40 protein-coding genes, 1 tRNA gene, 1 other RNA gene and 1 pseudogene are annotated in these 43,722 nt (G+C 58.8%); 18 read left to right on the forward strand and 25 right to left on the reverse strand.

The genetic code is table 11. The features are described from left to right. From QZ268_RS09725 to QZ268_RS09750, 6 genes are all read right to left on the reverse strand, one after another. The coding region (locus tag QZ268_RS09725; RefSeq protein WP_295451600.1) for a cysteine synthase A at positions 1-811 on the reverse strand (811 nt) is incomplete at its 3' end. 70 nt (positions 812-881) lie between these two features. Beyond that, the gene (locus tag QZ268_RS09730; RefSeq protein ID WP_295451602.1) at positions 882-2,006 is read right to left on the reverse strand and encodes an NUDIX domain-containing protein; all 1,125 of its coding nucleotides are present in this window, start codon (positions 2,004-2,006) and stop codon (positions 882-884) included. A 26-nt stretch (positions 2,007-2,032) separates the two neighbouring features. Then, positions 2,033-2,473 carry a TrgA family protein gene (locus QZ268_RS09735; protein ID WP_295451604.1) on the reverse strand — a complete coding sequence of 147 codons (441 nt, stop codon included), beginning with the start codon at positions 2,471-2,473 and terminating at the stop codon, positions 2,033-2,035. Between the two features lie 115 nt (positions 2,474-2,588). Then, positions 2,589-3,809 carry an aminotransferase class V-fold PLP-dependent enzyme gene (locus QZ268_RS09740; protein WP_295451606.1) on the reverse strand — a complete coding sequence of 407 codons (1,221 nt, stop codon included), beginning with the start codon at positions 3,807-3,809 and terminating at the stop codon, positions 2,589-2,591. Between the two features lie 206 nt (positions 3,810-4,015). Further along, positions 4,016-5,011, reverse strand: coding sequence for an acryloyl-CoA reductase (acuI, locus tag QZ268_RS09745; protein WP_295451610.1), 996 nt, complete (start codon positions 5,009-5,011; stop codon positions 4,016-4,018). Positions 5,012-5,040: 29 nt separating this feature from the next. Continuing rightward, complete coding sequence (locus QZ268_RS09750; RefSeq protein ID WP_295451612.1) at positions 5,041-6,144, reverse strand: dimethylsulfoniopropionate demethylase; 1,104 nt, start codon at positions 6,142-6,144, stop codon at positions 5,041-5,043. A 324-nt stretch (positions 6,145-6,468) separates the two neighbouring features. Here QZ268_RS09750 and QZ268_RS09755 point away from each other — a divergent pair, with 324 nt between their 5' ends. The 4 genes from QZ268_RS09755 (at position 6,469) to QZ268_RS09770 (ending at position 10,054) form a co-directional block, all read left to right on the forward strand. Next, positions 6,469-7,200: a GntR family transcriptional regulator gene (locus tag QZ268_RS09755; protein ID WP_295451615.1), complete on the forward strand. Its 732-nt coding sequence runs from the start codon at positions 6,469-6,471 to the stop codon at positions 7,198-7,200. A 155-nt stretch (positions 7,201-7,355) separates the two neighbouring features. After that, positions 7,356-7,706, forward strand: a transfer-messenger RNA (tmRNA) gene (gene ssrA / locus QZ268_RS09760). A 402-nt stretch (positions 7,707-8,108) separates the two neighbouring features. Further along, a complete protein-coding gene (gene chrA, locus QZ268_RS09765) occupies positions 8,109-9,425 on the forward strand; it encodes a chromate efflux transporter (protein ID WP_295451617.1) in 1,317 nt (438 codons plus the stop codon). Positions 9,426-9,574: 149 nt separating this feature from the next. Beyond that, entirely contained in the window at positions 9,575-10,054 is a 480-nt protein-coding gene (locus QZ268_RS09770) for a ClpXP protease specificity-enhancing factor SspB (protein WP_295451620.1), read from the forward strand. A gap of 353 nt (positions 10,055-10,407) precedes the next feature. Here QZ268_RS09770 and QZ268_RS09775 read toward each other — a convergent pair whose 3' ends face one another. Continuing rightward, complete coding sequence (locus QZ268_RS09775) at positions 10,408-11,040, reverse strand: hypothetical protein (RefSeq protein WP_295451622.1); 633 nt, start codon at positions 11,038-11,040, stop codon at positions 10,408-10,410. A gap of 213 nt (positions 11,041-11,253) precedes the next feature. On the opposite strand from QZ268_RS09775, the gene fumC reads away from it, so the two are divergent. The 3 genes from fumC to QZ268_RS09790 are packed head-to-tail and all read left to right on the forward strand — an operon-like array spanning position 11,254 to position 13,054. After that, the gene (gene fumC / locus QZ268_RS09780) at positions 11,254-12,648 is read left to right on the forward strand and encodes a class II fumarate hydratase (protein WP_295451624.1); all 1,395 of its coding nucleotides are present in this window, start codon (positions 11,254-11,256) and stop codon (positions 12,646-12,648) included. Further along, positions 12,648-12,824 (forward strand): DUF4169 family protein, encoded by a 177-nt coding sequence (locus QZ268_RS09785; protein WP_295451627.1) that lies wholly within the window; start codon positions 12,648-12,650, stop codon positions 12,822-12,824. The genes fumC and QZ268_RS09785 overlap by 1 nt, the downstream gene beginning before the upstream one ends. Next, the gene (locus tag QZ268_RS09790) at positions 12,821-13,054 is read left to right on the forward strand and encodes a ribbon-helix-helix domain-containing protein (protein ID WP_295451629.1); all 234 of its coding nucleotides are present in this window, start codon (positions 12,821-12,823) and stop codon (positions 13,052-13,054) included. Before QZ268_RS09785 ends, QZ268_RS09790 begins: the two co-directional genes overlap by 4 nt. Here the strand turns inward: QZ268_RS09790 and QZ268_RS09795 are convergent. The 3 genes from QZ268_RS09795 to QZ268_RS09805 form a co-directional block, all read right to left on the reverse strand. Continuing rightward, on the reverse strand, positions 13,045-14,466 hold the full coding sequence (locus QZ268_RS09795) for a cytochrome P450 (protein WP_295451631.1): 1,422 nt from the start codon (positions 14,464-14,466) through the stop codon (positions 13,045-13,047). The genes QZ268_RS09790 and QZ268_RS09795 overlap by 10 nt on opposite strands. After that, positions 14,463-15,773 carry a hypothetical protein gene (locus tag QZ268_RS09800; protein WP_295451634.1) on the reverse strand — a complete coding sequence of 437 codons (1,311 nt, stop codon included), beginning with the start codon at positions 15,771-15,773 and terminating at the stop codon, positions 14,463-14,465. Before QZ268_RS09800 ends, QZ268_RS09795 begins: the two co-directional genes overlap by 4 nt. A gap of 250 nt (positions 15,774-16,023) precedes the next feature. Beyond that, positions 16,024-16,776 (reverse strand): cytochrome c biogenesis protein CcdA, encoded by a 753-nt coding sequence (locus QZ268_RS09805; protein ID WP_295451635.1) that lies wholly within the window; start codon positions 16,774-16,776, stop codon positions 16,024-16,026. 127 nt (positions 16,777-16,903) lie between these two features. On the opposite strand from QZ268_RS09805, the gene QZ268_RS09810 reads away from it, so the two are divergent. Then, positions 16,904-17,137, forward strand: a complete 234-nt coding sequence (locus QZ268_RS09810) for a sulfurtransferase TusA family protein (protein WP_295451703.1) — start codon at positions 16,904-16,906, stop codon at positions 17,135-17,137. Positions 17,138-17,241: 104 nt separating this feature from the next. Here the strand turns inward: QZ268_RS09810 and QZ268_RS09815 are convergent, their stop codons facing one another. The 7 genes from QZ268_RS09815 to purC form a co-directional block, all read right to left on the reverse strand. After that, entirely contained in the window at positions 17,242-17,634 is a 393-nt protein-coding gene (locus QZ268_RS09815) for a nuclear transport factor 2 family protein (protein WP_295451637.1), read from the reverse strand. 101 nt (positions 17,635-17,735) lie between these two features. Further along, complete coding sequence (locus QZ268_RS09820; protein WP_295451640.1) at positions 17,736-20,810, reverse strand: Rne/Rng family ribonuclease; 3,075 nt, start codon at positions 20,808-20,810, stop codon at positions 17,736-17,738. A 626-nt stretch (positions 20,811-21,436) separates the two neighbouring features. Next, positions 21,437-22,774, reverse strand: coding sequence for a sigma-54 dependent transcriptional regulator (locus QZ268_RS09825; RefSeq protein WP_295451642.1), 1,338 nt, complete (start codon positions 22,772-22,774; stop codon positions 21,437-21,439). Between the two features lie 34 nt (positions 22,775-22,808). Next, a complete protein-coding gene (locus QZ268_RS09830; protein ID WP_295451645.1) occupies positions 22,809-24,581 on the reverse strand; it encodes an ATP-binding protein in 1,773 nt (590 codons plus the stop codon). Between the two features lie 36 nt (positions 24,582-24,617). Next, positions 24,618-25,286 carry a phosphoribosylformylglycinamidine synthase subunit PurQ gene (gene purQ, locus QZ268_RS09835; protein WP_295451648.1) on the reverse strand — a complete coding sequence of 223 codons (669 nt, stop codon included), beginning with the start codon at positions 25,284-25,286 and terminating at the stop codon, positions 24,618-24,620. After that, a complete protein-coding gene (gene purS / locus QZ268_RS09840) occupies positions 25,286-25,516 on the reverse strand; it encodes a phosphoribosylformylglycinamidine synthase subunit PurS (RefSeq protein ID WP_027240574.1) in 231 nt (76 codons plus the stop codon). Before purS ends, purQ begins: the two co-directional genes overlap by 1 nt. 111 nt (positions 25,517-25,627) lie before the next feature. Next, positions 25,628-26,389: a phosphoribosylaminoimidazolesuccinocarboxamide synthase gene (purC, locus tag QZ268_RS09845; RefSeq protein ID WP_027240575.1), complete on the reverse strand. Its 762-nt coding sequence runs from the start codon at positions 26,387-26,389 to the stop codon at positions 25,628-25,630. A gap of 406 nt (positions 26,390-26,795) precedes the next feature. Between purC and QZ268_RS09850 the strand changes: the two genes are divergently transcribed. The 3 genes and pseudogenes from QZ268_RS09850 (at position 26,796) to QZ268_RS09860 (ending at position 30,611) form a co-directional block, all read left to right on the forward strand. After that, entirely contained in the window at positions 26,796-28,745 is a 1,950-nt protein-coding gene (locus QZ268_RS09850) for a phosphatidylglycerol lysyltransferase domain-containing protein (RefSeq protein WP_295451654.1), read from the forward strand. A gap of 167 nt (positions 28,746-28,912) precedes the next feature. Further along, positions 28,913-29,938, forward strand: coding sequence for a betaine--homocysteine S-methyltransferase (gene bmt, locus QZ268_RS09855; RefSeq protein ID WP_295451657.1), 1,026 nt, complete (start codon positions 28,913-28,915; stop codon positions 29,936-29,938). A gap of 319 nt (positions 29,939-30,257) precedes the next feature. Next, a pseudogene (locus QZ268_RS09860) lies at positions 30,258-30,611 on the forward strand (hypothetical protein). 101 nt (positions 30,612-30,712) lie between these two features. Here the strand turns inward: QZ268_RS09860 and QZ268_RS09865 are convergent. After that, the gene (locus tag QZ268_RS09865) at positions 30,713-31,792 is read right to left on the reverse strand and encodes a PA0069 family radical SAM protein (RefSeq protein WP_295451660.1); all 1,080 of its coding nucleotides are present in this window, start codon (positions 31,790-31,792) and stop codon (positions 30,713-30,715) included. A 223-nt stretch (positions 31,793-32,015) separates the two neighbouring features. Here QZ268_RS09865 and QZ268_RS09870 point away from each other — a divergent pair, with 223 nt between their 5' ends. Continuing rightward, positions 32,016-32,714 (forward strand): corrinoid protein, encoded by a 699-nt coding sequence (locus QZ268_RS09870; protein ID WP_295451662.1) that lies wholly within the window; start codon positions 32,016-32,018, stop codon positions 32,712-32,714. Position 32,715: 1 nt separating this feature from the next. Then, positions 32,716-33,435: a DUF1638 domain-containing protein gene (locus QZ268_RS09875; RefSeq protein ID WP_295451665.1), complete on the forward strand. Its 720-nt coding sequence runs from the start codon at positions 32,716-32,718 to the stop codon at positions 33,433-33,435. A gap of 81 nt (positions 33,436-33,516) precedes the next feature. Here QZ268_RS09875 and QZ268_RS09880 read toward each other — a convergent pair whose 3' ends face one another. After that, positions 33,517-34,146, reverse strand: a complete 630-nt coding sequence (locus QZ268_RS09880) for a glutathione S-transferase family protein (RefSeq protein ID WP_295451668.1) — start codon at positions 34,144-34,146, stop codon at positions 33,517-33,519. A 95-nt stretch (positions 34,147-34,241) separates the two neighbouring features. Here QZ268_RS09880 and QZ268_RS09885 point away from each other — a divergent pair, with 95 nt between their 5' ends. Further along, positions 34,242-34,976 carry a YafY family protein gene (locus QZ268_RS09885; protein WP_295451675.1) on the forward strand — a complete coding sequence of 245 codons (735 nt, stop codon included), beginning with the start codon at positions 34,242-34,244 and terminating at the stop codon, positions 34,974-34,976. Here the strand turns inward: QZ268_RS09885 and QZ268_RS09890 are convergent. Next, positions 34,973-35,383 (reverse strand): SufE family protein, encoded by a 411-nt coding sequence (locus tag QZ268_RS09890; RefSeq protein ID WP_295451681.1) that lies wholly within the window; start codon positions 35,381-35,383, stop codon positions 34,973-34,975. The two genes, QZ268_RS09885 and QZ268_RS09890, sit on opposite strands and share 4 nt — an antisense overlap. A gap of 138 nt (positions 35,384-35,521) precedes the next feature. On the opposite strand from QZ268_RS09890, the gene QZ268_RS09895 reads away from it, so the two are divergent. After that, positions 35,522-36,040 carry a hypothetical protein gene (locus QZ268_RS09895; protein WP_295451682.1) on the forward strand — a complete coding sequence of 173 codons (519 nt, stop codon included), beginning with the start codon at positions 35,522-35,524 and terminating at the stop codon, positions 36,038-36,040. Between the two features lie 210 nt (positions 36,041-36,250). Here QZ268_RS09895 and rnd read toward each other — a convergent pair whose 3' ends face one another. The 4 genes from rnd to QZ268_RS09915 all read right to left on the reverse strand — a co-directional run bounded on the left by rnd (position 36,251) and on the right by QZ268_RS09915 (position 40,264). Then, positions 36,251-37,408: a ribonuclease D gene (rnd, locus tag QZ268_RS09900; RefSeq protein ID WP_295451685.1), complete on the reverse strand. Its 1,158-nt coding sequence runs from the start codon at positions 37,406-37,408 to the stop codon at positions 36,251-36,253. 82 nt (positions 37,409-37,490) lie between these two features. Next, entirely contained in the window at positions 37,491-38,093 is a 603-nt protein-coding gene (gene purN / locus QZ268_RS09905) for a phosphoribosylglycinamide formyltransferase (protein ID WP_295451687.1), read from the reverse strand. After that, positions 38,090-39,151, reverse strand: a complete 1,062-nt coding sequence (purM, locus tag QZ268_RS09910) for a phosphoribosylformylglycinamidine cyclo-ligase (protein ID WP_295451691.1) — start codon at positions 39,149-39,151, stop codon at positions 38,090-38,092. The genes purN and purM overlap by 4 nt, the downstream gene beginning before the upstream one ends. 117 nt (positions 39,152-39,268) lie before the next feature. Further along, entirely contained in the window at positions 39,269-40,264 is a 996-nt protein-coding gene (locus QZ268_RS09915; RefSeq protein ID WP_295451693.1) for an MBL fold metallo-hydrolase, read from the reverse strand. A 117-nt stretch (positions 40,265-40,381) separates the two neighbouring features. On the opposite strand from QZ268_RS09915, the gene QZ268_RS09920 reads away from it, so the two are divergent. Together QZ268_RS09920 and QZ268_RS09925 are read left to right on the forward strand one after the other, a co-directional pair. Continuing rightward, a complete protein-coding gene (locus QZ268_RS09920) occupies positions 40,382-41,317 on the forward strand; it encodes a LysR family transcriptional regulator (RefSeq protein ID WP_295451696.1) in 936 nt (311 codons plus the stop codon). Between the two features lie 36 nt (positions 41,318-41,353). After that, a tRNA-Ile gene (locus tag QZ268_RS09925) sits at positions 41,354-41,429 on the forward strand. A gap of 458 nt (positions 41,430-41,887) precedes the next feature. Here the strand turns inward: QZ268_RS09925 and QZ268_RS09930 are convergent. Next, positions 41,888-42,472 (reverse strand): SRPBCC family protein, encoded by a 585-nt coding sequence (locus QZ268_RS09930; RefSeq protein WP_295451698.1) that lies wholly within the window; start codon positions 42,470-42,472, stop codon positions 41,888-41,890. Positions 42,473-42,626: 154 nt separating this feature from the next. On the opposite strand from QZ268_RS09930, the gene QZ268_RS09935 reads away from it, so the two are divergent. Next, the gene (locus tag QZ268_RS09935) at positions 42,627-43,499 is read left to right on the forward strand and encodes an AraC family transcriptional regulator (protein ID WP_295451700.1); all 873 of its coding nucleotides are present in this window, start codon (positions 42,627-42,629) and stop codon (positions 43,497-43,499) included. Positions 43,500-43,722 lie beyond the last annotated feature (223 nt).

Here is a 43,722-nt window from a genome sequence, read left to right on the forward strand (position 1 = left end):
CTTCGTGTTCAAGCATATCAAACACAACGGGCAATGCCTCAGCATCCGAGACGTTATAGGAAAAGTCAGGCGTAAAGCCTTCTAGGTTGCGCGTAATGCGAACTTGCCCGATGCCCTCGGCAATCGAACCGCCCTCTGTGACAAGCTCACCTTTGGTGTAAAAACTATGAAGCGCGGCACCGTCTGGATCGGCCAAGCCGATTTTTACGCCTTTTGGCTGCAGCGCCATTGCGGTGCCCGCAAGCGTACCACCCGAGCCTACGGCACAGATAAAGCCATCGACTTTGCCATCTGTCTGGGTCCAAATTTCGGGGCCTGTTGTTTCGATATGGGACTGACGGTTTGCAGTATTGTCAAACTGGTTGGCCCAAATCACCCCTTCATTGCTGCTGCGAGCCAATGCATTGGCCAAACGCTCAGAGTAGCGGATAAAGTTGTTGGGATTGCGGTAAGGCGCTGCGGGCACTTGCACCAGCTCAGCACCCGCAAGACGCAACATTGTTTTCTTTTCTTCAGACTGCGTCTCGGGAATAACAATAACCGATTTGAACCCCATCGACGCGCCAACTAACGCAAGCCCGATACCGGTGTTACCAGCCGTGCCCTCTACAATGGTGCCACCCGGCTTAAGATCACCGCGCGCGATGGCGTCGCGAATGATAAACAGGGCCGCACGGTCCTTGACCGATTGACCGGGGTTCATGAACTCCGCCTTGCCCAGAATTTCACATCCGGTCTCATCGCTGACGCGGTTCAGACGGATCAGAGGAGTGTGGCCAATGGCGTCGGCCAGATCGCGTGCAATGCGCATGGTATCCCTTTCGATCATTCCCCCAAGATGTAACCAAGCGGGCAGAGCTCTACAAGGTGGGAAGCGGCGGTTAACGCAGCTGGGCGCACAGCCGTTCACGGTGACGTGATAGCCAAAGCGCCGCAGTGATCAGCGGCATGTCCTGATAGCGGTGATCATCAATACCCTGCATCAAGGCATCAAAGCTGAGGATCTCGCTGCGCAGGTCTTCGTTTTCGCCGGCGACTCCACCACCGCCTCTGATGTCAGAAAGGTCTGCAACGCCTACAAAAATATAAACAAATTCTCCTGACGCACCGCTCGAAGGATAGCCTTGCGTCACTTTTTCCAAATGCGAAATCGTCACCCCGGCCTCTTCGACCGCTTCGCGATAGGCTGCCTGCTCTGGCGTTTCGCCCAGGTCAATCAGCCCAGCCACCGGCTCCCACATCCAGGGGCGTTTTTCGCCAGCGATAAAGGTGGCCGCGCGGAACTGCTCGACCAAAAGCACCTGATCACGCACCGGATCATAGGGCAAAACCACCGAGGCCCGCCCCACCAGCGCCACGCCTCGGTTGACCGATGGGCTCATGGTGCCATCATAGCGCCGAAACCTGAGATCCATTTCCTCCATCGCAAAGAAGTTCACATAGGCGCGTTTGTGGTTTTCAATCTGCACATCCTGCGACAGGTTATGGACCGGATCTTCCGATCCGGACTGTGCCATCAACCAGGCAGAGGCACGGCGACGGATCGATGGCAAAGACTTCCGCATCTGCTCAGCGGTCATTCGCCCCTGATAGGCCATGACCTCTTCTGCGGCGCGCAGGGTTACAGCCCCGGACTGGGCAATCCAGGCCTGCAGATCCCAGGCCCCTGTCGGCTGCCATTGACCGGGCGCCGGGAAATAGACCTGCGCGGCAGCCTCTTCTCCAGAAGAAAGCCTGACGGTGATCGGCCGGAGCGCATAGTCAAAGCCTCCCTCATAGAAATCCAGCGCCGCCAGATCCGCTGGAGTCAGCCCCCGCACCAAGAGCCCCGTGGCGACCTCTCCACTGGCCTGCGCGATCAGGGGAAAGATCTGGTCACGCACCGCATAGACCCCATGGTCCGCCAGGCTGGCCTCAGAGATATCCAGCCCGGTGCGCGCCCGGCCCAACACCAGCTCAAGCAGCGGCACATGGCGGAGTGTGCCGTAGAAAAACAGATCAACCACGCGTTATAACCTTTTGTTAAGTATTGTTATGACCAGCGTTTATGGATGCTCTCAGCCAAGAGCCCAGCCAAGCAGCCCCCAATAATCAGGGGCAGTAAAACCGTTGGCACCGCGATAACAAAAAAATACTCCAGCGACAGGGTGAGGATCGCCAACAGGGCGTCAAAAGGCCCGCCATATCGGTTGCGCATGGCACGATCGAACATCTCCCAGGCGCCTTGAATAAACAGAGCCCACAGCACCATCACAGCCGCGCCGGTCAGCCCGTTGTTAATGGCCGGCACCAGGCCATGGCCAACCCGCCGCCCCATAAAGATCCAGCCAGTCAGCAGGCCCAAAATGATATTGATGTGGAAGAAATACCCAAAATCGGTTCCTTCGGGCATCAAAGGCACCACCTGCCGGGAAACAATAAAGGCAAGCAGGCCCAGGCAAAGAGCGGCAACAAGACGGGCAGCGGTAGGCATTGCGAAGATCATCCCTCGGGGTTGCGAGATACAGGCCAGGGCGACCACGCGCCCCAAAGCCAGCTATGTTTAACAACCAGTTTGAATTAACAAACTGGTTTGTTTGCAGATCAGGCTACAACAGCTGATCAAGTGCCGTGATCAATTTGTCCACTTCGGACCGGTTGGTGTAGTGGGTGAAACTCAGCCGCAACACGCCCTCTTCTGGGTCAACGCCCATGGCAGAGAGCGCCCGCCCGGCGTAAAAATCACCGCCGCCTGCCATGATGCCCTGCTCTGCCAGCTTTTGCGCCACAGCCAGCGCCGGGCGGTTCAGGGCCAGTGCCACGGTGGGCGCCCGCTTCGCAGCGTCGCTCGGGCCCAGCAGGCGCAGATCATTTCGATCCTTTACCGCATCCAGCAGCGGTTGAAGCAGCGCGATTTCATGCCCGCGCATCAGATCATGCACAAAAGCCCCCCGCGCGGTTGCGCCTTCGGCAGGGCCGCCATGCTGGTCACAGAGCGCATCAAAATAGTCCACCATGCCCGCGCTGGCGGCAACCTGCGCATGATCCGGTCCCGCCGGGGTAAAGCGTTTGTACAGGCAATCGCCGTTGAAAAAATGCCCCTGGTTGGGCAGCAGCGTGCCCAGTTCGCGCCGCATCACCACTACCCCCTGATGAGGGCCATAGGTTTTATAGGCCGAAAACAAATAGATGTCGGGGCCAAGGTCGCCCACGTTTGGCAATCCATGTGGCGCATAGGACACCCCATCGACGCAGACAAAAGCCCCGGCCGCATGGGAGAGCGCGGTGATTTCGGTCACCGGATTGATTTCCCCCACAACATTGGAACAGTGTGGAAAACACACCAGGCGCACCTTCTCGTCCAGCAGCGCCTCCAGTTTTTGCGGATCCAGATGCCCCGTCTGAGGATCAATTTCCCATTCGCGAACCTCAATCCCCTCATCGGCCAGACGCCGCCAGGGGCCCGTATTGGCCTCGTGATCCTGATTGGTCACAATAATCGCTTCGCCAGGCTGCAAAAGCTGGCGAAAGGCCTGGGCCAAAACATAGGTGTTTTGGGTGGTAGAGGGTCCAAAGCTCAGCTCGTCAGTCTCCACCCCCATCAGCGCCGCCAGCCGCTGCCGGGCCTCGTCCATTTCGGCCCCCGCCAGCTGCGACGCCTCGTACGGGGCATAGGGCTGCACTTTGCGTTGGGTGTAATAGCGCGTTAGCCGGTCAATCACCTGAGCACAGGTATAAGAGCCGCCCGCATTCTCAAAAAACGCCTGTCCCTGCAGGGTTGGCTCCTGAAAGGCAGGAAACTGCCCGCGTACAAAATCAATATCCAGCATTATGTTTGGCCCCCAAATGTTATTATCCAAATGGATGCAACTCTCACCACAAGAGGTCAAGACTGACTGATGAAAACCAGAGCCTTGAGACGGCTCTGCCGACAATTGGCAGGGCAACAAATGAAATCAGCCCAGAATGTTCGCATTCCGGGCTGATTCAGGTTTTTGGATTTGGCCTCATTCAAAGCAGACTGGGCGACCTTGCCTTAGGCGTTTACATCCACAACAACCCGGCCCTGCACTTGCCCCTTCAGAATATCCGCCCCTAGTTGCGGCAAATCCGAGAGCACCGCTGGTTTCACCATGGCCTCCAGCTTGTCCATCGGCAGATCCGTTGCCAAGCGCTCCCAGGCGCGCACCCGATTGTCATAGGGCTGCATCACGGAATCAATCCCCAGCAGGTTCACCCCCCGCAGCAGGAATGGGATCACAGTCGCCGGCAGCCCAGCCCCCCCCGCGAGGCCAACAGCTGCAACAGACCCGCCATATTTCATCTGGCCCAGGACCCGCGCCAGCATCTCGCCGCCAACCGCATCAACACAGCCTGCCCAGGTCTCGCTCTCCAGCGGCCGTTTGACCGTCTCGTTCAGCTCATCGCGTGCCACAATCTGCGTCGCTCCCAAGCTGCGCAGATATTCCTCGGTTTCGGGGCGTCCAGTGACACCCGCGACCTCATAGCCAAGGTTGGCCAGAATAGCTGTCGCGACCGATCCAACACCGCCCGCAGCGCCGGTCACCAGAACCGGCCCCTGTCCGGGCTTCATGCCGTGATCTTCCAGTGCCATCACCGCCAGCATGGCCGTAAAACCAGCAGTGCCAACCGCCATCGCCTGACGCGTATCAAGCCCCGCAGGCAGCGGCACCAGCCAGTCCGCCTTGACCCGGGCCTTTTGCGTATAGCCGCCCCAATAGGCCTCACCGACGCGCCAGCCGGTCAGAACCACCTTGTCACCGGGCTTGTAGCGATCATCCTCGCTGGCCTCGACCGTGCCGGCAAAATCAATCCCTGGGATATGGGGGTAGTTGCGCACCAAGCCGCCGCCCTTGGGGCTCAGGCAGAGCCCATCCTTGTAGTTCACTGTGGAATAGTCGACCGCAACAGTGACGTTACCCTCTGGCAGCTGATCAAGATCGATCTGCTCCACCGCCGCCGATGCCAAGCCGCTGTCTTCATCCTTGTTCACAATCAGTGCATTAAACATGTGTTTTCTCCCGTTTTCCTAAAAGACCATCAAATCCAGAACTTTTCACGTACGGTCGCCATACGCATACCCTCAGGCGTTTCAACTTCCAACTTGGTGCCCGCATCCCAATGGGTCATCCGCACCATCCCAATTGCAACATTGGTTCGAAAATCCGGAGACCAGGCTGCCGAAGACACCCGCCCCACCCGTTTTCCTGCCGCGTAGAGTGGCCAGAACTCAGTGCAGGCAGGAACCGGGTCGCCGGTAATGGAAATGGCGCGGATCTGTTGCACCGGACCCTCTTTTGCAACCCGCAACAGGGCATCGCGCCCGATGCACCCGATTGCAGTATGCGTGTCGCAGAACCGGCCAAGCCCACATTCATGCGGCGTATTATCATCGGTCATGTCATTGCCGTAGCTTAACAATCCGCCCTCAATCCGCTCAATCATATTGGGGCAGCCTGCCCGCACCTCAAGGTCCTGACCCGCATCCAACAGTTTGTTCCACAGCGGCATGCCGATTTCTCCATCCTCGACATAAATCTCAAACCCGCCCTGTTTGGAATAGCCCGACCGGGCAATCACCAAATCGCGGCCCTGAAACTGGAAGGTACTGAACCTGAAGAACCGGATAGAGCGAATACTGCTGCCAAAGACTCGCTCCAACAGCGCCTCGGCCTTTGGCCCCTGTATCGCCAGCGGCGAAACATCGGGCTCATCCACCAGCACATCCAGACGCCAGCCGTTGGCGATGCCCTTGACCCAATACAACAGATCACTGTCCGCAATTGAAATCCACCAGCGGTCTTCTGCCAGCTTGACCGCAACCGGATCATTGAGCATGCCACCTGTTTCATCGACAATAGGCACATAGTAGCACTGCCCCGGCAACATGCCGCGCAGATCCCGCGGCGTCAGCATCTGCATCAGGCGGCCAGCATCCGGTCCCCGCAGTTCCACCTGGCGTTCGCAGGACACATCCCAGATTTGAACATGCTTTTTAAGGTGGTGATAATCTGCCTCTGGATTTTCAAATACCGTTGGCAACAGCATGTGATTGTAGACGGTATAGGCCTTAACATTGGCAGCCTCGACCCCCTCCGAAAAAGGGGTTCTACGCAAACGCCGTGACGGTGAAATCAATGCCATAACTCATCCTCCTGGCAACTGGAAACTCATAGAGCGCGTCAGATGAAGGCGCTCTATCCGGAAATTTCAGCCCCGACCCTTTTGGAGTTTGGCTGGGGGCTGAGCCTGCTGTGGGTTGAGCCTGACACCAAATCAAAGACACCCACCTCCCCCAACAGACCCTGCCCTAGAAGCTCTCTGTGCAGCTGCCCGTTGGCTTTCATTGGTGTCTCCAAGTAGAAATAGAAGCGACTCACCGCTGAAGTTCTAAATGTCAGACTTTTAAATGTCAGACAAATAAAAACGACAGCCCATCCAAAACCGCCTAACCAAACTGGACCCGCAATGAAGATCGATCCAACAAGCTCAGCAGATTTGTCGGCGCAGATCTCCCAGTCAATCAAAGCCGCGATCATCAACGGTGACCTGAATGTGGATCAGCGACTGCCCTCGGAAGCGGAATTGGCAGATCACTTCCAGGTGTCACGCTCCACTGTCCGCGAGGCGTTGAAACGTTTGGCGGCACAATCCTTGATCCGAACCCAGCGCGGCGCGACGGGGGGCGCCTTTGTCAACCGGCTCAGCTTTGAAGACGCCCACGCCCAGCAAGTGACCACGTCAACCCTGCTGCTCAGCATGAACGAGGTGAGCTTTGAGACCGCCTGCGAAGCCCGCTACGCGCTGGAACGCGCCTGCGCGCCGCTCTCCGCCAGCCGTCGCAGCGCCGATCAACTGGCCACCATGCGGGCCGAGATCTTTCGCCAGGGCCAGCCGGGCCTGTCAGATGAAGCCTTCTGCGCCTCTGATGTTGCCTTTCATCGCGCCTTCGTTGACGGGGCCGCCAACCCGGTGCTTTCCTATCAACTGGCCGGCGCGGTCGAAGCCATGCAGCCCTTGATGAATATCATCACCTTTTCTGCGCGTGATCGCGCCCGTATCGTCGCGCTGCATTGCCAGATCGCCGATGCCATCGACCAGGGCGATGGCACCGCGGCCTCCGACGGCCTGACAAGACTTGAAACAGAAACGCTGCAACTGGCGAAAAAAGTCTTTGCATCCCGCGCCGCCAAAACCTGACCTTAGTCCCCCGGATGGTAACCAAGGGGCCGGTGCATATTCAGTTGGCCAGAAATGTCCGGCGGGGAGCCGGTGCAACGCGGCGGCGGTGGCTGGTGCCCCATTTGGTTTTCCCTGCCAAGAAAATGAAATATATCGGCAAAAAGGGATCCTCCCCACTTCAAATCCCCGCCGCAATACCCTATGTTTGTTCTGTTCCCTCGGGAACTATGGACATAAATGCGCTCGTAATACACGGATCGGACCCGGGGGCGGTACCCGGCGACTCCACCAAACATGCTTCATTTGGGCATCATGGGGTCGAAATAGGATCGACGGACGTCTAAAGGGGTTAGCTTTGTTTCGGCTGTCTGCCACCGTTATCGGCGAAAACTGTACAATTGCAAATGACAATCGTGCTCCGGTAGCCCTGGCTGCGTAAGCAGTTCGGAAAACCGAAACTTAAGTCCTTTCGCCTAGCAGCGACTGGCGGGGTTCGCAGGTACCTGGCAACAGAAACCTGCACTTTCTCCCCCCCTCACCTGCTGCTCTACCGCGTGTTCTGTCGGCTGGCCTTTTGTCGCCAGGGCTCTCTGGCTTTCATGCCTCGCGGCGCACGAATGTTTGGCAGCGCCCTCAATCCGATGGCTGATCGCGCCCGGAATCCTCTCTCCGCAGACGGAGACACGGCCTGCCCCAGGGGCTGGCTTGACAAACCACCGTCCTGATCGCATCACAGCCTGGACGCGTAGATGGTCAACGCCCCCGTGAGAGGCCATACAATGGTTTACCCGCCCCCCTTCTCCGCCCCAAAACCAACCTGCGATCGGTGCTTTCATCCGGCCCCAAACCTGCGATACCCCTATGGGAACAGCTCTCTGCGCCATGAACGGGGAGCACGTACAGGCTTGGCCAAGGAATGACATAAAATGACGACAGTTTCCTGGCGCGACATGTGGCGGGTCTTTGGCAAGATCGGCCTGATGAGTTTTGGCGGCCCCGCCGCGCAGATCGCAGTGATGCACCGCGAACTGGTAGAAGAACGGCCCTGGTTGGACGAGGAGAGCTTTCTGCGCGGCCTGTCCTTTTGCATGTTACTGCCCGGCCCCGAAGCCATGCAGCTGTGCACCTATACCGGCTGGCGCCTGCGCGGGTTCGCTGGCGGGCTGCTGGCGGGCCTGCTGTTTGTGCTGCCCGGCGCCTTGGTGATTGCAGCGCTTGTCTGGGTTTACAGCGTCTTTGGCACGCTGCCCGCGGTGCAGGCGGCCTTTCTCGGCATCAAGGCCGCGGTGGTGGTCATTGTTGTGCAGGCGCTTTGGAAGCTGAGCCACAAGGCCTTGAAACATAGGCGAGACTGGTGGCTGGCCGGATTTGGCTTTGTGGCGCTTTTCGTCTTTGGCCTGCCCTTTCCACTGGTGATCCTGGGGGCTGGTCTCTTTGGCATGATGACCCTGACAAGCACGACACAGGCCAAATCAGCATTAGCGCTCCCGGAGCCACCCACCAGAACCGATGCTTTGACGGCGACTGCTCCGCAGCTGACATTCCAACACAGCCTGCGCAGCTGTGTCATCTGGGGTGGGTTGTGGCTGCTGCCGCTGATGCTTCTCAGCTTCGTCGGCGCTGATTTTCTGGCCAGTATCGGCTGGTTCTTTGCCAAATTGGCGGTGGTCACCTTTGGCGGCGCCTATGCGGTGCTCGCCTATATGAGCCAGGCGGTGGTGCAACACCATCAATGGATCAGCGCAGGCGAAATGATCGACGCGCTTGGCCTGGCCGAGACCACCCCCGGCCCTCTCATCCTGGTGACCCAGTTTGTGGCCATGTTGGCGGGACTGAAACAGGGCGGTTTTGCGCTGTACCTGGCGGCCGGGGTAACGGCGCTTTGGGCCACATTCATGCCCTGCTTCCTATGGATTTTTGCCGCCGCCCCCTATGTGGAGCGCCTCGCAGCCCAGCCCCGCCTGTCAGCGGCGCTCAAGGCGATAACCGCCACCGTTACCGGCGTCATCCTGAACCTGATGGTCTGGTTTACCCTGCATGTCCTTTTTCAGGATATAACCCTGCTTCAAAGCGGCCTCTTGGCAATGCCCTGGCCAAATTGGAGCACCCTGAACACCTCAGCCCTGCTGTTGACCCTGCTGGCACCGCTGGTCGCCTATGGGCTGCGGGGGCGTTTGTTCTGGCTGCTGGCGCTCATGGCTCTGGCGGGTCTGGCAATGCCGCCACTGCTGGCCCTGACATAGCCCCCAAGGTCGCGCAGGACGCCCCGCCAGCGACAGGCCCAACTCCACTGGCTAGGGCCCCAAATTAATGACAAAAACTGCCCGGCCGCCTCTTTAGTTTCTGGCAGAATCCCCTATGCTGGTGCAGCAATTTAACAGGGGTGTCATTCATGTCCCGCGAAATCGACTACGGAAATCTGATGCACTCCGCCATGCGCGGGCTCATTCGCACCGTCCTGCAGGATGTTGCGGACAAGGGGCTGCCGGGAAACCATCACTTTTTTATCACCTTTGATACCAACCATCCGGATGCGCAATTGGCAGACTGGCTGCGGGAACGCTACCCCGGTGCCATGACTGTTGTGATGCAGCATTGGTACGACAATCTTGACGTAGAAGAGAATGGTTTTGGCATCACCCTGAACTTTGGTGACGCACCGGAAACGCTCTATATCCCCTATGACGCGATCGAAACCTTCGTGGATCCCTCCGTGGAATTTGGCCTTCGCTTTGAAACAGCCGAAGACGATGACGACGATGATGCCCCCACAGATGATGACGACACCGAGGCAACCGGCGAAACCGACGCGGAAAGACCGCACGCCTCGGATGGGGATGTCGTGTCTCTGGACAGCTTCCGCAAACACTAGCGCCTGCCCGCCCCCACCGCCGAGGTGGGGCTGCGGAACCATTTGTATGCGGGGTTCTGATGCGGAACGGGCAATACACCTGCGCAGTCAGGGCCAATCGCAGACAGGGTCAATCGCAGTCGGGACAACCGCTGACGAGCCAATAGCAGACAGGCCAATAGCAGACAGGGCCCAACTAAAGCGGCCCACACATTTGACCGCTAGACTTTGTTGATCGCAAAATCTTGGCCAGAAACATGCCTCTCAATAATTAGCCCGGAAATTTCCCTTTGCACACAGCAAGGCGCGGCACGGGCGGCCAGCAGCAGGCTTGCGAAAAAGCCCATCTACACTCCATCAGCCCCCCATGGCTGTCACCGACGCAGAAGCTCAGTCTCTATCCGGCGGACCGGCTGACCATTGCGATGGGTGTGAAAGACGAGAGACAGCCCGTTTTCCGTCAGGCGGCGATCATATTGCTGCATTTCATAATCGCCGTTTTGATGAATAAACATCGAAAATACCGTCAGCGTATCGCCGCTAAGCCGCGCCCAGACATAGGGCTGCCCCTTCATGGGATCCTGCTGGACCTCATGTCCAAAAACATTGCGCTGCATAGCCGCCGCGTAAATCCCGCCGCGGTCACTGGGTATAAATTTAACCTCATAGGATTTCTCTCTGCGCCGACCATCCTCTTTTTCGGTGACCGTGTTCCACTGAACCTTGAAGCCTTTGTCGGTTTCCGAGATCACAATACTCAGATCCCGCTGATCCTTTGTGCCATCGCTCATAGGCACTTCTGCCGACCCGCTATAGCGACCGACAAAATCGCCGATATCATGGGCAGAAGCCCGTACGACATGACCAAAGATCAGAAAAACGGTCAAAACCAGCAGGCAAAGATAGGCAGGCAAGCCCCCTAGCCCAAAGTGGCCTGGCCGCGTTGCTGCCCGGACCTTGGCCCGATGAGCCGTGGCCCGAGAAAGGGATTCGACCGATTGCTTCACTTTATTCTCCTGTGCTGCCTCCCAAAGCGGGTGCCTCAAGCTTAGAGTAATGATCTCTGCCCGGCTAGCAATGACATGGAACAAGCCCGATCTGGAGAATTCTCTCTATACCCCAGCTGGTGATAGGCTATGCTGCGCGCAACTGGCCAATTGCGTCGCGACGGCGCAGAGGTTAAACGGCATGCAACGGCATACCAGACGGAGATAGACAAGATGTCCGATACCCGCACCGAGACCGACAGCTTTGGTCCGCTAGAGGTTCCTACCGACAAATATTGGGGCGCTCAGACCCAGCGCTCGATCATGAATTTCCCCATCGGTTGGGAAAAGCAGCCCGTCGCCATCGTGCGCGCTCTGGGCGTGATCAAAAAGGCCTGCGCAATGGCCAACAAGGCCTCCGGCAAGATGGAAGACCGCATTGCGGATGCCGTCATCGCTGCCGCTGGCGAAGTCATTGAGGGCAAGTTTGACGACAACTTCCCGCTGGTGGTCTGGCAGACCGGGTCTGGCACCCAGTCCAACATGAACTCCAACGAGGTGATCGCAAACCGCGCCATCGAAATGCTGGGCGGCGTCATCGGATCGAAAGATCCGGTTCACCCCAATGACCACTGCAACATGGGTCAGTCCTCCAACGACACCTTCCCCACGGCCATGCATATCGCCACCGCCATGTCGGTACGGGACGTGCTGCTGCCTGGTCTGGAAAAACTCGCCAAGGGTCTCGAGACCAAATCAGAAGAGTTCAAGGATATCATCAAGATCGGCCGCACCCATACCCAGGATGCGACACCGCTGACCCTGGGCCAGGAATTTGGTGGCTATGCCCACCAGATCCGTCAGGGGATTGCCCGTGTTGAGCTGGCGATGCCCGGCATCTATGAGCTGGCACAGGGCGGCACCGCCGTAGGCACCGGTCTGAACACCCAAAAAGGCTGGAGCGAGACCGTTGCGGCCAATATGGCCGAAATCACCGATCTGCCCTTTGTCACCGCCCCCAACAAATTTGAGGCTCTGGCCGCCCATGATGCCATGGTCTTCCTGTCCGGTGCGCTCGCAACCATCGCCGGTAGCTGCTACAAGATCGCCAGCGATATCCGCTTTCTGGGCTCCGGCCCCCGCTCTGGTCTGGGTGAGCTGATCCTGCCCGAGAATGAGCCAGGCTCCTCGATCATGCCCGGCAAGGTGAACCCCACCCAGGCGGAGGCGCTCACCCAGGTCGCGGCCCATGTCATGGGCAATGATGCAGCCATCAAATTTGCCGGCAGCCAGGGTCATTTTGAGTTGAACGTCTACAACCCGATGATGTCCTACAACCTGCTGCAGTCGATCCAGCTGCTGGGCGATGCCACCGACAGCTTTACCGAACGGATGCTCAACGGCATTCAGGCCAACGAGCCGCGCATCGACAAGCTGATGAAGGAATCGCTGATGCTGGTGACAGCTCTGGCGCCGACCATCGGCTATGACAATGCCACCAAGGTCGCCAAGACCGCGCATAAAAACGGCACCACCCTCAAAGAAGAAGCCATCGCGCTTGGCTTTGTGGATGAAGCCACCTTTGACGCGGTTGTGCGCCCCGAGCAGATGATCGGTCCCAAGGACTGATGGGAAAGCCGGTCAATCTGAACCGGTATCGCAAGACACAGGCGCGGGCCGAGGATAAGGCCCGCGCTGACCAGAACGCTGTGAAATTTGGCCGCAGCAAGCTGGAAAAATCGCTGCAAGAGGCCCGCGCTGCCAAGGCCAAGCGCGATTTGGATGGCCACAAGAGCGACGAATGAACAGCCGACCACGCAAGCACTCTTTGACCCTACGCGGACATCGAACCTCGGTCTCGCTGGAAGATCCCTTCTGGCTGGAGTTTCGCCAGATCGCAGCAAGAACCAATCGCCCAATCAATGAGTTAGCAGCCGAAATTGATGAGGCCCGTGGCGCCGATTGCGGCCTGGCCTCTGCCATTCGGCTGTTTGTGCTGCGCGATTTGCAGGCGCGGCTCGCCCCTCAGGGCTGATCGACCTTGCCGCGGGGGGTGACCTGCAACCAGATCCCGTTTTTTGAGCGCACGGTCAGATGCGCCACCGGCACCGGCGCGACGCCCTCAACACAGCTGAGTTTAAAGTGCCGCAGGATCAGCGATAGGATCAGCGGCCCCTCCACCATGGCAAATCCGGCACCGGGGCAAACCCGTGGCCCTGCCGAGAACGGGATATAGGCTTCGCGCTGGCACTGTTTGCCATTTTCCGTTTGCCAGCGATTGGGATCAAACCCGTCGGGATTGTCCCACAGCCGCTCGTGCCGGTGCAAATGCCAGGGGCTGAGCACGATCTGCGCCCCCTCTGGCACCGTTCGATTGCGAAACTGCACGGGGCAGGTTGCTTCGCGCACCATCATGGGCACCGGCGGATACAGCCGTAGGGCTTCGCGGAACACATCCCGCGACAGGCGCAATTTCGATATGGCGCTAAAACTCTCATCCGCCAGCGCCTCGGCCTCCTGCGCCAGCTGCTCTTGCCAATCGGGATATAGCGCCATCAGATACAGCGTCCAGGCCAGCGCCGAGGCACTGGTTTCATGGCCCGCAAGAAAGAAGATCGCCACCTGATCCACCATCTCCTGCGCGTCAAAGCGCTCTCCCGTTTGGGGGTCTGCGGTGGTCATAATTTTGGTCGCCAGATCCTCTGGTGCGGTCCCGGCCTTGATCGCCGCCATTCGGGCTTCGGTAAGTTTGCTGATCAGCGCCCGGATCACTTTGGCATTGGGACGGGTTCCGCGCCGAAAGAACCGGGGCATCCACTTTGGCAAGGGTACAAAGGCCGCAAGGTTCAACAAAGGCTGGCTGCGCTGATAGTTGCGAAAACGGGTAAAGACCTCTCCCGCTACTTCGTTTTCGATCGGGATTGAAAACAGGGTGCGAAAAATCACATCCGCCGCCACATGGCTGGTCACCTCTTCCACCTCGACCCTTGCGCTCTGCCCGACCTGAGCCTGCAACCGCACAATGGCCGAGTCAGCCGCAGCTCGCATCGCCGGGTAAGTCGCCTTGAGCCGTCCCCCTTCGAAGGCAGGATCGATGATGCGGCGCTGACGTTTCCAGGTCTCGCCATTGGTCAAAAACACCGAATTCCCCAGCAGCGGCTTTAACCCTTCGGCAATGCGATCCGATTTGGGGAAGTCATCGGGCTGTTCTTTCAGTACCCGTTTGATCAGGTCGGGCTGGTTGATCAGAAACGAGCGAAAGCTCGGAGCACGAAATTCGGCCATCCAGGCCCGATAGAGCTTGGCCGGTTGCGCCGACAGAATGTCGTCGCGAAACAGCCGCACATAGCGCCACAATGACACCCGCACCGGCCGCGTTGCTGGTTTGGGCGGCTTTGGCGCCTCTGTTTCAAGCTGCGGGCTGGGGTCAAGGTCAGGCGCGTTCATTCTGGCGACACCGAGGTATATTTGGATACAGGCACATCAATCCGACTGGCAGAGGCCTGGCGGGTGCGATAACGCTGCCGCAGGGTTTGGGCCCCGGCGGTGATGCGAAAATAGTCATAGTCGCCCGGCTGGTCAAAGGCGCAAAGATATTGGAAATGCAGGCGAAAAAACCGCCAGCGCAGCTCGGCCCAGCGGGCCGGGCTCAGGGTCTGGGTGAAGGCGGCAGAAAACACCAGCGGCCAGCGTTTATCCGCTGGCGCAACGCCGCTTACCGCAACCGGATCACACAGAGCAAAGGCGCAGCCATCACCGGGCGCCGAGACATCAATCCAGGCAATTTCGTCGCGCTGTGACAGGTATTGCAGATCGCGGCGCAACCGACTGGCACGGGGCAGGAAAGACACCATGGGCACCACCTGGCCCAGGGTGAGAAATCCGATCTCGGGGCATGTATCAGGCAGCCCCTCGCGGATGAGATCCGCCAGAACCGACACCCCGACATGCGCCCCGGAGGAATGCCCAACCACCAATAGCTCTTCAATATCGCCTGCGGCCAAGGCCGCCGCGATCTCTTGTTTAAAGGCCACAATCCGGGCCTCCAACTCTGGTGGGTTTTCCCCGCGTGAGGCGGCTGAATAGGCGTAGTCATGCATCAGGTAATAGGCAAAGAACTTGCCATCCTGTTTTTTGAACCATCTGAGCAAAACCGCCGCTGCCAGTGCCCCGCCGCCCCAGCTGGGCAGCAGGGCGTACCAGGGCGGCTGGTCAATAAGCAGCGCAACCGCCGCCGCCCATGCAGCCCCACAGGCCCGGAGCAGCAGCAGGGCCAACAACGCCTGCACCAGCAGCATGCCAACAGGGTAGAGCGCGGCAATCACCGGGCCTTTGCGCAGCCGCATAAGGCGGCGTAACGTGCCAGAGGCTATGTAGATCCAGGCGGTACGGGCCAGCTGCAGATAAGTCCCCGCAATCGAGGCATCCATGCTGTCGCGCACAATGTCAGACCAGACAAGCACGCTGAATTCTGTCTGCACCTGCGCGCCGTCGATCTCTGCGGTGACCTGCCAGCCATAGGGGCGCTGGCCCTGTCCTTTGCTGCCGGTCGCCTGCGCCTGTATGGATATCTGATAAGCGCTGATCTCTGCCTGAGCGGCCGATTCTTTGCGGTAAAGCTCGCGGTAGCGCCGGGGATGAATGGGGTCGTAGCCGGGAATATAGAAAACCCGCCGCGCCCGCACCGGCTGGGCTGGGTCATCTGGCCTATCCTGTGGCTGCTGCCCGGTTGCGCCCCGCACTATGCTATCCATTCCCTGGCCTCGTTGTCTGGCCTCATTTACTGGCCTCGTTGCCTTTGACGCCAGAGTAGTCGAGATTTCCGCCCAGAGTAAGGCCGAGACTGGACCAAGACAGGGTTACGGATGGACAAAGACGGGGCCGGCCTGGGCGCAAAGAGAAAAACCTCCCCCAGGCGGCTACCAGAGGAAGGTTTGGAGCTAAGTTCGTAATGGTCGCCCTAGCCTTAAGTGACACGAGCCTTAAGTGACCTGAGCCTTAGTATTAGCCGAGGGTGGCAAGAAACGGAAAGGCTTCGAGCAACCACCAGGAGAAGGTCGAGAACAAGCCGGTGACCAACATAAAGCCGACCAACAGCAACAGCCCGCCCATGAGTTTCTCGATCAACCCCATATGGCGCTTCATCTTGTTCATCACCACCATCGAGCGGTTCAGGAAGATCGCAGCCAGCAAAAACGGCACCCCAAGGCCAAGCGCATAGATCCCCAACAGCAAGGTGCCGCGACTGACCGAGGCCTCGGAAGCGGCGAGCGACAGGATCGCCCCCAGTTGTGGGCCAATGCAGGGCGTCCAGCCAAAGGCAAAGGCCAGCCCCAGAACATAGGCCCCCAGCACTGATCCACCGGCCTGACCGGCGTCAACCCGTGCCTCGCGATCCAGGATAGGAATGCGGAATACCGACAGAAAATGCAGGCCGAAGATGATCACCACAACACCGGAAGCCCGAGCGAAAAGTTCCTGATTTTGCAGCACAAAGGCTCCAAAGAAAGAGGCGGTGAAGCCCAACAGCAGGAACACTGTCGACAGGCCAAGAACAAAAAACAGCGCCGACAGGATCACCTTGCGCCGCGCTGCAGCCGTGCCCTGCATCTCACCAATGGAGACACCGCTCATATAGGCAAGATAGGGCGGCACAATCGGCAGCACACAGGGTGACAAAAAGCTGACCAAACCGCCCAGGAGCGCCACAAACATTGCAGGCAAGAGCGCTGCATCTATGATCTCAATTCCAAACATCTCGTTCCCCTAAAACAGGCTTTCCCGATCCATAGACCAGCCAGTACCAAAGGTCACGAGGCGCATTGGTCACATCCTTGTGGACAGGGCGTGAGTGGCGGATTATCTGAAAGACATGACTGAATTTATCTCCGACAGCGATGCCACCCTCGATGCCATTGGCCTGCTCTGCCCCCTGCCCGTGCTAAAAGCGCGCAAACGCCTCAAGTCCATGGCTGCGGGCGAGGTTCTGCAGGTGCTTGCGGATGACCCCGCTGCGCTCATCGACATCCCGCATTTCTGCACCGAGTCTGGGTATGAGTTCCTTGGACAGGACACGGGCGATGGCCATCAGATCTATCAAATTCGCAAGACCGGCTGATCAGCAGCCCCGGTAACTGCCCTGGTAGCTGCCCCATTTTGGCCCCGGTCGCGTAGATCCAAAGCCAATGCAGCTCGCAGGGACGCAGGGATAGGCACGCAGGATCACACAGGTGTTGATCCGGCAGTGGGCGTGTCCTGGCTAAACAGGTTCAGCCAGCCCTGCCCCTGACGCTGCCAAATAGATGACACATACATTGTATCCCTGCTGGCGGCTCCTGGCCGATGATAGACCGCCAAATAGGACAGGCAGACATGATCCTTGCCCAGCTGTAGCAGCCTGGGGTCGGTGAGCTCGAATGAGCTGACCGTCGGCCCCTCTTGCAGCTGGTCGCAATGATCCGCCCGGGTGGCAAAACCGCTGGGGTAGACGCCAAGAAAATCAGCATGCAGTGCCGCCTTGTCCGCCTCGGCATTGCCTTCAACCAGGGCCTGCCAGACCCGTGTTTCCTGCTCCAGGATTTCAGTCAACACAGTTGAATGCCCGTTGTGATCCACGTGTTCGATCCTCCGGTATTGTCGGTTTGTTTCGCCACTGTGCCAGCATCGCAAACCCCGGCAGCAAAGAAAAAGGCGACCCCTGAGGCCGCCTTTTTATCTTATCCGATGGACCACCATCCGCGCCGCTTGGGCTTGGGCGGGGTTGCCGGTTCTGGCTCAGCCGCGGCTTCCACTTCTGCAGGCGCTGCGGGTTCCGGCGCGGGGCCAGCAGCAGCTGCGTCAGCGACCTCTGGCTGTGCTGTCACCTCTGGCTCAACGGCGGCCTCAGCTGCACTCTCTTGATCCGCAGGCGCTTCGGCGGCAGCTGCCGTTTCCACTTCCGGCGTGTCAGATGCAACCGGTTGTGTCTCAGCGACTGGTTCAGCAGTGACCGCCGCGACGGGAGCCTCTGACACCTCAGCTTCAGATGTCTCCGCTTGCGATGCCTCAGGTTCAGAGGTGGTCTGCTCCGGCACGACACTCTCAGCCTGAGTTGGCTCTTCAGTGGCAGCAGCAGTTACGGTCTCGCCATCACTTTTACTGGCTGGATCGGTACTGGTCGCGGCTTCCGGCTCTGCGCTGGGGGCCTCGCCATTGGTCGCCGCTGCTGTGTCTGCGCTCGGCGCGGCTTCAACTGCGGTCTCTTCGCTTTTCTTGTTGCGCGAACGACCACCACGGGTGCGGGTACGGGTCCGGCTGCGGGCGGGCTTCTTCTCTTCAGAATCGGCCTCTTCACCTGCTTTTGCGTCGGCTTTTTCTTCCCCGTCCGCTGTGGGTTCAGCCTTGTCGCCAGCCTCGGCCGCGTTGCTATCGGAATCGGAGTTTTCCCCGCCGTTGCCGGACTTGCGCCGCCGCCGCCGCCGCCGCTTGCGCTTGGGCTTGTCCTCGCCGTTGTTCTCACTTTCGTCCGCTTCAGGAGCCGCAGCCTCCTGAGGCTGTTCTTCCTCTGCAACCTCAGCATCCGCCTCGGCCTCATCAGCGTCGATCTGCGCCATAAGAGAGGTATCAGCCGACACAACCGAAGCGTCAGGAACAGTCACCACACGGGTGGCCGTTTTGAACTTCTCCAGCGTGAAATCCGGGCTGACCAGATGTGCATCGCCTTCGATGCGGACCGACATGCCGTAGCGGGCTTCGATCTGCGCGATATGTTCACGCTTCTGGTTCATCAGATAGTTGGCAATATCAATCGGGCAACGCACCAGAACCTCGCGCGAACGGCGGCGGGTGCCTTCTTCTTCGATCTGACGCAGGATCGACAGCGCCATGCTATCATCCGAGCGGATCAGGCCGGTGCCGTGGCAATGTGGGCAGGGCGCCGTGGTGGCCTCGATCATGCCGGGACGCAGACGCTGGCGCGACATTTCCATCAGGCCAAAACCAGAGATCCGGCCCACCTGAATGCGGGCACGATCCGTCTTCAGCTTGTCCTTCATCCGGTTTTCAACGGCGGCGTTGTTCTTACGCTCATCCATGTCGATGAAGTCGATGACGATCAGTCCGGCAAGGTCACGCAGACGCAGCTGGCGCGCCACTTCTTCGGCGGCCTCCAGGTTGGTGTTGAGCGCGGTTTCCTCGATCGAGGACTGTTTTGTCGCCCGGCCAGAGTTCACGTCAACCGCCACCAAAGCCTCGGTGGTATCGATGACGATATAGCCGCCGGATTTCAGCTGCACAGTGGGGTTGAACATACCACCAAGATAGCTTTCGACCTGGAAGCGGGCAAAGAGCGGCAGGGTTTCCTGGTAGTTCTTCACGTTCTTGGCGTGGGACGGCATGATCATCTTCATGAAGTCCTTGGCGATGCGGTAGCCGCGCTCGCCTTCAACCAGAACCTCGTCAATCTCACGATTATAAAGGTCGCGGATCGAGCGTTTGATCAGGTCGCCCTCTTCGTAGATCTTGGCGGGGGCGATGCTTTTCAGCGTCAGCGCGCGGATCTGTTCCCAGAGACGCTGCAGATATTCGTAATCGCGTTTAATTTCTGCCTTGGTACGCTTGGCCCCAGCCGTGCGCACAATAAGCCCCGCACCCGATGGCACGTCGATTTCGGTTGCGATATCTTTCAGTTTCTTGCGATCAACGGCATTGGTGATCTTGCGGCTGATGCCGCCACCGCGCGCAGTGTTGGGCATCAGAACGCAGTAGCGCCCTGCCAGCGACAGATAGGTGGTGAGAGCAGCGCCCTTGTTGCCGCGCTCTTCTTTGACAACCTGGACCAGCAGAACCTGACGGACCTTGATGACTTCTTGAATCTTATAACGACGTGGACGTGGCTTGCGGGCCGGGCGAATGTCTTCGCTGTCGTCTTCGTCAGCAACCGATTCAATGGTTTCGTCTTTGGCGCTGGCATCAACACGCGCATCGTCCTGCTCTGCTTTGTCGCCAGTCTCATCGCTGGCGCCTTTGTCAGTGTCATTCTGGGCGGCGTCATCCTCGGCAGCGTCACCGCCGGTGGGTTCAACACTTGCGTCCTCAGCGGTTACATCCGCAGCGGCTGGCACAGTTGCTTCTTGCGCAGGCTCTTCTGCAGTGGCGGCTTCAGCGCTTGCTGCGTCTGGGCCGGCCTCTTGCGAGCGCGTATCTTCCGGGTTGGAGGGCTCTTCTACCGGGGTGTCAGCAACACGTTCCATCGGCGAGGAGCCTTCGGGGACCTCGGCCAGCTTGGCCTCATCGCGCGCCATTTCGTCAACCAAATCAATGGTTTCCATACCAGAGATTTCCGAAACCACCGGCGTATCAGCACTGGTTTCAGCGGCAAGTTTAGCGGGCGCCACCTCTTTGGTCTCGACCGCATCCCCAGAGGAGACCTTAGCAGCCTTGGACCGGGAACCCTTGCGACCCCGTGAGCGCGACCGTGAAGGCTTGGCCTCTTCGTCTTCCTCGCGGGCACGCTGTGCTTCCGCATAGGCGCGCTCTTCTTCCATCAGGGCTTCGCGGTCAGCAACCGGGATCTGATAATAGTCGGGGTGGATTTCCGAAAAGGCGAGAAAGCCATGGCGATTGCCGCCATATTCCACAAAGGCGGCCTGTAGCGAAGGCTCTACCCGTGTAACTTTTGCCAGATAAATGTTGCCAGCTAGCTGGCGTTTGTTCTCAGATTCAAAGTCAAACTCTTCAACCTTGTTTCCGTCGACCACCACGACGCGGGTTTCTTCCGCGTGGGTGGCATCAATAAGCATCTTCTTTGCCATGTTTCCTTAGTGCACCTGCCCTGCGCAGACGCAAACCTTGCCTTATCGGGAGGCCGCGCATGTATCGGGGGGTGTCTTGTCAGGGCGATCTGGGACGGCGCACTACAGGAGATGGCCCTGGAGCTTGCGTCCGGTCCTCGTGCCTGTATGCTCTTCGCTCGCGCGCGCGTCATCGCGTTTCTTCTCCGACAGGTCGGGAGACCCCGTTGCCTGCCTTGTTATCCCTCTTTGATTGATCAAAGAGGCGCTTAGCTGCTCCGTATGAATTCGGAGCCAATCGGTCTATCTCGCCTTTTCGGTTCATTCCGATGTCGGGTTGTTCCGATGTCGGATCGCGCCAGTCAAAAGTGCGAGACAGCGAATCTCAAAAATGGTGGGTCAGTCGTCAGACCTCAGTCCATGTTATCACCATAAGACCAGCGCTGCAGAAATGACAATGGACATTCGTCATTGCAGGCCGATCGATGGCACAACAATGCGGGTAAAAAGCAAAATGATGAATGTTTCATTAAAAAACCTGGGGTCGACGCCACTCCGCTGACGCCATCCCCAGGCCAAATCACTGGCGTTACACCAAAAAGCAATCTTACCCACAGGACATCCTGTGCCCCGTGGGCAGGACAGCGCTATCCCAGATAGTCAGAGCGCTGCAGCGCATATTTTGCCATCTTTTCATTCAGGGTCCGGCGCGGCAGGCAGAGCTCTTCCATCACGCTGGCAATAGAACCCTTGTGACGGCGCATGGTGTTGTCGATCAACATCCGCTCAAAGGCTTCGACATATTCCTTCAAGGGCTTGCCTTCGGTGGTCATCACCGGCTGCATCTCTTCGTGATCGGACATCAATAGCGATGCAATGGTGCCGGAACCGCGGCGCGCCTGCAGCACGGCCCGCTCTGCCACATTGATCAGCTGACGCACATTGCCCGGCCAGGGGGCCTGCAACAGCTGCGCCGCCTCCTGAGCCGAGACCTGCGGAGCGTCGCAGCCGTATTCTTCGGCGAACTGTTCGCACAGCCGGGTAAACAGCGTCAGGATGTCTTCGCCGCGCTGGCGCAGCGGTGGCACCATGATGCGCAGGGCCGCAAGGCGATAAAACAGATCCGGGCGCAGGGCGTCTTCACAGGTTTTCCCGGCTTCCTGCAGGTTCGAGATCGCAATGATCCGCGTTTCCCCCGGCATGCCTTGCTCGTTGATGGCGCTCAACAGCTTGGCCTGCAAGGTTTCGCTCAGCGCCTCGATCCCTTCCAGAACCAGGGTACCGCCCCGCGCCTCTTCCAGGGCGGGCAACAGGCTGTCTTCTGGCTGCATCGGGCCAAACAGACGTTTGGACAGAGCCTCTTCTTCCAGCGCGGCGCAGGAGATCAGCACAAACTTCTTGCCCGCACGGCTACCTACCGCATGCAGCGCATGGGCGACAAGTGTCTTGCCGGTGCCGGTTTCCCCATCAATCAACACGTGGCCGTCGGCCTGGCCCAGATCCAGGATGTCTTCGCGCAGGCGCTCCATGACCGGGCTCATACCAATGAGTTTCTTCATGATCTGACCACCGTCAGACAGCTCCCGGCGCAGGGCCCGGTTGTCCAGGGTCAGGCGGCGGGCACCGGTGGCACGTTTGGCCAGCTCTGACATCCGGTCGGGGTTGAACGGTTTCTCCAGGAAATCAAACGCCCCGACCCGCATCGCCTCAACCGCCATAGGGACATCCCCATGGCCAGTGATCATAATCACCGGCAAGCCACTGTCGCTGCCCATCAGTTTTTTCAGGAACTGCATCCCATCCATGCCGGGCATCTTGATATCCGAGATAACGATACCCGGATAATCCGCCCCAAGCTCCTTTAGCGCATCTTCGGCGCTAGCAAAGGTCTCGGTGTCGTAGCCCGAAAGCGCCAACCATTGGCTGATTGACTGGCGCATATCCTGCTCATCATCAACGATCGCAATTTTCATGGCCTGTGCCATAGGACACCCCTTCTTTGTTTTTTTTCACGGACCGCTATTCAGCGGCCTCGATGCCGTCCACAAGGATCGGCAATTGCATCTCAAACACGGCGCCGTTTTTTTGCCCGTTGCGCGCCGCGAGCCGGCCCCCTAGGTCGTTGACGATCCCAGAGGAGATGGCAAGCCCCAGCCCGACCCCGTCGCCGGCCTGTTTGGTGGTGTAGAACGGATCAAACAAGCTGCCAAAATCCTCGATCCCCACCCCATTGTCGCGCACCGTCAGGGTCGCGGTCTCCCCTGCGGCCAACAGGATCTCGACCTCCGGCTCCTCCACCGATTTGGTAGCATCCAGGGCATTGCGCAAGAGGTTGACCATCACCTGTTCCAGCCGCATGCGATCCGCCATGACAAAAACCGGATCTTCGGGCAGAATGCGGGTGATTTTGACGTGGCGCTGCCGCAGTTGCGGTTCCATCATCGACAGGCTGGAGGCCAGCGCATCGCCAAGGTTTACAGGGCTGAACGCATCGCCCCCCTTGCGGGCATAGGATTTCAGCTGCCGGGTAATGGCGCCCATGCGCTCAATCAGATCATCAATCCGCCCAAAGGAGGCCAGCGCCTCGTCAGGGCGGTTGCGATTGAGCAAAAGCCGCGCCCCGGCGAGGTAGGTTTTCATTGCCGCCAGGGGCTGGTTCAACTCGTGGCTGACAGCCGCAGACATCTCCCCCAGGGCGGCGAGTTTGGAGCTCTGCGCCAGGCTTTGTTCGGCCACGGCGAGGGTCTTTTGCATGCGCTCACGCTCGGCAATTTCCCGCTGCAAGCGCGCGTTCAATACGCGAAGCTCCGCCGACTCGCGCTGGAACAGCGCCATCCGGATCGCCGTCTTCCGGCTCAGTGCATAAAAGGCCAGCGCCAGCAGGATGGCGAATCCCATGATTTCCAGCGCCAATACCGCGTTCACCTTCTCGCGGATCGAGGCGAAGGTGGTGAAAGAGGTCATTCGCCAGCCCTGAAACGGCACCCGGTTTTCCAGCCGCATTACCGCTTCGCCCTGCAAATAGGCATCCGGTGGCAGGGTGCTCCAGTCCGCCGTCGCCCGGATGGCGCGCTGAATGGCGCTTTCGGGCGTTTGCAGGACCAGCGCCTCCTCTTCTTTCAGACCCCGCCAGCGCGCCTCGGTGGCGAGCACGATATTGCCCCTGCTGTCAGTGACCATCACCGCATCCGACACCCCGGCCCAGGCCCGCTCAAACTTGCGCAGGTCGACCTCGATGACGATCACCCCCAACAGTCCAGAGGTATCAACCATGCGGCGTGAATAGGTGAAACGATACCCGCCCACCTCGCGCTTGATTACCGAAAACACCGTGGATCTGGCGCGGGCAGCATCAACAAAATAGGCCTCATTACGGTGATTTTCGCCCAAGCGATTGCGATTGGTCGCCGCAACCGTGCGGCCATCGCTGGCCATCAGCATGATCGAGTTTGCGCCGATCTCATCAATAAAAGAAAGCAAGCGCTGCGTTGACAGCGAGAAATCCTGGCTTTGCAACGCCGCAATCAGCGTCTGATCCCGCGCCAACAGCTGCGGCACGATGGCATGGCGGCGCAACTCGCTGACCAGGTTGCCAGAATACAGCGCCAGCCGTAGCTCGCCGCGGTTGCGGGTGCTGTCGGTAAAGCGATGAGTCAACTGCTGGTTTGTCACCCAGACAGTGACAGCTGCAACCCCCATGAACAGCAACAGCGCCAGCCGCGCGCCCCAGGGAATGGTACGCGATCCGGTCTCTTTTTCTGGGGGTGTTTTGGGTGTCTGCGGCGCATTCATAGGACAATCCTATTCCTGGCGCCGCAGGAGCTCAAGTCACGCAGCGGCGACAATACCGGCCAATGCGCGAAAGACTGCCGTTCCATCGGTGCCACCGTGGCCTTCGTCGGCGGCGCGTTCCGGATGCGGCATCATGCCAAGCACACGACGGTTTTCCGACAGGATGCCGGCAATATCGTCCACCGACCCATTAGGGTTGTCGGCATAGGTAAAGGCGATACGGTCCTGATCCTTCAGCGCCGCAAGGGTCTCGGCATCGGCAAAGTAATTGCCATCGTGATGCGCGATCGGGATGCCAATCACATCGCCCTTGGCATAGCCCTGGGTAAAGACGCTCTGCTCGGTGGCGACCTGCAGATCAACGGTGCGGCAGATGTATTTCAGCCCGGCATTGCGCAGCAGTGCCCCCGGCAAAACGCCGGTCTCTGTGAGGATCTGAAAGCCGTTGCAAACACCCATGGCATAGCCGCCACGATCGGCATGTTCCACAACCGCCCGGCAGATTGGCGATTGCGCCGCAATGGCGCCACAGCGCAGGTAATCCCCATAGGAGAAGCCACCGGGAACGCCTACGATATCAATACCTTCAGGCAGGACGCTGTCCTTGTGCCAGACCATGGAGACATCAAAACCGGCCTGTTCAAAGGCAACCGCAAGATCGCGGTCGCAATTGGATCCGGGAAATACGACGACGGCTGCTTTCATCACTTCATCTCGATGCTGTAGGATTCGATCACGGTATTGGCGAGCAGCTTTTCGCACATCTCGGTGACATCGGCCTCAGTGGCGCCTGCGGTGAGATCAAGATCAATCACCTTGCCCTGCCGCACACCTTCAACCTTGTCAAAGCCCAGAGCCCCAAGCGCGTGGCGCACGGCCTCACCCTGTGGATCCAGAACCCCGTTCTTCAGCATAACATGCACCCGTGCCTTCATCGTGTCGTTCCTCAGCTTCGATGGGAGCGGACCCCTGGTCGCGCCCTTTGCAGAAAAGTAGGACCCAGCCCCGATCCGATTGGCGGGAGTGGGGAATTTCACCTCACCAGATCAGTTCACCAACGTTGGCTTGCTGGGGGCTGGCGGGTTGTTCGGCATCACGCCAAGGCGACGCGCCACTTCACTATAGGCATCGGTCAGGCTGCCCAGATCGCGCCGGAACACGTCTTTGTCCAGTTTCTGGCCTGTCTCGATATCCCACAGGCGGCAGCTGTCGGGGCTGATCTCATCGGCCACCACCAGGCGCTGAAAATCACCGTCATAGACGCGGCCAATCTCGATTTTGAAATCCACCAGACGAATACCCACGGCCAGCATCACCCCGGACATAAAGTCATTCACCCGCAGTGCCAGGCTGAGAATATCATCCATATCCTGCTGGCTGGCCCAGCCAAAGGCGGCAATGTGCTCTTCGGTGACCAGCGGATCCCCCAGGGCGTCGTCCTTGTAGCAATATTCCACAATGGGCCGCGGCAGCTGTGTGCCCTCGTCAATGCCCAGCCGTTTGGACATGCTGCCCGCCGCATAGTTGCGCACGATCACTTCCAGCGGAATGATCTCGCAAGAGCGCACCAATTGTTCGCGCATATTCAACCGTTTCAGGAAATGCGTTGGAACACCAATCTGGCCCAACCCCTTCATGAAATATTCGCTCAGCAGGTTGTTCAGAACCCCCTTGCCTTCGATCACGTCTTTCTTTTCGGCATTGAAAGCAGTGGCATCATCCTTGAAATACTGCACGATGGTGCCGGGTTCCGGACCTTCATACAGTGTTTTGGCTTTGCCTTCGTAGATCTTTTTGCGACGTGCCATGAGGAACCTTTCGAGGTAAAGGCCAGGAATCCCGGCCCGGTTTCTTGCCGCTCTCATAGGGCAAGGGGTGAAATGCTGCAAGTATGGTGGCGCAAACCAGTCGAATAGACCCGGTTTTAGATCTATAGACCCGGTTTTAGATCTATTGTCGCAGGCAAACACGCGGCGAAAGCAGATCGCGCGCAAAACGCCAGCAGTTTTGACCACCCCCAAAGGGGTTCTCACCAAGACGTTTCCAGCCCCGCTTGATTAAAAACCAGCAAAGTCCCGCCAGAATATGCTGCCCCTATAGGGCCGCTGCGTTTGATAAAACAGGTGCCTCTGGGCAAGCGCAGTTAACGTCACACAAACCTGAGCTTGCTAGATTGGCTTTTCTGCCCCTTCCGGGCCTCGCAGAAAGACCAAAATGCAGAGCCTCAAATCCCCCTCGGCAGGACTGCCTCTTCACGTCCTGCGCATGACAGTGCCCTTTGCGATGGCAGGCCTCTGCCTTTGGGCGATTTTCACCCGCATTGAGCTGCCCTCCCTTGCGGATCTCGGCGGTCTGCTTGGCGGCTTACAAATGTGGCAATGGCTGGCGGCCTGTAGTGCAACAGCGGTCAGTTTTTGGGCCTTGGGGCGCTATGATTCCGTGGCCCACCGGCATCTGCAAACTGGCCTGGATGGTCCACAGGCGCGCCGCGCCGGGATGGCCGCGATTGCCTTTTCGCAATTGGTCGGCTTTGGGTTGCTGACCGGGGCCTACGCCCGCTGGCGGTTGGTGCCGGGATTGACCGCGATGCAGGCTGCGCAGCTGACTGGCCTCGTCGGGCTTACTTTTCTGGCCGCACTGACAGTGATTTGCGGCATTGCCATGGTCCTGTTTCCGGTCTTTGCCTGGTTCCCCCCCATAGGCGCCCTGCTGATCACCGCCGCCCTCGCCGCCAGTCTGCTCAGCTTTGTAGCCCCCCGACTGGACCTCGGGTCTGTGTCATTGCGTTGGCCCTCGCTGACGGCCATGGCGGCGCTTTTGGTCTGGGCGCTCATTGATGTCACGGCTGCTGGCACGGCACTCTGGATGTTGTTGCCCGCCTCGCTTGACATTTCTTGGGCCACTTTGCTGGTGGTCTATGCCATCGCCCTGGGCGCCGCGATCCTGTCCTCTGCGCCTGGCGGCACTGGCCCTTTGGAACTGATGGTCTTTTCCCTACTGCCCGCACATGACAGCGCTGGCCTGCTGGCTGCACTGCTGGCGTTTCGGCTGGTCTACTACGCCCTGCCCGCAGCCATCGCCTGCGTCGTGATGGTTGTGCCAGAGCGGCTCAAATCCACCCGCGCGCCGCTCACGGATCCGGATCTGTTGGGGGCACAGCAACGCTCAGCCGAGACCCTGCCCCACCACCGGCTGCGGGCAGAAAGTGGCGTAATCCGCCAAAATGGCGGCCATATTCAGGCCTTTGGGTTTAACCAGCTGGCACTGTTGGACAGTCTGCAAATCTCTGTGGCGCTGTTTGACCCGATGATCGGCAATCTCAAAGAAACTCTCACGCCGTTGCAGCGATATGCACGTCAGCGCAATACGGCACCCTGTTTTTACAAATGTTCGGCCCGCAACGCCTTGGCGGCGCGGCAAGCCGGCTGGGCGGTGTTGCGGATCGCCGCCGAAGCCGTGGTCTCGCCGATACATTTCAGCGAATCCGGATCCAACCATCGCCAATTGCGGCGCAAACTGCGCCATGCGGAAAAAGCCGGCATTAGCGTCCGCCCCGCACCACCCAACCTGCCATTGGACCAAATGGCAGCCCTGGATCAAGTCTGGCAGGATCGCCACGGCAGTGCCCATGGCACCACCATGGGCCGGTTTGAGGCCAATTACCTGACCATGCAGCGGGTCTTTCTCGCGTGGCAGGAGGAGCGCATTATCGGTTTTGTCAGCCTGCACACTGCTGAAACAGAATGGTGCCTTGATCTGATCCGCATCTGCCCAAATGCCCCCGATGGGACGGGCCATATCATGCTGCGTGCAGCCATTGCTGCCGCACGGGAAGACGAGATTCCGCGCCTGTCACTGGCAGCCGTCCCCGATCACCGCTTAGCCCCCCGCATGGACCAGGGCCTGCGCAGGTTCAAAGCCTGCTTTGCACCGGACTGGCAGCCCCGCTACATGGCCTGCCCAACCTGGGCTGATATGGCAATCGCCGGATTTGAACTTTTCCGCCTGATCCATCGCCCTGGCCCGGTTCACCCCGCCAGCCTGGCGCTGCTGCGCAGGCAAAACGGCAACCCGGGCACAGACCGAGACGCCGAAACACTAGCCTGGCAGAGCGCACAGGAGGGTCAGCCAGGATCAGCGCATTCTGCTGCGCGTGCCTCATAATCTAGTTGAGGAATATGCATTTGCGCTCCCGGCTCTGCCATGACACAGCACGTCTAATCCTTGGCGGCCTATGGTTTCTGGCGTAGATCTGTGACAAATAGTGCAACCGACAGCCAAGCAGACCGAAGAACAGCCGACACTTGCCTCTCCTTTTACAGGACATACCGATGACCAATTTTTTTGCCGAATTCCTAATGGAAAAAGACGTCCTTCTTGCCGATGGCGCCACGGGCACCAATCTCTTTAACATGGGGTTGCAGTCCGGGGATGCGCCCGAGCTGTGGAATACGGATGAACCCAAAAAGATCATGGCGCTGTACCAGGGCTCGGTGGATGCAGGCAGTGACCTGTTCCTGACCAACAGCTTTGGTGGCACCGCTGCCCGTTTGAAACTGCATGACGCTCAGGGGCGGGTGCGGGAACTCAACCGCGCCGCTGCAGAACTGGGTCGCGAAGTTGCCGATAAGGCCAATCGCAAGATCGCTGTTGCAGGCTCGGTTGGTCCCACTGGTGAAATCATGTTGCCTGTGGGTGAGTTGAGCCACGAACTGGCTGTCGAAATGTTCCACGAGCAAGCCGAAGCCCTGAAAGAAGGCGGTGTTGACGTGCTCTGGGTTGAGACCATTTCAGCCCCCGAAGAATTTCGCGCCGCCGCCGAGGCCTTTGCCCTGGCAGATATGCCCTGGTGTGGCACCATGAGCTTTGACACCGCCGGGCGCACCATGATGGGCGTCACCTCTGCCGATCTGGCCCAGCTGGTTGAGGATCTGCCCAATCCACCGCTGGCCTTTGGCGCCAACTGCGGCACCGGGTCGTCGGATATTCTGCGTACCGTTCTGGGCTTTGCCGCCCAGGGCACGGAACGGCCGATCATTTCCAAGGGCAATGCCGGCATTCCAAAATACGTTGATGGGCACATCCACTATGATGGTACCCCCGAACTGATGGGCGAATATGCCGTCATGGCGCGGGATTCTGGTGCTAAAATCATCGGTGGCTGTTGTGGCACCATGCCGGAGCACCTGCGGGCCATGCGCCAGGCCCTGGACACCCGCCCCCGTGGAGACCGCCCAAGCCTGGAGAAAATTGTCGAAGTGCTAGGCCCCTTTACCTCTGCCAGCGATGGCACTGGTGAAGAGGAAAAGGCCGCGAGCGAACGCCGCTCCCGCCGCGGAAGCCGCCGTCGCAGCTAAAGCGTTAAGCTGAAACCCCACATCGTTGCCACCGCGTCTGGTGGCAACGATACCGCCAAAGCGGCTATTCCCTGCCGGATCGGGACCTGTGAAATATCCGTGCGTGTCGCGACACGACCTGCCAATTTGGCGACAGTGACAGCCTTGGATGTGGGGCTGACAAAGCAGCAGACGAATCCTTTTCTGCCCCCCCAGAGGCTTTGTTGCACAAATCGCTTCAGGGATTCACTGCGTGAATCCAGCATGATAGCTGGCGGGAATGAGCAGTTGGTCACCCACAAAATACAAGACCAAGAACTGGCCGTCGTATAACACGGCGTTGAAGCGGCGCGGATCGCTGTCCATTTGGTTCGCCCCCGAGATGGTCTGGGTTCCGCCGCCGAATAGTAAGCCCCGGGCGACAACAGAGTTTCAGTAACCCACCACGGCCGGAGCCATCGCTCGGAACGATGCAGTGGATGCCTCGCGCTACCTCGGTCGAACCATTTGGAAGCGATGGAGCGGGTATCACCGCAGTAGCCGCGTCGAGACCAATATGCACTGTGTGAAGCAATTGGGCCAATCCTTGATGGCCCGAGACTTCGACCGACAGGTCGCTGAGATCCAAATCCGGATCGCCGTATTGAACCGCTACACCGCTCTTGGCATACCTGTCACAAAGCCCGCAGGATAACTCTAACTCCGTCCGGGAAAGGGGGAGGCTGTCCTTCAGAGGATTTGCGCAACAAAGCCACTACCGCCCACGAAAGCGCCATCGGCACAGCGAAAGACAAATCAAAACAGCCCGAGCTGATCCCCCGGTTGGGGAGGCCGTTCAAACAGATCCGTTGTGAGATCTGGCTGACGCTCCGCAAGCCCCAACCGCCGACAGGCTGCATTGAATCGGCGCCCGATCATGGCGGCGTATTCCCCCTCGCCGCGCATGCGTTGCCCCCAGCAAGGGTCATAGTCACGCCCGCCATGCATTTCTCGCAGCCGTGCCATCACCTTTGCCGCACGACCGGGTTCATGTTCCGCCAGCCAGTCCTGCCACAGCTCCGACACTTCGCGCGGCAACCGCAGCATGATCCAGCTGGCCGCATCCGCGCCCGCAGAAGCACCAGCAGCCAGGAGGGCCTCCAGCTCGTGATCCGTCAGCCCCGGCACCACAGGTGAGGCCATCAGACGAACCGGCACGCCTGCATCAGACAGACGGTTGATCACCGCCAGCCTCCGCGCAGGCGTCGGTGCACGCGGCTCCATCCGCCGCGACAGCTCCGGGTCCAGGGTGGTGACAGAGATTCCGACCCGCACCAGGCCCTTGGTTGCCATATCCGACAGAATAGCAAGATCGCGCTCAATCAGGCTACCCTTGGTGACAATGGCAATCGGATGGTTGAAGTCCCGCAGCACCTCCAGGCAGGCCCGCGCCAGGCCGTGGTCACGCTCGCAAGGCTGATAGGGGTCGGTATTGGTGCCCATGGCCAGGGTTGCCACCTTGTAGCGCGGCTTTGACAGCTCCTGTCGCAGCACCTGCGCCACATTGGGACGGGCAATCAGACGGGTTTCGAAATCCAACCCCGGCGACAGGCCAAGATAGGCGTGACTGGGGCGGGCAAAACAATAGATGCAGCCGTGTTCACAGCCCCGGTACGGATTGACCGAGCGATCAAAGGGCAGATCCGGTGAGCGGTTGTATGAAATGGCGCTGCGGACCTGTTCGAGCCGAATTTCGGTGGGAATCACCTCAGGGGGCTGCTCTTGTTCCCAGCCATCGTCAACGGACTCGCGGCCCAAATCAAAGCGGCTTGACGCATTGCTGAGGCTGGCGCGGGCTTTGCGACGCAGCGCGGGGGAGTGAATCATCTGTTCCATTCACCCATTGTGGCAGTGATTTTGGAACAAATGAAGAACAAACCCGCGAAATCGAAGATTTCCTTGCGAATTCTTCATTATTAATCTGCATATTTTGGCCCTATAGGTCGGTCCAGACAATGGCAATGTCGCAAATAATGCAGTCTCGACGCGGCAATATGGCCCAATAGTCGGCACAACGATGCCACGCCGGGGACTCCCCGCCCACTCAAGGAATAGGCGCATGTCAGAAGAAGAAGAAATCATCCTGGCGGAACTGGACGACGAAGAACTTGTCCAACAGATGTTTGATGACCTTTATGACGGTATGAAGGAAGAAATCGAAGAAGGTGTTCAGATCCTTCTGTCGCGCGACTGGGAGCCCTATAAGGTGCTGACAGAAGCGCTGGTTGGCGGCATGACCATTGTTGGCGCTGACTTCCGCGATGGCATCCTGTTTGTTCCAGAAGTTCTGCTGGCGGCAAACGCGATGAAGGGCGGCATGGCGATCCTGAAACCTCTGCTGGCGGCGACTGGCGCGCCACGTATGGGCTCGATGGTGATTGGCACCGTCAAAGGCGACATCCACGACATCGGCAAAAATCTGGTCTCGATGATGATGGAAGGCGCTGGTTTTGAGGTGGTGGACCTGGGCATCAACAACCCGGTCGAAAACTACCTGGAAGCGCTGGAAGAGCATAACCCCGACATCCTGGGCATGTCCGCCCTGCTGACCACCACCATGCCCTACATGAAAGTGGTGATCGACACGATGATCGAACAAGGCAAGCGCGACGATTATGTTGTTCTGGTTGGCGGCGCACCGTTGAACGAAGAGTTTGGCAAAGCAATCGGCGCTGACGGCTATTGCCGGGACGCCGCTGTTGCAGTGGAAATGGCCAAGGATTTTGTTGCGCGCAAGCACAACCAGATGAGCGCCTGATTTGGCACGCAAAGGACGTGCAGTCCGCTTAACCGAGCGGGCTGCATTTCGCCCCCCCACTGGGCGCACGCTTGAGGAAAGCTCCCTCACAGAACAGGGTCTGGCTGCCCCTGAAAAGAAACACGGCCGTATCCTGCTGATCGCCTGCGGCGCCTTGGCGCGTGAAATCCTCGCCATCACCGACATCAACGGGCTGGATCACATCGACCTCACCTGCCTGCCCGCCAAGCTGCACCTTTACCCCGATCAGATCACCCTTGCGGTTGAAGGCGCGGTTTTGAAACATCGCGGTACCTACGACAAGATCTGTGTTGTCTATGCAGATTGCGGCACCGGTGGGGAGCTCAAGCAAAAATGCGACGAGCTGGGCGTGGAGATGGTGCCCGGGCCCCATTGCTATTCCTTCTTTGAGGGCAACGAACAGTTTGCACAACACGCCGAGGCTGGCGAAATCACCGCATTCTATCTCACGGATTTTCTGGTGAAACAGTTTGATGCCTTCATCTGGAAACCCATGGGGCTGGACAAGAACCCCGAGCTGCGCGACATGATTTTCGGCAACTACACCAAGCTGGTCTACCAGTCGCAGCTCAGCGATCCGGCGCTGCTGGCAAAGGCGCAAGACTGCGCTACCCGCATGGGGCTGGCCTTTGAACACCGGCACACAGGCTATGGCGAGCTGCAAGACGCGGTGCTGCACTGGGGCACGGCCAAAACCTGAGGGAAGGGATTTCCCCCTCCCTCAGTCCCAGGTGCAGGTGCAGGTCCTGGTTCAGGCCGCCCAGGTCCCGGTTCAGGCGGCTTAGGCTGAGGCTTTGACCTCCAGGCTTTGTATCGCCTCTGCTTCAAACGCCTCCAGCGCGGTGCTGTCCTGCGCCGCTACCACCCGGGCCACCCAGGCTTTCACCACAGTACTGTCGGGCATCAAATGCGGCGCCCAAAGAAAGGCTGAGGCCATGATGAGATCAGCCACAGTCAGGTCATCGCCCAGCAGAAACGGGCCGTCCCGCAAACCCGTTTCCAGCTGCGCCCCGACCTCGGTCAGGGTGCGAAACGTCCCCACCAGCGCCGGGTGGTTCACCTCAGCAAACTGCGCCACCAGCGCAGGCTCCAGCACTCCGCCATAGTAACATATCCAGCTCAGGTAGCTGCCCCGCCCCGGAGCGCCGATCTTGGGGCTCAAGGGTTGGCCAAACAGCTCATCCAGATACATCATGATGGCGCCACTCTCGCGAAGGGTCTCGCCCTCATCAGTGACCAGATACGGCACTTTGCCTTCGGGGTGGGCATTCATCGGGTCCCGCCGTCCCGTGCCATCATTTTTGACAATATCGACGCAGATAACCTCCACCGCGTCGAGCTTTCCCATCAGCATAAGCTGGGAGATGACACGGGAAGAGCGGGTGTTGGGAGAATGATATAGCTTTGGCATCAGAAAAGAACCTTTCAGGTTTTGGTTGTCGATGCGGGCTATATGGCGCTATGCTCCTGCCAAATTCTGTCAGGAGCGATTGCTTAGCTTACCCCATGGCCAAATCTGATCGTCTGTTTCGTCTGCTGCATCTTATCCGAGGGCTCACGCCGCCGGTGACCGCCGCCCGGCTGGCTGCCGCGATGGAGGTCTCAGAGCGCACCATCTACCGCGACATCGACAGCCTGCGCGCCGCTGGTGCCAGGATCGAGGGAGAGGCCGGCCTGGGCTACACCATGGTCGAGGACCCCGCCCTGCCGCCGCAGACCTTTACCCAGATCGAAATCGAAGCCCTGACGCTGGGCTTGGCGGAGGTGGGACAGCGGGGTGACAGCGATCTGGCGCAGGCTGCCAGTGATGCGCTGGTGAAAATTCTGGCGACCCTGCCCGAACGGCAGCAGCGCCAGGCCATGCATGCCGTCAATCTGGCGCATCGCTTTACGGCGCCGCAAACCCCCACCATCGACATGACGCTGCTGCGTGAAGCCATGTGGGCCGAAGAGGCGCTGGAAATTGGCTACCGGGACCTAAAAGACGCCCAGACCCGACGGCGCATCTATCCGCTTGCCCTGTCCTACCATGACCATGCGGTGATGTTGCTGGCCTGTTGCTGCAAACGCGCGGATTTTCGTATGTTTCATGTCACCCGCATTGATGGCTATGCAAAAACCGGCGAAAGCTTTCGCCCCCGTCGGGTATCGCTGCTGCGAGACTACATTGCGCAGCTGCAAGCGCGCGGCAAAACCAGGCAGGGCCTCACTTGCGATCCAGACAAAACCACGCCGCGTTAGAGCTGTGCCGCCGCCGTGTCGCGGATGCGCTCGATCATTGCCCGCAGCCCATTGGAGCGCTGCGCCGACAGATGTTCGTTCAGACCCAAACGCTCCAGCTCGGCCCGGGCATCCACCGCCACCACTTCAGCCAGGGTGAGGCCATTATAGAGGCTGCGCAGCACCGCAATCAAACCGCGCACAATCAGCGCATCGCTTTCGCCGTCAAAATGAAACCGCCCGTCAGTGATTGTTGGATGCAGCCAAACCTGACTGGCACAGCCGTCGACCTTGGTGGCAGGCACCTTTAGTGCTTCTTCCAAAGGCTCCATTGCCTTGCCCTGTTCGATCACATGGCGATAGCGATCTTCCCAGTCTTCCAGGAATTCAAAATCTTCGACAATCTCTTCAAATGCGGCGCTGGCCATGTCCGGGCGTCCCCTCGTTTGTGACGGAAATCAGCAATGCAGCACCTAAGCCGCCTGTCCATGCTTTTCAACAGCTTTTCAAGCGCCGCGCAATCGGGTAACCACAATCAACCAGACTTAAAAGACGGGCGGGACGACATGCGTAAATCCTTGGCACTCATCTTGGCGGGCACGCTGATACTTTCGGGCTGTGGCGGCTGGCGTGAGTCACGTATTAATCCAGGAAACTGGTTCGGCAAATCACGGTCCGCACCCGTTGCTGTGGCCGCCGAAAGCGAACCCACCAACCCCCTGCTTGCCGAGGAAGGGCGCAAGAGCATCTTTGACCGTGCTGAAAAAGAAGACCTGAGTGTTCCCGTGGCCAAAATCAGCGCGCTGCGGGTGGAGCCAACCCCCACCGGCGCAATCATCTATGCCAGTGGCATTGCTTCGCGTCAGGGCGCCCATGAGGTAGAGTTGCGGCAAGTTCCCACTACTGCAGAGAACACGATAGAATACACCATGCACGTTTTATATCCGGTGTCTGCGACCCCAGCGGGAAGCGAGCACAGTCGCACCATTCAGGCGGCGGTGACCCTTTCAGAACAAGACCTGCGTGGTATTCGCACAATCCGGGTCAGCGGCGCCGAAAACGCCCGCGAAACCCGCCGCCGCTAAAGCCGCCAAGGTCGCTTAGAACAAGCGGCTGGTTAGACAAGAACCCATTGAAAAAGCCCGGAGTGACAACACTCCGGGCTTTGTTATTTCCATTTGCAGTTTACCAGCGCCAGGTTTCCGTCAACTGGCGGAAACAGCCAGCTGCAGGGCCATTCAGCAAGAAAGCCAACCAGCAGCCCCTGCGGTCAGCCCCTCGCGGGCGCCCAGAGACTACAGCGCCACCACTTTCACCGATTGCCCCTTGGCAGCCAGGGCTATTTCGCCATTGCACAGGCGCAGGGCATCCTCGCCAAAGACCTCATGCCGCCAGCCCGTCAGGGCGGCAACGTCGCGCTCCCCTGCGGCGATGGCATCCAGGTCGGCGCTGGGGGCAATCAGCTTGGCGGCGACGCCGGCGGATTCGGTCTTGGCCTTCAGCAAGACCCGCAGTAGATCCGACAACGCCGGGTTAACCTGCATCTTTTCCCGGCTGCGATCTGCCCTGGGGTGTTTGTCAGCCGGGCAGTTAATGCCCTTGGCGACAGCCTGCAAAATACCTTCGGCAATGGCCCCTTTGCGGGCCTCACGCAGCAACAGGCGGGAGCCGCCCAGATCGGATCCGGTGCGTGGCTTGGTCGAGGCCAGCTCAACCAGTGCGTCATCCTTGAACACCCGGTTGCGCGGAACATTGTTGGTCTGGGCGTAGTCTTCACGAAAGGCCGCCAGTTCCCGCACCACAGCCAGGAACTTCCCCGAGGAGGTGCGGGTTTTGACCCGGCGCCACGCCTCTTGCGGCTGAATGTCATAGGTCGCAGGATCGGTCAGCACCTGCAATTCTTCGGCAACCCAGTGCGAGCGGCCGCTGCGCTCCAGATCGGCGGCGAGAAATTCATAAACCCGCCGTAGATGGGTCACATCCGCCAGCGCATAGGTCTGCTGGGCTTCGCTCAAAGGACGCCGCGACCAATCGGTAAAGCGCGAGCTTTTGTCGACGCCTTCCTTAACGATCTTGCGCACCAGAGTTTCATAGCCGACCTGATCGCCAAAACCGCAGACCATGGCCGCAACCTGGGTATCAAACAGCGGCTTGGGGAAAACACTGGCATCGACCCAGAAGATCTCCAGATCTTGCCGGGCAGCGTGGAACACCTTGACCACAGATTCATTGCGAAACAGCGTATAAAGCGGTTCCAGCGACAGGCCGTCAGACAGTGGATCGACCAACACTGCATCGTTTTCCCCATCACCGGAAAAGGCAATCTGGATCAGGCAAAGCTTGGAGTAATAAGTGCGTTCGCGCAGAAACTCGGTATCCACCGTCACGTAGGGATAGTTTGCCGCCTCTTCACAAAAGGCCTGCAGCTCGTCGGTGGTGGTCAGAGTTTTCATATATCACGACTTTTCTGGTGTTCTGGTCCAAAGGAATGGCCATGGTGATACGCCTTTGATGCCAACAATGCAAACCGCCAGATCAGCCCTGCAGCAACACCGGGCTACGGTCCCCCGCCGTAAAGCGTCGCAGTACCGCCGGGTAGAGCCGATGCTCCTGCACCAGCACCCGCGCCGCCAGATCCGCGGGGGTATCTCCGGGCAAGACAGGCACCCGCGCCTGGCCCAAAATGGGCCCGTCATCCAGCGCCGGGGTGACCTCGTGCACCGTGCAGCCATGCACTGCATCGCCCGCTTCCAAGGCGCGCGCATGGGTGTGCAGGCCCTTGTATTTGGGCAGCAAGGACGGGTGAATATTCAGCATGCGGCCCTGAAAATGTGCCACAAACCCCGCGGTCAGAACCCGCATGAACCCGGCCAGGCAAACAATATCTGCGCCAGCCTCAAGAATGGGCTTTACCAGCTCAGCCTCAAAGGCGGCGCGATCGCCCTTAAACGGGCGGTGGTCCACCGCCGCCGTGGCAATGCCCGCAGCGGCGGCCTTTTTCAGCCCGCCAGCCTCGGCGTCGTTTGACATTACCAGACAGGGGCGGGCCGGATGGTCGCCCGTCATGCTCTCGATCAGCGCCACCATGTTGGAGCCGCCGCCCGAGACCAGAATGGCCACCTTTTTCTTGTCGCTCACAGCAGCTTGCCCGTGTGCAGCTTTCCTGTGTAGCGCATGCCAGCACCAGCCGTCACCGTGCCAAGGCGGCTGACGGTTTCGCCTTCGTCCTGCAGAATATCGACCAGCTCATCGGCGCGATCCGCGGACACCGAAAGGATCATGCCAATGCCGCAGTTAAAGGTCTTTAGCATCTCAGCCTCAGCGATACCGCCTACCTCGGCCATCCATTTGAACACACCGGGCAGTTCCCAGCTGTCCAGGTCGATTTCGGCGCCCAGATCTTCGGGCAGCACCCGTGGCAGGTTTTCCGTGAGACCACCGCCGGTGATATGGGCCAGCGCATGCACGCCCCCTGCCCGCACAGCGGCCAGGCTTTGTTTCACATACAAACGCGTTGGCGTCAGCAGCGCCTCGCCCAGGGTGCCGTCGCTAAAGGGCGAATCCGCCTCCCAGCCAAGGCCGGACAGTTCAACAATCTTGCGCACCAGCGAATAGCCATTGGAATGCACCCCATCCGAGGCCAGCCCCAACAGCACGTCGCCCTCGACCACGCCCGCAGGCAAGGCGGTGCCGCGCTCCATCGCGCCCACGGCAAAGCCCGCGAGATCAAAATCTCCCTCGGGATACATGCCCGGCATTTCAGCGGTTTCACCGCCAATCAGCGCGCAGCCAGAGCGCACACAGCCCTCGGCGATGCCTTCGATGATCCGCGCAGCTGTTTCTGTTTCCAGCTTGCCAGTGGCAAAATAGTCTAGGAAAAACAGTGGCTCAGCGCCCTGACAAACCAGATCGTTGACACACATGGCGACCAGATCAATGCCGACGCCGTCGACCACACCGGTGTCGATGGCGATACGCAGCTTGGTGCCGACTCCATCAGTGGCACCAACCAGGATGGGATCGCTATAGCCCGCATCCTTGAGGTCAAACAGCGCGCCAAAGCCGCCAAGGCCGCTCATCACGCCGGAGCGATTGGTGCGCTTGGCGGCGGGCTTGATGCGATCCACCAGGGCATTGCCCGCGTCAATATCCACACCTGCATCCGCATAGGTCAAACCGTTCTTGCCGCTGGTCATCTCTTGGCTCCTTAAAACTGGTTGCGCAGCCTTTATCGCAAGGCTCACCGGAAAGAAACAAGGGAATCCACCGTGCGCGACCTGTCGCACGGTGGAGCGGCCAAATCAGCCGTGAGATCAGAGGCCAAATTGCCACGGTGCTGATTGATATGCGTAGCCTTCCGTCTGGCGCAGCACCCGGCCAAGACCCGGGAAGTCGATATGGCTGCCGGTCAGAAAAAGCCCATCGGTAGCGGCACGATCCAGCATTTTGTGACGCGTCGCCGCCGTCAGCTCCGGGTCGGTGTCAAAGGCGATGGTCCAATCCGGATAGGCAAATTGCAGCGCAGTACTGTGGATGATGTCGCCCCAGAACAACAGCTGCTGCCCGCCGCTGTCCAGCATATAGCCCGTATGTCCAGGGGTATGCCCCGGCAACGGCAGCGCGGTGAAACCCGACAAAACAGAGGCTTCGCCCGCAATCAGCCGCAGCCGGTTCTGATAGGGGGCAACTGTCATACGTGCCATCTGGAAAAATCCACGGCTGTTTTCCGGAACCGAGGCCATGATGGCGTCGTCATGCCAGAACTCCCATTCCACCTGTGACACCACCAGTTCTGCATTTGCAAACACCGCCGTGCCATCGGCAGCAACCAACCCGCCTGCGTGGTCCGGATGCATATGGGTCAGCAATACCGTGGAAATCTCGCTGGGGTTCACCCCCATGGCGGCCAATCCGGCGCCCATTGCGCCCAAGTTTGTCCCCATCAGATCAGCCGTGCCAGCATCAATCAGGATTTTTTTGTCGCCAAGCTCCACCAGATAGGCCTGCACCGGGATCTGTAGCCCCGCAGGGGTCATCTGGTGCAATCCCCTAGCCAGGGCTGCATTGGCTTTCTCTGCATCAAAATTGGCAAAAAGCTGCGTCCCCAAGGGCAAATGCCCATCCAACAACACTGTCACACGAGCCTCCCCAATGGAAAACTGGTGCAGAACGGGAGGCAACCCTGTCACCGGCGCGGTGGCTTGTGTAGTGGCTTGAGCCGTATCCTGAGCCAGGGCCTGACCCGAAACCAAGGCAGCAGCAGGCGCCGCTGTAAGGGCGCCCAGTAGGGTTCTACGATTGATCGTCATAAGGTTCTCCAATATGATTTAGACCTAGTCTTGGCCTCACCCCTGACTTAGTTTGCCGAAACAGGCCTATGTAGGCATAAATTGCCTATCCCTCTTATAAGCAGGACTTATAGCAAAATGGATCGACTGGGATTGCTGGAAAGCTTTATCATCGCCCTGGACGAAGGCAGCTTGAACCGAGCCGCGCAGCGCCGTGGCATCAGCCAGCCCGCCATGAGCCTCCAAATCAAGCAGCTCGAAACCCTGTTGGGCCATGAGTTGCTGCATCGCACCTCAACAGGGGTAAAACCGACTCGCCCTGGCGAGCTGGTCTATACCCAGGCCCAGGGTCTACTGTCCGGCTATGACCTGATGTGCGCCGAGCTGAGCGCGCTGAAAGAGAGTCTCTCCGGCACTTTTCGGGTCAACACCAGTACCTTTTTTGGCCGCATTATTCTGGGTCCTGTGCTGCTGGAGGTCAATCAGACATACCCCGACCTGAATATCGTGATGAAACTGGAAGACCGGCTGGTCGATGTCCTGCGCGAAAATGTGGATCTGGCGATCCGCTCTGGAACGCTGGGCGACAGCGATGGCGCCGCCCGTAAGATCGCCCAGATCGAAACCGTGCTTTTTGCCACCCCCACCTATCTGGATCAGGTGGGACGCCCCAGCACGCCAGAGGACCTGAAGCGGCTGAAGTTCATTCAGCATCACGAAGATCAGACCGGCGGCTTTTTCCCGCTGACCCTGGACGGCGTGGAGTATCAGGCGCCGGTCCATGTGGGGTTCACCGCCGATGACCCTGATTTGATCATTCGCGCGGTGGCGAACCACACCGGATATGCCCGCGCCCCACGGCTGTTTCTCGATGAGGCCTTGCTGGAAGGGCGGTTTGAGGAAGTTCTGCCCGCATATCAGCCCCAGCCCAAAGACATCTATGCCGTGTACCCCTCGCGCCATAGCTATGACAAACGCCACGAGGTTGTCGTCACAGCGCTTTTGGAGCGGATTGAGGCCCTGCAGCAGGATTCCATTGCCCGACGTTACCCGGCGACTACAATCATGGCTTGACCTTCCTGCGGGCATTTTCTAACCACGTCCTCAGGCGGGCCTGTAGCTCAACGGTTAGAGCAGAGCGCTCATAACGCTTTGGTTGCGGGTTCAAATCCTGCCGGGCCTACCACCACCGCCAAAAAGTAAAATTTTTTCAAAGCCCAAGGTGTACCGCACAGCGCGAAACCCGCTTTATAAGTTTCACTGGGTTACGAGCAAAGTGTACCGCAGTTTGCGGTCAAAAATGTCCTTTTCGCAAATTTTTTTTACGATCCGGATCCTGAACTCTGGCCCGCTTCGGTGTAAACAACACGCACCTCGCTCAAGCCATTGTTTTCAGGCAAGGGAAGCACTTTTTACTAATGAGTTTTCCACCACCTACGCAAGATAGATGGGTTCAGCCCGGTTCACGGAACCTATGGACACTTCGTTATAGAACCCAGATGGCCGCTGTCAGCCCGGAGCAGACATTCATCTGCCCTGGTTAGCTCTCTCCAGTGCTGCGGCTAGTACCAAGGCATGTGAGACAATAGGCGGCGCGCAATTCCGATTTTCTTGAACGAGGCGCACGCCGCCGGTAACGAATAGTCAGTTCTCTACTGCAACCTTAAGCTCCGCATTGAACTTCTGATAAGCAGGAAGAAGCTGGGCAACGAAGTTGGCAGCATAAGGGTTGTCGACAATTTCGTCCGATTGAATGAACAGTGTTTTGTCCCCACAGGCCTGAACCCGATAGATATGATTGTCATGACCACCGCCAATCTTGTCTGGAAACGGGTCGGACCAACCGATTTTTTCGCCATCTTCATAGATCAAAGTATGTGGAATCTCATTTAGAATGGGATTGCCCGAGGTATCGGTGCCAAACAGAAAGTTCACCACCACCTGACCTCCATTCTGAATGTCGCCCTTCATCCCCTGAAGGGTTCCAGTGCTCCATTCGGGCATCGCCTCAAAATCCATCAAGGTGCTCCAGACCTTTGCTGGAGTGGCCTCAACAAGGATTGAGGTCTCGATGCTGGCATGGGTCGCACTGAGTTGCGCGATACCGCCGTGCATCAGGGTGGCGGCACAGTCCGCGTCTGAGCTTTGACTGGTTGTCTCCGCAAGCAGAGGTTGGATGAAAGGGGCAATAAGAAGCGAAGTGGCGAGAAGGATGCGAGTAGCTGTCATGTTCTTTCCTGTAGTTTCCTGCAGCATATCTAGGCGCGACACAGTCCTGATGTCCTGCCAGTTCCTACGGAATAATTGCCAATTCCTCCGGAAGTTTCGAATTTTCCGTGATCTTAAAAACAGTGCTTGATAGGAGAGGGTTAAGGAGACAGCCATGCCACTAGAAAAACTGCACCACCTGGCAAAGCGTTATGAGCATTACAAAGGAATTGCTTCAGAAAGCCACCTACACGCTGCACATGTGTTTCAACGCGATACGGATAGTGAGTATGAGGCAATGCTGTACAACCCCTTCATTTGCATAATCCTACAGGGACGCAAAGAAGTATACATCGGGCAAAACTCTGTCTCTCTTGTGCCAAACGATGCGCTGCTGGTCAGCCACGATCTGCCAGTTACCGCAAAGATCTTTGAGGCCAGCCAAGCCGCCCCCTATCGATCACTGGTCTTTGCGCTCGATATGGGACTGCTGCGTAGCCTCTATGATCAGGTGGGCGAGATGTTTCAAAATGAAGCCTCTGCCAGCGCACTTGCTGCGACCACAACCGATCCCTCCTTTATTGCGCCAATGGTGCGCTATCTGGAACTCATGGATGCGCCATTGGATGCTCAAATCCTTGGCCCGATGATTGTTAAAGAAATCCACTTTCGCCTGCTCATGTCCCCTATTGGCGGCATGTTGAGGAACCTTCTATCGGTTGACAGTCATGCCAGCCGTATTGCCAGATCCATCAACAAGATCAGAAGCAGTTTTCGCGAACCTTTGAGACTGGCTGAGCTTGCCGAAATCGCAGGGATGAGCCCATCCTCTTTTCACGAGCATTTCAAATCGGTAACGGGTACCACGCCACTACAGTATCAGAAAGATCTGCGCTTGATCGAGGCCAGAGAGATCCTTCTGAAAGGGACCCCTTCTGTGTCGGCTGCAGGGTTTGAGGTCGGCTATGAAAGTCCAACACATTTCAGTCGTGATTATTCCCGCAAATTTGGGTGCTCGCCTAAGCATCACCTGGCGCTGGCGAAATAGGCTGCCGCCCCCCCCCTGTAGCGGAGGTTGTCCGAATAGCTTACATCTGCTGGCTCTACATTTCCATTTTTGCATGTCTACTCCGGTTGTGTCTCGAATCTGGTGGAAATTCTCTGGCGGCGTTCTCCGAGCATGTGGATTTGGGCCTGATCAGGCCGCGAGGTCAAGTCTGATCGGGGCGATGGGCTGAGCCAAGGTTTCCCAGCCATCGACCTTTCGCATC

It is taken from the genome of uncultured Pseudophaeobacter sp. (genome assembly GCA_905479575.1).
Lineage (GTDB): Bacteria > Pseudomonadota > Alphaproteobacteria > Rhodobacterales > Rhodobacteraceae > Pseudophaeobacter.

What these genes read in the sequence shown, in the direction of transcription:
- acuI (WP_295451610.1), bottom strand. Translation starts at nt 5,011, where the DNA reads ATGTTTAATGCACTGATTGTGAACAAGGATGAAGACAGCGGCTTGGCA.
- QZ268_RS09930 (WP_295451698.1), bottom strand. Translation starts at nt 42,472, where the DNA reads ATGACAGCTACTCGCATCCTTCTCGCCACTTCGCTTCTTATTGCCCCT.
- QZ268_RS09915 (WP_295451693.1), bottom strand. Translation starts at nt 40,264, where the DNA reads ATGACGATCAATCGTAGAACCCTACTGGGCGCCCTTACAGCGGCGCCT.
- QZ268_RS09850 (WP_295451654.1), top strand. Translation starts at nt 26,796, where the DNA reads ATGCAGAGCCTCAAATCCCCCTCGGCAGGACTGCCTCTTCACGTCCTG.
- QZ268_RS09795 (WP_295451631.1), bottom strand. Translation starts at nt 14,466, where the DNA reads ATGAACGCGCCTGACCTTGACCCCAGCCCGCAGCTTGAAACAGAGGCG.
- QZ268_RS09820 (WP_295451640.1), bottom strand. Translation starts at nt 20,810, where the DNA reads ATGGCAAAGAAGATGCTTATTGATGCCACCCACGCGGAAGAAACCCGC.
- bmt (WP_295451657.1), top strand. Translation starts at nt 28,913, where the DNA reads ATGACCAATTTTTTTGCCGAATTCCTAATGGAAAAAGACGTCCTTCTT.
- QZ268_RS09870 (WP_295451662.1), top strand. Translation starts at nt 32,016, where the DNA reads ATGTCAGAAGAAGAAGAAATCATCCTGGCGGAACTGGACGACGAAGAA.
- QZ268_RS09825 (WP_295451642.1), bottom strand. Translation starts at nt 22,774, where the DNA reads ATGGCACAGGCCATGAAAATTGCGATCGTTGATGATGAGCAGGATATG.
- QZ268_RS09770 (WP_295451620.1), top strand. Translation starts at nt 9,575, where the DNA reads ATGTCCCGCGAAATCGACTACGGAAATCTGATGCACTCCGCCATGCGC.
- chrA (WP_295451617.1), top strand. Translation starts at nt 8,109, where the DNA reads ATGACGACAGTTTCCTGGCGCGACATGTGGCGGGTCTTTGGCAAGATC.
- QZ268_RS09805 (WP_295451635.1), bottom strand. Translation starts at nt 16,776, where the DNA reads ATGTTTGGAATTGAGATCATAGATGCAGCGCTCTTGCCTGCAATGTTT.
- QZ268_RS09750 (WP_295451612.1), bottom strand. Translation starts at nt 6,144, where the DNA reads ATGGCATTGATTTCACCGTCACGGCGTTTGCGTAGAACCCCTTTTTCG.
- purQ (WP_295451648.1), bottom strand. Translation starts at nt 25,286, where the DNA reads ATGAAAGCAGCCGTCGTCGTATTTCCCGGATCCAATTGCGACCGCGAT.
- fumC (WP_295451624.1), top strand. Translation starts at nt 11,254, where the DNA reads ATGTCCGATACCCGCACCGAGACCGACAGCTTTGGTCCGCTAGAGGTT.
- QZ268_RS09790 (WP_295451629.1), top strand. Translation starts at nt 12,821, where the DNA reads ATGAACAGCCGACCACGCAAGCACTCTTTGACCCTACGCGGACATCGA.
- QZ268_RS09740 (WP_295451606.1), bottom strand. Translation starts at nt 3,809, where the DNA reads ATGCTGGATATTGATTTTGTACGCGGGCAGTTTCCTGCCTTTCAGGAG.
- QZ268_RS09800 (WP_295451634.1), bottom strand. Translation starts at nt 15,773, where the DNA reads ATGGATAGCATAGTGCGGGGCGCAACCGGGCAGCAGCCACAGGATAGG.
- QZ268_RS09920 (WP_295451696.1), top strand. Translation starts at nt 40,382, where the DNA reads ATGGATCGACTGGGATTGCTGGAAAGCTTTATCATCGCCCTGGACGAA.
- QZ268_RS09830 (WP_295451645.1), bottom strand. Translation starts at nt 24,581, where the DNA reads ATGAATGCGCCGCAGACACCCAAAACACCCCCAGAAAAAGAGACCGGA.
- QZ268_RS09885 (WP_295451675.1), top strand. Translation starts at nt 34,242, where the DNA reads ATGGCCAAATCTGATCGTCTGTTTCGTCTGCTGCATCTTATCCGAGGG.
- QZ268_RS09735 (WP_295451604.1), bottom strand. Translation starts at nt 2,473, where the DNA reads ATGCCTACCGCTGCCCGTCTTGTTGCCGCTCTTTGCCTGGGCCTGCTT.
- QZ268_RS09935 (WP_295451700.1), top strand. Translation starts at nt 42,627, where the DNA reads ATGCCACTAGAAAAACTGCACCACCTGGCAAAGCGTTATGAGCATTAC.
- QZ268_RS09895 (WP_295451682.1), top strand. Translation starts at nt 35,522, where the DNA reads ATGCGTAAATCCTTGGCACTCATCTTGGCGGGCACGCTGATACTTTCG.
- rnd (WP_295451685.1), bottom strand. Translation starts at nt 37,408, where the DNA reads ATGAAAACTCTGACCACCACCGACGAGCTGCAGGCCTTTTGTGAAGAG.
- QZ268_RS09865 (WP_295451660.1), bottom strand. Translation starts at nt 31,792, where the DNA reads ATGGAACAGATGATTCACTCCCCCGCGCTGCGTCGCAAAGCCCGCGCC.
- QZ268_RS09890 (WP_295451681.1), bottom strand. Translation starts at nt 35,383, where the DNA reads ATGGCCAGCGCCGCATTTGAAGAGATTGTCGAAGATTTTGAATTCCTG.
- purM (WP_295451691.1), bottom strand. Translation starts at nt 39,151, where the DNA reads ATGACCAGCGGCAAGAACGGTTTGACCTATGCGGATGCAGGTGTGGAT.
- purC (WP_027240575.1), bottom strand. Translation starts at nt 26,389, where the DNA reads ATGGCACGTCGCAAAAAGATCTACGAAGGCAAAGCCAAAACACTGTAT.
- QZ268_RS09785 (WP_295451627.1), top strand. Translation starts at nt 12,648, where the DNA reads ATGGGAAAGCCGGTCAATCTGAACCGGTATCGCAAGACACAGGCGCGG.
- purS (WP_027240574.1), bottom strand. Translation starts at nt 25,516, where the DNA reads ATGAAGGCACGGGTGCATGTTATGCTGAAGAACGGGGTTCTGGATCCA.
- QZ268_RS09755 (WP_295451615.1), top strand. Translation starts at nt 6,469, where the DNA reads ATGAAGATCGATCCAACAAGCTCAGCAGATTTGTCGGCGCAGATCTCC.
- QZ268_RS09880 (WP_295451668.1), bottom strand. Translation starts at nt 34,146, where the DNA reads ATGCCAAAGCTATATCATTCTCCCAACACCCGCTCTTCCCGTGTCATC.